Source organism: Streptomyces sp. SP17BM10, from assembly GCF_036322405.1.
GTDB lineage: Bacteria > Actinomycetota > Actinomycetes > Streptomycetales > Streptomycetaceae > Kitasatospora.
Window position 1 is genome coordinate 1 of the sequence record NZ_JAQYXB010000652.1, and the last position, 57,671, is coordinate 57,671.

General features: G+C 71.1%; 49 protein-coding genes, 3 tRNA genes and 1 pseudogene (1 of these 53 running past the window's edge). 11 read left to right on the top strand and 42 right to left on the bottom strand.

The window, feature by feature from the left end:
• Positions 1-1,218: acyltransferase family protein (locus tag PUR71_RS30080; RefSeq protein ID WP_329930328.1), on the top strand; the 1,218-nt coding region annotated here is incomplete at its 5' end.
• Here the strand turns inward: PUR71_RS30080 and PUR71_RS30085 are convergent.
• The 9 genes from PUR71_RS30085 to PUR71_RS30125 all read right to left on the bottom strand — a co-directional run bounded on the left by PUR71_RS30085 (position 1,208) and on the right by PUR71_RS30125 (position 12,136).
• Positions 1,208-1,666 (bottom strand): GtrA family protein, encoded by a 459-nt coding sequence (locus PUR71_RS30085; RefSeq protein ID WP_329930329.1) that lies wholly within the window; start codon positions 1,664-1,666, stop codon positions 1,208-1,210. The genes PUR71_RS30080 and PUR71_RS30085 overlap by 11 nt on opposite strands.
• Positions 1,667-1,695: 29 nt before the next feature.
• Entirely contained in the window at positions 1,696-4,122 is a 2,427-nt protein-coding gene (locus tag PUR71_RS30090) for a hypothetical protein (RefSeq protein WP_329930330.1), read from the bottom strand.
• Between the two features lie 93 nt (positions 4,123-4,215).
• On the bottom strand, positions 4,216-5,229 hold the full coding sequence (locus PUR71_RS30095) for a glycosyltransferase family 2 protein (RefSeq protein WP_329930331.1): 1,014 nt from the start codon (positions 5,227-5,229) through the stop codon (positions 4,216-4,218).
• Positions 5,230-5,363: 134 nt separating this feature from the next.
• Positions 5,364-6,557: an acyltransferase family protein gene (locus PUR71_RS30100; protein ID WP_329930332.1), complete on the bottom strand. Its 1,194-nt coding sequence runs from the start codon at positions 6,555-6,557 to the stop codon at positions 5,364-5,366.
• Between the two features lie 211 nt (positions 6,558-6,768).
• The gene (gene tuf / locus PUR71_RS30105; RefSeq protein WP_326846505.1) at positions 6,769-7,962 is read right to left on the bottom strand and encodes an elongation factor Tu; all 1,194 of its coding nucleotides are present in this window, start codon (positions 7,960-7,962) and stop codon (positions 6,769-6,771) included.
• Positions 7,963-8,197: 235 nt separating this feature from the next.
• The gene (gene fusA, locus PUR71_RS30110) at positions 8,198-10,303 is read right to left on the bottom strand and encodes an elongation factor G (RefSeq protein ID WP_329930333.1); all 2,106 of its coding nucleotides are present in this window, start codon (positions 10,301-10,303) and stop codon (positions 8,198-8,200) included.
• A 39-nt stretch (positions 10,304-10,342) separates the two neighbouring features.
• Entirely contained in the window at positions 10,343-10,813 is a 471-nt protein-coding gene (gene rpsG / locus PUR71_RS30115) for a 30S ribosomal protein S7 (RefSeq protein WP_030055803.1), read from the bottom strand.
• 2 nt (positions 10,814-10,815) lie between these two features.
• Entirely contained in the window at positions 10,816-11,187 is a 372-nt protein-coding gene (gene rpsL, locus PUR71_RS30120; protein ID WP_014144289.1) for a 30S ribosomal protein S12, read from the bottom strand.
• Positions 11,188-11,614: 427 nt separating this feature from the next.
• A complete protein-coding gene (locus tag PUR71_RS30125; RefSeq protein ID WP_329930334.1) occupies positions 11,615-12,136 on the bottom strand; it encodes a DUF1707 and DUF4190 domain-containing protein in 522 nt (173 codons plus the stop codon).
• A 225-nt stretch (positions 12,137-12,361) separates the two neighbouring features.
• Here PUR71_RS30125 and PUR71_RS30130 point away from each other — a divergent pair, with 225 nt between their 5' ends.
• The 4 genes from PUR71_RS30130 (at position 12,362) to PUR71_RS30145 (ending at position 17,434) form a co-directional block, all read left to right on the top strand.
• Positions 12,362-13,201, top strand: coding sequence for an ABC transporter ATP-binding protein (locus PUR71_RS30130; protein ID WP_329930335.1), 840 nt, complete (start codon positions 12,362-12,364; stop codon positions 13,199-13,201).
• Between the two features lie 8 nt (positions 13,202-13,209).
• Positions 13,210-14,814 carry a transporter gene (locus PUR71_RS30135; RefSeq protein WP_329930336.1) on the top strand — a complete coding sequence of 535 codons (1,605 nt, stop codon included), beginning with the start codon at positions 13,210-13,212 and terminating at the stop codon, positions 14,812-14,814.
• Positions 14,815-15,042: 228 nt separating this feature from the next.
• The gene (locus PUR71_RS30140) at positions 15,043-16,236 is read left to right on the top strand and encodes a DUF2786 domain-containing protein (protein WP_443077621.1); all 1,194 of its coding nucleotides are present in this window, start codon (positions 15,043-15,045) and stop codon (positions 16,234-16,236) included.
• A 79-nt stretch (positions 16,237-16,315) separates the two neighbouring features.
• Positions 16,316-17,434 carry an ADP-ribosylglycohydrolase family protein gene (locus PUR71_RS30145; protein WP_329930338.1) on the top strand — a complete coding sequence of 373 codons (1,119 nt, stop codon included), beginning with the start codon at positions 16,316-16,318 and terminating at the stop codon, positions 17,432-17,434.
• Positions 17,435-17,462: 28 nt separating this feature from the next.
• Here PUR71_RS30145 and PUR71_RS30150 read toward each other — a convergent pair whose 3' ends face one another.
• From PUR71_RS30150 to PUR71_RS30165, 4 genes and pseudogenes are all read right to left on the bottom strand, one after another.
• Positions 17,463-18,740 carry a serpin family protein gene (locus tag PUR71_RS30150; RefSeq protein ID WP_329930339.1) on the bottom strand — a complete coding sequence of 426 codons (1,278 nt, stop codon included), beginning with the start codon at positions 18,738-18,740 and terminating at the stop codon, positions 17,463-17,465.
• 99 nt (positions 18,741-18,839) lie between these two features.
• Positions 18,840-19,070, bottom strand: a pseudogene (locus PUR71_RS30155) (ADP-ribosylglycohydrolase family protein); the annotation flags it as partial.
• Between the two features lie 133 nt (positions 19,071-19,203).
• A complete protein-coding gene (locus PUR71_RS30160; RefSeq protein ID WP_329930340.1) occupies positions 19,204-19,671 on the bottom strand; it encodes an NUDIX hydrolase in 468 nt (155 codons plus the stop codon).
• Entirely contained in the window at positions 19,658-20,419 is a 762-nt protein-coding gene (locus PUR71_RS30165) for a helix-turn-helix domain-containing protein (RefSeq protein WP_329930341.1), read from the bottom strand. The genes PUR71_RS30160 and PUR71_RS30165 overlap by 14 nt, the downstream gene beginning before the upstream one ends.
• Positions 20,420-20,632: 213 nt before the next feature.
• Here PUR71_RS30165 and PUR71_RS30170 point away from each other — a divergent pair, with 213 nt between their 5' ends.
• From PUR71_RS30170 to PUR71_RS30180, 3 genes are read left to right on the top strand one after another with little or no spacing between them, the layout of a single operon-like run.
• Positions 20,633-21,061: an ATP-binding protein gene (locus PUR71_RS30170; protein ID WP_329930342.1), complete on the top strand. Its 429-nt coding sequence runs from the start codon at positions 20,633-20,635 to the stop codon at positions 21,059-21,061.
• On the top strand, positions 21,058-21,213 hold the full coding sequence (locus PUR71_RS30175; RefSeq protein WP_329930343.1) for a hypothetical protein: 156 nt from the start codon (positions 21,058-21,060) through the stop codon (positions 21,211-21,213). The genes PUR71_RS30170 and PUR71_RS30175 overlap by 4 nt, the downstream gene beginning before the upstream one ends.
• Before the next feature lie 20 nt (positions 21,214-21,233).
• Positions 21,234-21,530 carry a hypothetical protein gene (locus PUR71_RS30180; protein WP_329930344.1) on the top strand — a complete coding sequence of 99 codons (297 nt, stop codon included), beginning with the start codon at positions 21,234-21,236 and terminating at the stop codon, positions 21,528-21,530.
• A gap of 288 nt (positions 21,531-21,818) precedes the next feature.
• On the opposite strand, the gene PUR71_RS30185 is transcribed toward PUR71_RS30180, so the two are convergent.
• From PUR71_RS30185 to PUR71_RS30270, 18 genes are all read right to left on the bottom strand, one after another.
• Positions 21,819-23,033: a cytochrome P450 gene (locus tag PUR71_RS30185; protein ID WP_329930345.1), complete on the bottom strand. Its 1,215-nt coding sequence runs from the start codon at positions 23,031-23,033 to the stop codon at positions 21,819-21,821.
• Between the two features lie 70 nt (positions 23,034-23,103).
• Complete coding sequence (locus PUR71_RS30190) at positions 23,104-23,841, bottom strand: SIR2 family NAD-dependent protein deacylase (RefSeq protein WP_329930346.1); 738 nt, start codon at positions 23,839-23,841, stop codon at positions 23,104-23,106.
• The gene (locus PUR71_RS30195; RefSeq protein ID WP_329930347.1) at positions 23,838-24,482 is read right to left on the bottom strand and encodes a hypothetical protein; all 645 of its coding nucleotides are present in this window, start codon (positions 24,480-24,482) and stop codon (positions 23,838-23,840) included. Before PUR71_RS30195 ends, PUR71_RS30190 begins: the two co-directional genes overlap by 4 nt.
• Positions 24,483-24,602: 120 nt before the next feature.
• The gene (locus PUR71_RS30200) at positions 24,603-25,283 is read right to left on the bottom strand and encodes a response regulator transcription factor (RefSeq protein ID WP_329930348.1); all 681 of its coding nucleotides are present in this window, start codon (positions 25,281-25,283) and stop codon (positions 24,603-24,605) included.
• Positions 25,280-26,467, bottom strand: coding sequence for a sensor histidine kinase (locus PUR71_RS30205; RefSeq protein ID WP_329930349.1), 1,188 nt, complete (start codon positions 26,465-26,467; stop codon positions 25,280-25,282). The genes PUR71_RS30200 and PUR71_RS30205 overlap by 4 nt, the downstream gene beginning before the upstream one ends.
• A gap of 118 nt (positions 26,468-26,585) precedes the next feature.
• Positions 26,586-27,263 carry a hypothetical protein gene (locus tag PUR71_RS30210; RefSeq protein WP_329930350.1) on the bottom strand — a complete coding sequence of 226 codons (678 nt, stop codon included), beginning with the start codon at positions 27,261-27,263 and terminating at the stop codon, positions 26,586-26,588.
• 182 nt (positions 27,264-27,445) lie between these two features.
• The gene (locus PUR71_RS30215; RefSeq protein WP_329930351.1) at positions 27,446-31,339 is read right to left on the bottom strand and encodes a DNA-directed RNA polymerase subunit beta'; all 3,894 of its coding nucleotides are present in this window, start codon (positions 31,337-31,339) and stop codon (positions 27,446-27,448) included.
• 101 nt (positions 31,340-31,440) lie between these two features.
• Complete coding sequence (gene rpoB / locus PUR71_RS30220; RefSeq protein ID WP_329930352.1) at positions 31,441-34,917, bottom strand: DNA-directed RNA polymerase subunit beta; 3,477 nt, start codon at positions 34,915-34,917, stop codon at positions 31,441-31,443.
• A gap of 699 nt (positions 34,918-35,616) precedes the next feature.
• Positions 35,617-36,000 (bottom strand): 50S ribosomal protein L7/L12, encoded by a 384-nt coding sequence (gene rplL / locus PUR71_RS30225; RefSeq protein WP_329930353.1) that lies wholly within the window; start codon positions 35,998-36,000, stop codon positions 35,617-35,619.
• Positions 36,001-36,088: 88 nt separating this feature from the next.
• A complete protein-coding gene (gene rplJ / locus PUR71_RS30230) occupies positions 36,089-36,652 on the bottom strand; it encodes a 50S ribosomal protein L10 (protein ID WP_329930354.1) in 564 nt (187 codons plus the stop codon).
• Between the two features lie 342 nt (positions 36,653-36,994).
• Positions 36,995-37,858 (bottom strand): hypothetical protein, encoded by an 864-nt coding sequence (locus tag PUR71_RS30235; protein WP_329930355.1) that lies wholly within the window; start codon positions 37,856-37,858, stop codon positions 36,995-36,997.
• Between the two features lie 284 nt (positions 37,859-38,142).
• Positions 38,143-38,979, bottom strand: a complete 837-nt coding sequence (locus tag PUR71_RS30240) for a hypothetical protein (protein WP_329930356.1) — start codon at positions 38,977-38,979, stop codon at positions 38,143-38,145.
• Positions 38,980-39,101: 122 nt separating this feature from the next.
• Entirely contained in the window at positions 39,102-39,890 is a 789-nt protein-coding gene (locus PUR71_RS30245; RefSeq protein WP_329930357.1) for a hypothetical protein, read from the bottom strand.
• A gap of 207 nt (positions 39,891-40,097) precedes the next feature.
• On the bottom strand, positions 40,098-40,820 hold the full coding sequence (rplA, locus tag PUR71_RS30250; RefSeq protein WP_329930358.1) for a 50S ribosomal protein L1: 723 nt from the start codon (positions 40,818-40,820) through the stop codon (positions 40,098-40,100).
• 106 nt (positions 40,821-40,926) lie between these two features.
• A complete protein-coding gene (gene rplK / locus PUR71_RS30255; RefSeq protein ID WP_329930359.1) occupies positions 40,927-41,361 on the bottom strand; it encodes a 50S ribosomal protein L11 in 435 nt (144 codons plus the stop codon).
• 165 nt (positions 41,362-41,526) lie between these two features.
• On the bottom strand, positions 41,527-42,408 hold the full coding sequence (nusG, locus tag PUR71_RS30260; RefSeq protein WP_329930360.1) for a transcription termination/antitermination protein NusG: 882 nt from the start codon (positions 42,406-42,408) through the stop codon (positions 41,527-41,529).
• Between the two features lie 210 nt (positions 42,409-42,618).
• Positions 42,619-42,969 carry a preprotein translocase subunit SecE gene (gene secE, locus PUR71_RS30265; protein ID WP_329930361.1) on the bottom strand — a complete coding sequence of 117 codons (351 nt, stop codon included), beginning with the start codon at positions 42,967-42,969 and terminating at the stop codon, positions 42,619-42,621.
• 150 nt (positions 42,970-43,119) lie between these two features.
• Positions 43,120-43,192 (bottom strand) — tRNA-Trp (locus tag PUR71_RS30270).
• A 284-nt stretch (positions 43,193-43,476) separates the two neighbouring features.
• Here PUR71_RS30270 and PUR71_RS30275 point away from each other — a divergent pair.
• Positions 43,477-44,724, top strand: a complete 1,248-nt coding sequence (locus PUR71_RS30275; protein WP_329930362.1) for a pyridoxal phosphate-dependent aminotransferase — start codon at positions 43,477-43,479, stop codon at positions 44,722-44,724.
• Between the two features lie 150 nt (positions 44,725-44,874).
• Positions 44,875-45,927: an adenosine deaminase gene (locus PUR71_RS30280; RefSeq protein WP_329930363.1), complete on the top strand. Its 1,053-nt coding sequence runs from the start codon at positions 44,875-44,877 to the stop codon at positions 45,925-45,927.
• A gap of 7 nt (positions 45,928-45,934) precedes the next feature.
• Here PUR71_RS30280 and PUR71_RS30285 read toward each other — a convergent pair whose 3' ends face one another.
• The 6 genes from PUR71_RS30285 to PUR71_RS30310 form a co-directional block, all read right to left on the bottom strand.
• Positions 45,935-46,978 (bottom strand): UDP-N-acetylmuramate dehydrogenase, encoded by a 1,044-nt coding sequence (locus tag PUR71_RS30285; protein ID WP_329930364.1) that lies wholly within the window; start codon positions 46,976-46,978, stop codon positions 45,935-45,937.
• 60 nt (positions 46,979-47,038) lie between these two features.
• Positions 47,039-47,461 carry a MaoC family dehydratase gene (locus PUR71_RS30290; RefSeq protein ID WP_329930365.1) on the bottom strand — a complete coding sequence of 141 codons (423 nt, stop codon included), beginning with the start codon at positions 47,459-47,461 and terminating at the stop codon, positions 47,039-47,041.
• A gap of 5 nt (positions 47,462-47,466) precedes the next feature.
• On the bottom strand, positions 47,467-47,925 hold the full coding sequence (locus PUR71_RS30295; protein ID WP_329930366.1) for a MaoC family dehydratase N-terminal domain-containing protein: 459 nt from the start codon (positions 47,923-47,925) through the stop codon (positions 47,467-47,469).
• A gap of 133 nt (positions 47,926-48,058) precedes the next feature.
• The gene (gene rpmG / locus PUR71_RS30300; RefSeq protein ID WP_006604855.1) at positions 48,059-48,223 is read right to left on the bottom strand and encodes a 50S ribosomal protein L33; all 165 of its coding nucleotides are present in this window, start codon (positions 48,221-48,223) and stop codon (positions 48,059-48,061) included.
• Positions 48,224-48,306: 83 nt separating this feature from the next.
• Positions 48,307-48,379, bottom strand: a tRNA-Met gene (locus PUR71_RS30305).
• Positions 48,380-48,422: 43 nt separating this feature from the next.
• Positions 48,423-48,495, bottom strand: a tRNA-Thr gene (locus tag PUR71_RS30310).
• 250 nt (positions 48,496-48,745) lie between these two features.
• Here PUR71_RS30310 and PUR71_RS30315 point away from each other — a divergent pair.
• Positions 48,746-50,017 (top strand): hydrolase, encoded by a 1,272-nt coding sequence (locus PUR71_RS30315; RefSeq protein WP_329930367.1) that lies wholly within the window; start codon positions 48,746-48,748, stop codon positions 50,015-50,017.
• A 270-nt stretch (positions 50,018-50,287) separates the two neighbouring features.
• Here the strand turns inward: PUR71_RS30315 and PUR71_RS30320 are convergent, their stop codons facing one another.
• The 5 genes from PUR71_RS30320 to kdpA form a co-directional block, all read right to left on the bottom strand.
• Positions 50,288-50,962 (bottom strand): response regulator, encoded by a 675-nt coding sequence (locus PUR71_RS30320; protein WP_329930368.1) that lies wholly within the window; start codon positions 50,960-50,962, stop codon positions 50,288-50,290.
• A 69-nt stretch (positions 50,963-51,031) separates the two neighbouring features.
• Complete coding sequence (locus PUR71_RS30325; RefSeq protein WP_329930369.1) at positions 51,032-53,572, bottom strand: sensor histidine kinase KdpD; 2,541 nt, start codon at positions 53,570-53,572, stop codon at positions 51,032-51,034.
• 139 nt (positions 53,573-53,711) lie between these two features.
• On the bottom strand, positions 53,712-54,341 hold the full coding sequence (kdpC, locus tag PUR71_RS30330) for a potassium-transporting ATPase subunit KdpC (protein WP_329930370.1): 630 nt from the start codon (positions 54,339-54,341) through the stop codon (positions 53,712-53,714).
• Between the two features lie 23 nt (positions 54,342-54,364).
• Positions 54,365-56,485 (bottom strand): potassium-transporting ATPase subunit KdpB, encoded by a 2,121-nt coding sequence (gene kdpB, locus PUR71_RS30335; RefSeq protein ID WP_329930371.1) that lies wholly within the window; start codon positions 56,483-56,485, stop codon positions 54,365-54,367.
• A protein-coding gene (kdpA, locus tag PUR71_RS30340; RefSeq protein WP_329930372.1) for a potassium-transporting ATPase subunit KdpA crosses the window boundary here: on the bottom strand, positions 56,485-57,671 show its 3' portion. Its footprint extends 475 nt past the window's final position; the window shows 1,187 of its 1,662 coding nt (coding positions 476-1,662); its start codon lies beyond the right edge, outside the window; its stop codon occupies positions 56,485-56,487. The genes kdpB and kdpA overlap by 1 nt, the downstream gene beginning before the upstream one ends.

The window sequence follows — 57,671 nt, forward strand, 5'->3', positions numbered from 1 at the left end:
CGCCGCACCCGCATCCGCGCACGAGGGGGAGCCATCGGAGACCGTTTCCGGCGCGGAACCTTCGCCGGCCTGGCCACCGGCCGGGCGAACGCCTTCGGGGCGCTGCGCCTGCTGCTCGCCGCCACCGTGGTGGTGTCGCACCTCTACCCGCTCGGCTGGGGCCGCCAGGACCCGCTGTGGGCCTGGAGCGGGCAGCAGACCGACCTGGGCAAGAGCGCGGTCCTCGGCTTCTTCGCGATCTCCGGCTTCGTGATCACCGGCAGCGCCCGGCGCCTCACCACCCTGCGGTTCCTCTGGCACCGCGCCCTGCGGATCCTTCCCGGGCTCTGGGTCTCGCTGGTCCTGTCCGCCGCCGTCCTGATGCCCGCGCTCTACCGCTGGCAGCACGGCACCCTGGCCGGCTTCTGGGACCGCTCGGACGGACCGCTCAGCTACGTCACCAGCCTCGGCAGCAGCAGCCCGACCGCGGGTTGGGACGTCTCCGGGGTCATCGTCACGGGCATCCGCGCCGGGACGAACTTCGACGGCAGCCTCAACGGCGCCCTGTGGTCACTCAAGTACGAGCTCCTGTGCTACCTCCTGGCCGCCCTGCTGGCCCTGGCCGGACTGCTGCGGCGACGAACGGTCGTCCCCGCGCTGGCGCTCGCACTCTGGGCGCTGATCCTCTCCGGCGCCACCGACCTGCCCCCGGACGTGCCCCCGGCCGGCGGACCGGGCGCCACCCTGCCGCTCCTCGGCCGGATCACCTGGCACCTCGCCGCCGTCCTGGCCTTCACGTTCCTGCTCGGCACCGCCTGCCGGCTCCACGCCGAGCGCATACCCGTCGACGACCGCCTCGCCCTGGCCTGCGCCGCGGCGCTGGCCGCCACGCTCCACTGGGGCGGCTTCGGAGCCCTCGGCCAACCGGCCCTGGTCTACCTGCTGTTCTGGGCCGCGGCCCGGCTCCCCCGCTGGTGCCGGCGCCTCGACGCAATCGGCGACTACTCGTACGGCGTGTACATCTACGGGTTCCCCGTCGAGCAGGCCCTGGCGCTGGTCGGCTGCGCCGCGTACGGCCGACCGGGCTTCCTCGGCTGCGCGCTCACCGTGACGGGCGTGCTGGCCGCCCTCTCCTGGCACCTCGTCGAGGAACCGGCCATGCGGCTGCGCGGCTGGACGCCCCGGCCGCTGCGCCGCGGCGCCGACCGGGACGGCTCCGCCGCCCGCGTCACTTCTTGAAGACCCACACCTTCATCAGCAGGAAGCGGACCACGGTGGCCAGGCCGTTCGCCACGATCAGGCCGCCGACCTCGACGACCTTGGAGGCGTGCGGGGCCGCCACGTCGAGCAGGGCGAGCACGCCCGAGCTCAGCGCGAGCCCGATCACGAACGCGACGGCCCCCTGCAGCTGGTGGCGCAGCGCGCCCTCGCTGCCGGTGATCCCGAAGGTGAACCGCCGGTTGGCGGCGGTGTTGGCGACGGCGCTCACCGCGAGCGCGATCAGGTTGGCGGCCTGGGGGTTGACCACCATCCGGGCCACGACGTACAGCCCGAGGTAGAACAGCGTGCTCAGCACCCCGATGACCAGGAAGGACGGGATCTGGCGGTTGGCCTTGCCGCCGCCGGAGCCCTGCTCCGCGGTGCCCGGCACCGCGGCCGCGTCGGTCGACTCGTTGGTGGAAACCATGTGGGAACCCATGCGATCTGCTTGTCGGGTCAGGAGAGCTCGTACACGGCCACCCGGCCGTTGTCGAAGACCGGGGTGGCGAGGGACTTCAGGAGCGGCGACTCCGGAGCCGGCTTGCGGTCCGCCACCAGGTACCGGACGTGGTGCCGGTCCCGCAGCTCCCGGAGGATGTCGGCGGTCGGGTGGTGGATCGCGTCGTCGTTGAGCTTGAGCAGCGGCTGGTCCCAGAAGCTGGCGGACTTCTCCGACATCAGCCGCGGCGAGTACGCCCAGCCCTCGACGAGCACCGAGCGCTCGGAGTAGGCGCTGAGCCAGAACGAGAGCGAGTTCCAGCAGTTCTCGCCCGCGGCCGCCCAGTCGTCGTCGGAGCGGCAGTGGTCGTTGGTGACCAGGACGTCGGTCGGCCGGCTGTGCGCGCGCACCCAGCGCGCGGCCTCCACCTGGCTGGCCGGCATCGGCCAGGCGCCGTCCCAGACGACGTGCCTGGACTGCTGGACGTCCAGCAGCAGCGACGGCGCGCCGGCCACGAGCGCGCCGGTGAGGAGCACCAGGCCACCGCGCCGGCGCAGGCCGGGCAGGGCCCGCCCGGCCACCCACCAGAGCAGCCCGACGACCGCGGCGACGGCGGCGAGCGCGGCCGCGGCGGCCAGCGCGGGCACCAGCGGGGTGTAGGACTTGGTGCCCTTGGCGTCGCCCACCGCCTTGAGCGCGAAGGTCGCCCAGTCCCCCGCGTAGTGGTAGATGCCGTACGTCAGCAGGCCCACGAAGGCGAGTGTGCCGACGGCGAGCGCGGCCTTGCCCCGGGCGGGCAGCGCGGCCCGCTCGAAGACCTCGCAGTAGCCCCAGGCCGACAGCAGCACGCCGAACGGCAGGCCGGCCAGCGTGAAGTAGCTCGCGTTGAAGCCGTTGACCACCAGGTAGACCGCCGGACCGGCCAGGGCGCCGCCGAGCAGGAACCACTGGGACTGCTCCAGCCGCAGCCGGCGCCGCCAGAGCAGCGGGAGCATGCCCACCGCGCGGAGCTGGTGGTTGAGCACGAAGGCGATCAGCGTCGCCGCGACGACCACCGCCTGCGTCGCCGCGGTCCGGGTGTGCGCGGGGTCGGCCCAGTACTTCTGGACGTTGCCGAAGGGCACGACCTCCAGGCCGTAGCTCTCGAACTTGAAGAGCACGGCGGTGGCGAACAGCTGGGCGCCGGCCACGATCGCGCCGAGGCGGACGATCGCCCACGGGATCCGCCGGGTGCCGATGAGCACCATCACGCCCGCGAAGGCCAGGCCCGCCAGGGTGACCGGCAGCGAGCTCGCCTTGGCCGCGCTGGAGGCCAGCGCGAACAGCGCGACCAGGACGTAGGCGCCCCGGCCGAGCGCCGGCGCCCGGTCCCGCCCGGCACCGTCCGCGTCCTCGGTGCCGTGCCCGTCCGGATCCGCGTCGCCGCGGCCGCGCAGCACGTCCGCGATCACGCCGATCAACGCCATCAGCAGCGGCTGGCTGTAGGTCAGCGACAGGCTCGCCCAGGACATGAGCGGCACCAGCGGCGCGCCGAAGGTCCAGTTGGGGGTGTTGTTCGGGTAGACGGCGCTGAACTCGCCGACCGCGAACACCAGCAGCGCCGCGACCGGTCCGACCCAGGGCCGGCCGGACAGCCGGTGCCCCACCACCGCGGTGATCACCATCGCGAGGGCGACCAGCGCGGGCACCATCAGCCGCATCTGGACCACGGGCAGGTCGATGTGGCCGACCAGGTCGGTCATCGCCATGTGCGCGAAGGTGAACCAGTGGTAGTGCAGCGGCTCCCCCGCCGCCTGCGGGAAGGTCAGCGGGAAGTTGTTCTTCGCGTTGCCGGCCAGCGAGAGCAGGTACGGCAGGTCGATGTACTGCCGGGTGGTCTCGCGGTCCGGGACGATCGGGTTGCGGCTGAGCACGGCCGCGTAGAGGTAGGCGCTCGTGAGGCCGACGATGCCGGCGACGGACCAGTTCCAGCCCGTCGAGGTCCGCCGGTACCCGCGCGGGAACCAGTGCCGCCGCAGCCGCGGCACCGCGAGGAACGGGACCACCACCGCCAGCGGCCACGCCGTCGCGGCCGACTGGAGGCCGAGCCCGACCAGGACCGCCCAGGCCGCCAGCTCCAGCACGAGGCCGACGACGGCGCCGAAGGCGAGGTCCTCGACCAGGGTGTGCGGTCGGCGGCGCAGGGCCCGGAACACCAGCGTGCCCGGCAGCAGGACGCCCCAGAGCACGTAGAAGGTGTAGCGCGCCACGTCCGAGACCGAGGTGTCCGAGGCCAGGAGCAGGGCGACCAGCAGGGCGTAGGCGGCCAGCGCGGGCAGGAACCGCACCAGTCGCGCGCCGGCGCCGGGCGCGGCGGGGCCGGCGCCGGACACCGATGCGCCCGCCCGCCCCTCGGCCGCGGACGGCGTCCCGAGAGCGGGTGCGGTGCTGTCAGTGGTGCCCATCGCGTGTTCTTTCTCCTGCGGGCTCGACATCGGGGTCACGGCGGTCGGTGGCGGTCGGCGGCGTCCGGTCCGGGCGGGACCGGACGCGCGCGCTCACGCCACGTACTCGGAGACCTTCGCCGGCTTCGCGTCGCGGTCCGTGGCCGAGTCGTAGCCCACGAAGTAGGCCGGCCGCGCCTGGGCCGCCGAGTAGATCCGGCCGACGTACTCGCCGAGCAGACCCATGCAGATCAGCTGGACGGCGCCGAGGAAGAGCATCCCGATGAACAGCGAGGACCAGCCGGGCACGGTCTTGCCGAGCGCGTACGCGACCGTCGTGTAGACGCCGAGTCCGAAGCAGACCACGAAGCTCAGCACGCCGAGCCAGGTGGCGAGCCGCAGCGGGGCGGCCGAGAAGTTGGTGATGCTGTCGATGGCCAGGCGGAGCATCTTCGAGAGCGGGTAGTGGGTGCTGCCGGCGACCCGCTCCTCGCGCACGTAGACGACCTCGCCGCTCGGGAAGCCCAGCCACGGCACGAGCAGGCGGTAGACCGGCTGGTGCTCGGGCAGCGCCTTCAGCGCCTCGACGGCGGCCCGGCTGAGCAGGCGGAAGTCGCCGGCCTGGTTGGGCATCTTCTTGCCGACGAGCTTGCGCATCAGCCAGTAGTAGGCACCGGCGGTGCGCCGCTTGAACACGGTGTCGGTGCCGCGGTCGCCGCGCACGCCGTAGACGATGTCGAGGTTCTGCTCGCGCGCGAGCGAGAGCATCTCCGGGATCTTCTCCGGCGGGTCCTGCAGGTCGGCGTCGATCGACACGACGTAGTCGCCGAAGGCCCGGTGGATGCCCGCGGTGAGCGCCGCCTGGTGCCCGGAGTTGCGGGCGAAGCGGACGATGCGGAACTCCGGCCAGTCCTGGTGGATCTTCTGCATGAGCGCCGGGGTCGCGTCGGTGCTGCCGTCGTCGATGCCGACGACCTCGTAGCTGATGCCGAGGTCGTCCAGGATCGGACGCAGCCGCTCGACGGTCAGGGGCAGCGCCTCCTGCTCGTTGTAGATCGGCATGACGACCGACAACAGCGGCGCCGGCCTGGTGGCCTCCGGCTCTGCCGATACAGCTGCGGTGAACATCAGTTGTCGCCTGTTTCCTTGTGAATGGGGATGTTCGATCAGTGCCGGGGCCCTGGTGCCGGCCAGGCTAGCAGCAGGTTTTTACCTCTTGATGAATGCTTCTCGGGCGCAGCATCCATCGAGGAGCCCGCCGTTCAGGGGCGACGGGGAGCCGGTTCGTCCGAGACCTGGCGCAGGGTCGCCATGGACGTGTCCAGGGCCTTCTTGAGGACCTTCGACAGCGGCTTCTCGACCAGCCGGTGGATCAGCCAGGCGGTGACCAGGACCGCGGCCAGTGCCGCGAGCAGGGCCGCCTTGACGCCGAGGCCCTTGGTCAGGAGGAAGTGGATCAGCGTCCAGCCGACCTCCTGGTGGATCAGGTACAGCGGGTAGGTCAGCGCGCCCGCGACGGTCAGCCACTTCCACTGCACCCGGTCGAACCAGCCCAGCGCCGCGCCCAGGACCAGCAGGAACGCCAGTGTGACCGCGGCCGCCATGACGTTCCAGGAGAGCGGGTGGCCGAGGACGTTGACGTACGTGTCCTTGATGGAGTTCAGCCTGGTCAGCGCGAGGATCCAGGAGAAGCCGACGATGCCCCAGAGCAGCAGGTTCGGCCCGAACTTGTACATGAGGAACATGCCGACGCCCGCGATGAAGAACGGGGACTCGTTCGGCATGGCCATCGTGGTCAGCAGCGGTATCCCGGCCTGCGGGGCGAGGACCGCGAGGATGGTCCAGATCCCGCAGAACGCCACCACCTTGCGGTAGGTGAGGCCGGTCGCCACGACGATGGCGAACAGCAGGTAGAACCGCATCTCGACCCAGAGGGTCCAGTACACGCCGTCGACGTGCCGCATCCCCAGCGGGGTCTGCAGCATCGTCAGGTTGCCGAGGATCGTGGTCAGGTTCAGCCCGTCCGCGGAACCGAGCCGGGCGAAGTGCTTGAACTCGAGCACCACGAAGCTGGTCAGCGCGATGCCGGCCCAGTAGGCCGGGTAGAGCCGGACCACCCGGGAGACGAAGAACTCTCCCGGCCGCTTCCCCCAGCAGCTCATGCAGATCACGAAGCCGCTGATCACGAAGAACAGCTCGACGCCGAGCCAGCCGTACGCCGCGATGCGGTTCACCAGCGGCAGCGCCTGCTTGGGGGTCACGCCCTGCCAGATGCCGGCGATGCCGACGTAGGCCGTCCAGTGGAAGGACATCACGCTGAGGGCGGCGAACAACCGCATGCCGTCCAGCGCGTAGAGGCGGGGGCGCTTCGGCTTGAGGGCGCCGGATTCGCCGGTCCGGGCGGCGGAGCGGCGCCGGAGCAACGAGGGCTTCGTCAGAAGCGGAGCAGAGGTCATTCCGGAGCACTTTCGGCGAGTGGGGCGAAGAGAGCCACGGTCAGCCTCGCTCTGGCGACGGCTGCGGGTGCCCCAGTCTATCCGGCACGGAAAGCACCCACCCACACCGGTGCCCCGGATGCCAGCCGACACGCCGAAGGGCCCCGCACATCCTGGGATGTGCGGGGCCCTTCGGACTGGCCTGTACGAGGCAGGCAGGTCAGAGCATCAATTACTTGATGATCTTGGTGACCTGGCCGGCGCCGACGGTGCGGCCACCCTCACGGATGGCGAACTTCAGGCCCTCCTCCATGGCGATCGGCTGGATCAGCGCGACCGTCATGCCGGTGTTGTCGCCCGGCATGACCATCTCGGTGCCCTCGGGGAGGGTCACGACGCCGGTCACGTCGGTGGTGCGGAAGTAGAACTGCGGGCGGTAGTTGTTGAAGAACGGGGTGTGGCGGCCACCCTCGTCCTTCGACAGGATGTAGGCCTGGGCCTCGAAGTCGGTGTGCGGCGTGACCGAACCCGGCTTGATGATGACCTGGCCGCGCTCGACGTCCTCGCGCTTGATGCCACGGAGCAGCAGACCGACGTTCTCACCGGCCTGGCCCTCGTCGAGCAGCTTGCGGAACATCTCGATGCCGGTGACCGTGGTGGTGGTCTTGGTCTCCTTGATGCCGATGATGTCGACAGTCTCGTTGACCTTGAGGATGCCGCGCTCGATGCGGCCGGTGACGACGGTGCCACGACCGGTGATCGTGAAGACGTCCTCGATCGGCATCAGGAACGGCTGGTCCACGGCGCGGGCCGGGGTCGGGATGGCCTCGTCCACGGCGTGCATCAGGCCGAGGAGCTTCTCGCCCCACTCCTTGTCGCCCTCCAGCGCCTTCAGCGCGGAGACGCGGACGACCGGCAGGTCGTCGCCCGGGAACTCGTACTCGGAGAGGAGCTCACGGACCTCGAGCTCGACGAGCTCCAGGATCTCCTCGTCGTCCACCATGTCGGCCTTGTTCAGGGCGACGACGATGTAGGGGACGCCGACCTGGCGGGCCAGGAGGACGTGCTCCTTGGTCTGCGGCATCGGGCCGTCGGTGGCGGCGACCACCAGGATGGCGCCGTCCATCTGGGCGGCACCGGTGATCATGTTCTTGATGTAGTCAGCGTGACCCGGGCAGTCGACGTGGGCGTAGTGACGCGCCTCGGTCTGGTACTCGACGTGCGCGATCGAGATGGTGATACCGCGCTGACGCTCCTCCGGGGCCTTGTCGATCTGGTCGAACGGCGTGAAGGGGTTGATCTCCGGGTACGCGTCGTGCAGCACCTTGGTGATGGCCGCGGTCAGCGTGGTCTTACCGTGGTCGATGTGACCGATGGTGCCGATGTTGACGTGGGGCTTCGTCCGCTCGAACTTCGCCTTCGCCACTGAGTCCTCCTGAGGACAGTTCCTGTACGCCGTGCTGACGTCAGTTGGTCTTTGATCGGGTTGGGTGCGGGATGCCCGAGGACACCTCGTACCGTCCCGCGGGTGGGGGCCGGAGGGGCCCGGGAGAATCCGTCCGGATCCTCCCGGGTCGCCTCCTAATAGCCTAAGGGGTGGCAATCGTCCCGATTGTCGGGACGTACTGCGTCCTGGGTGAGGACCTGGCTCGCGCCGGTCCTTACTCGCCCTTGGCCTTGGCGATGATGTCGTCCGCCACGTTCTTCGGAACCTCGGCGTACGAGTCGAACTGCATCGAGTAGCTCGCGCGACCAGAGGTCTTGCTGCGCAGATCACCGACGTAGCCGAACATCTCGGAGAGCGGCACCAGCGCCGTGACGACGCGGGCACCGTGACGCTCGTCCATGGACCGGATCTGGCCACGGCGAGAGTTGATGTCGCCGATCACGTCGCCCATGTAGTCCTCGGGCGTGGTGACCTCGACGGCCATCATCGGCTCAAGAAGGACCGGCTTGGCCTTCTTGGCGCCTTCCTTGAAGGCCATCGAACCGGCGATCTTGAACGCGAGCTCGGAGGAGTCGACGTCGTGCGACGCACCGTCGAGCAGCGTGACGCGGACACCCTGCAGCGGGTAGCCGGCGAGCACACCGAACTCCATGGCCTCCTGGCAGCCGGCGTCGACCGAAGGGATGTACTCCTTCGGCACGCGGCCACCGGTGACCTTGTTCACGAACTCGTAGCCCTCGGCCTGCTCGAGCGGCTCGATCGCGATCTGGATCTTCGCGAACTGGCCCGAACCACCGGTCTGCTTCTTGTGCGTGTAGTCGATGCGCTCGACGGCCGAACGGATCGTCTCGCGGTAGGCGACCTGCGGCTTGCCGACGTTGGCCTCGACCTTGAACTCACGCTTCATGCGGTCGACCAGCACCTCGAGGTGCAGCTCGCCCATGCCCGCGATGATGGTCTGGCCGGTCTCCTCATCCGTGTTGACCTGGAAGGACGGGTCCTCCTCGGCGAGACGCTGGATGGCGACACCCAGCTTCTCCTGGTCACCCTTGGACTTGGGCTCGATCGCGACGCGGATGACCGGGGCCGGGAAGTCCATGGACTCCAGGATGACCGGGTTCTTCTCGTCGGACAGCGTCTCACCGGTGGTGGTCTGCTTCAGGCCCATGACGGCGACGATGTCGCCGGCGCCCACCGACTCGATCTCCTCACGCTTGTTCGCGTGCATGCGGTAGATCTTGCCGATGCGCTCCTTCTTGCCCTTGACGGCGTTCAGCACCGAGGTGCCGGACTCCAGGCGGCCGGAGTAGATCCGGACGAAGGTGAGCTTGCCCAGGTGCGGGTCGGACATGATCTTGAACGCCAGCGCGGACAGCGGCTCGTCGTCCGACGCCTTGCGGGAGATCTTGGTGTCCGGGTCGTTGGGCTTGGTGCCCTCGATGGACTCGATGTCCAGCGGCGACGGCAGGTACTTGACGACCGCGTCGAGCAGGGGCTGAACGCCCTTGTTCTTGAAGGCGGTACCACAGAAGATCGGGGTGAAGTCCGAGTTCAGGGTGCCCTTGCGGATCGCCGTCTGCAGCAGCTCGACCGGGATCTCCTCGCCCTCCAGGGCGAGCTCCATGATCTCGTCGCTGACGTTGGAGACGGTGTCGATCAGCGCCTCGCGGTACTCGTCCGCCTGCTCCTGCAGCTCGGCCGGGATGTCGACGATGTCGTACATCTCGCCCTTGGCGGCCTCGGCCGACCACACGAGGGCCTTCATGCGGACAAGGTCGACAACGCCCTTGAAGTCCGCCTCGGCACCGATCGGGAGCTGCATGACCAGCGGGGTCGCGCCGAGGCGGTCCACGATGGTCTGAACGCAGAAGAAGAAGTTCGCGCCCGTGCGGTCCAGCTTGTTGATGAAGCAGATGCGCGGGACGCCGTAGCGGTCAGCCTGCCGCCACACGGTCTCGGACTGGGGCTCGACACCCGCGACACCGTCGAACACCGTGACGGCACCGTCGAGGACGCGCAGCGAACGCTCCACCTCGACGGTGAAGTCGACGTGACCCGGGGTGTCGATGATGTTGATGGTGTTGTCGACGTCGTCGACCGTCCAGTGACAGGTCGTCGCGGCCGACGTGATCGTGATGCCGCGCTCCTGCTCCTGCTCCATCCAGTCCATGGTGGCAGCGCCATCGTGGACCTCACCGATCTTGTACGAGACACCGGTGTAGAACAGGATCCGCTCGGTGGTGGTGGTCTTGCCCGCGTCGATGTGCGCCATGATCCCGATGTTGCGGACCTTGGCGAGGTCAAGGGAGGTTGCAGCCATGGTGGCTCGTTCTCTCTCTGTCTAGTGACGGGGTACGGACTACCAGCGGTAGTGCGCGAAGGCCTTGTTGGACTCGGCCATCTTGTGGGTGTCCTCGCGACGCTTCACGGAAGCGCCCAGGCCGTTGCTGGCGTCGAGGATCTCGTTCATCAGACGCTCGGTCATGGTCTTCTCGCGACGGGCGCGGGAGTAACCGACCATCCAGCGCAGCGCCAGGGTGCTGGCGCGGCCCGGACGGACCTCGACCGGAACCTGGTAGGTCGCGCCACCGACACGGCGGGACTTGACCTCGAGGGCCGGCTTGACGTTCTCCAGCGCGCGCTTCAGCGTCACGACCGGGTCCGAGCCGGTCTTCTCACGAACGCCCTCGAGGGCGCCGTAGACGATCCGCTCGGCGGTGGAGCGCTTGCCGTGCAGCAGGATCTTGTTGACCAGCTGGGTGACGACCGGGGAGCCGTAAACCGGGTCGATGATGACCGGGCGCTTCGGGGCGGGGCCCTTACGAGGCATTCTTACTTCTCCTTCTTGGCGCCGTAGCGGCTGCGGGCCTGCTTGCGGTTCTTGACACCCTGGGTGTCAAGCGAACCGCGGATGATCTTGTAGCGGACACCAGGAAGGTCCTTCACACGACCACCGCGCACCAGCACGATGGAGTGCTCCTGCAGGTTGTGGCCCTCGCCCGGGATGTAAGCGGTGACCTCGATCCCGCTGGTGAGGCGCACACGGGCGACCTTACGAAGCGCCGAGTTCGGCTTCTTCGGGGTGGTCGTGTACACACGCGTGCAGACCCCACGGCGCTGCGGGGAACCCTTCAGCGCGGGAGTCTTGTTCTTCTCGACCTTGTCCTGCCGGCCCTTTCGGACCAGCTGCTGGATCGTAGGCACCGTTTCTCCGTTTTCTGTGTGCCAAGGCTTGGTGGAACTAACCTGCGGTGTCTCCCTCGCACACGGCCCCGTGGTCGACCCACGCGGTCGGGTGTGTTGGGTTTATTCCGACACGGAATCCCATGAGCTGATGTACAGCGACGGCGCTCTACGCGCGGAGCGCTGGAGGGCGCTCCGGCTCGGCGCGGCGGCCGGTGTGCATGCACGCACAAGGACCCGGGGACACCCCAGGCACAAGGTCAGAGCGTACCTAGCGCATGGGGCGCGGTCAAAACAAATGCAACGCCGCAGGTCGCGGCTGTCGGCCGGGTGTCGCGGGGGTGGCCCGCGAACGGCAGCCCGGTGACGGGCCGCCCTCCTGCCGCTCTACCACACCGACGTGGCGTGCGCCACTCGGACGCCCGGCACGGGCCCGCCGTCCGGCTGCTCAGCCCCGGCCCGCCGCCAGGACGACCCCCAGGAACATCAGGGCCCAGAACGCGGAGCCCAGGTAGCCGACCACCAGGCCGATGACCGCCGCCCAGTCCCCGTCCTGGTTGCGCTGCCTGATCTGCGAGCGGGCGATGTGGCCGGTGATCACTGCGGGCAGCGACAGCCCGGACAGGCCGAGCACCATCGACGTGACGGCCAGGCCGTTGGTGGACCGCACCTGGTACGGCGGGTACGGCACCGGCGGCGGCACGTACGCCTGGAACGTCTGCGGCACCGGTCGCCCGTCGAACGCCGCCGGCGGCGCCACCGGCCCGGACGGCAGGTCGGCGACCAGCACCGACAGCTGGCCGTAGGTCTGCGCGTGGGACGCCGCCTCGTGGCGCTGCTCGTACTCCTCCAGCGACAGCCGACCCTCGGCGTACGCCGCCTTCAGCACGTCGATCGTGCGGTCGCGGTCCGCGTGCGCCGCCCGCATCGCGGACTGCGGCGAAGGCTCGCCCCACGGCTGCACAGCCATCCGTCGCCTCCCGACACCCCGGCGCGCGCCGCGCGCCCAACTGGTCCTCATAGTGCCGGACGAACGGGGCGGCTGAGTAGTTGCCAGTTTCACGGCAGGGATTCCGGGAGTCGGTGTGCCTCACCCTTTCGGGGGACAAACTCAGGGCATCCTCAACTCGGACGACAGCCCGTTCGCCGAGTGACAGGCTGGATCCGAACGAACCGTCGACCAGAGAAGGCCACCATGCAGGCGTCAGCGCCTCCGCCGTCCGGAGCACCCGGACCCGCCACCCCCTCCGCCGCCTCCGCCGCCTCGGCGGTCAGCATCCAGGGGCTCTGGAAGCACTTCGGCACCCAGGCCGCCGTCGCCGGGCTCAGCCTGGAGCTGCCGGCCGGCGCGTTCGTCGGACTGGTCGGCCCGAACGGCGCGGGCAAGACCACGACGCTGTCCATGGTCACCGGCCTGCTCCGGCCCGACCAGGGCACCGTCCTCGTGCACGGCGGCGACGTCTGGGCCGACCCGGTCGCCGTCAAGGCGCGGATCGGCATCCTGCCCGAGGGCCTGCGGATGTTCGAGCGGCTCAGCGGGCGCGAGCTGCTGCAGTACAACGGGCGGCTGCGCGGCCTGCCCGGCGCCGAGGTGGACCGCCGGGCCGAGGAACTGCTGGCCGTCCTGGACCTCTCCGCCGACGCCGACAAGCTCGTCGCCGACTACTCCACCGGCATGCGCAAGAAGATCGGCCTCGCCGCCGCGCTGCTGCACAACCCCGACGTGCTGTTCCTCGACGAACCCTTCGAGGGCGTCGACCCGGTCTCCGCGCAGACCATCCGCGGCGTGCTCAAGCGCTACGCGGCGGCCGGCTCGACCGTGGTCTTCTCCAGCCACGTCATGGAGCTCGTCGAGCAGCTCTGCGACTGGGTCGCCGTCGTCAACGCCGGCCGGGTCATCGCCCACGGACCCCTGGACGCCGTCCGCGGCGGGCGCAGCCTGCACGAGGCCTTCCTCGACCTGATCGGCGTCCGCGAGGACGACGGGCAGGCGCTCGGCTGGCTGGGCGGCGGGAACGCCGGGGGCGGGCGGTGACCGCTTCGGTGCCCGACGGAGGGACGGTCGTCCGCGCGCTCGTGGCGCTCAAGCTGCGGCTGCTGCGCAACGGGCTGAAGCGCGGCCGCGGCCGGGCCGGGGTGTACATCGCCGGCTCCGTGCTCGGCCTGCTCTTCGCCGCCGGGATCGCCCTCGCCATGGCGGCCCTCAACGGCCGGGCCGCCGGCTCCGGGGACGCCGGCGTGATGCTGCTCGGCGTGCTGACCCTCGGCTGGGCCGCCATCCCGCTGTTCCTGTTCTCCAGCGACGAGAGCTCCGACCCGACCCGGCTCACCATGCTGCCGCTGCGGCCCGGACCGCTGCTGCGCGGCTCGCTGCTGGCCAGCCTGATCGGGCCGGGGCCGCTGGTCAGCCTGGTGCTCGTCACCGGCGCGGCGCTGTCCGGCGCCAACGGCGGCGCCTCGGCGGCGGCCGACCTGATCGGCGTGCCGCTCGCCGTCCTCTGCCTGGTCACGCTCTCCCGGGCGGTCGCGGCCGGCAACGCCCGGATGCTGTCCAGCCGGCGCGGCAAGGACTTCGCGATCTTCGGCGGACTGCTGTTCGCCCTGCTCGTCCAGGGCGCCAACGTCGGATGGCAGAGCACCTTCGGCCGCCCCGATGCCAACGGGCACCTCGACCTCAGCCCGCTGCGGCCGATCGCCGCGGTGCTGCGCTGGATCCCGCCGATCGGCGCGATGGACGCGGGCCGGACGGCCGGCGAGGGCCGGTACGCGCTCGCGCTGCTCCAGCTGGCGCTGGCCGCCGCGCTGCTCGCCCTGCTGGTGCGCTGGTGGCGGCGGAGCCTCCAGGAGCTGATGGTCACCGCGGACTCGTCGACCCTGGAGGTCGCCCGCGGGGTGCAGAGCTCGCGCGGCTGGGGCTTCCTGCCGGCCGGCCGGACCGGCGCGGTGATGCAGCGCCACCTGCGGTACGCGTGGCGCGAGCCGCGGGCCAAGGCGGCGGTGTTCACCAGCATCGGCATGACGCTGGTGCTCTGCGTGCTGTCGGTGGTCCAGGGCTGGTCGAGCGTCTACCTGCTGGCGGCGACCGGGATGTTCCTCGGGCTGCAGATGCTCAACCTGTTCGGCATGGACGGCTCGGCGTTCTGGATGATCGCGGCCACCCTGCGCACCCCGGCCGACGCCCGCGACGAACTGCGCGGACGGGCGTACGCGGTGCTGTCGTACGCCGTGCCGGTGACGCTGGTGCTCGCCGCGGTGCTGACCGTCGTCACCGGGGACTGGGCGCACCTGCCGTCGGCGCTCGGCCTCGCGCTCGCGCTGCTCGGCTGCGGCATCGCGGTCGGCTCGATGCTGAGCGTGCTCGCGCCGTACACGATGCCCGCGGACAGCAACCCGATGCGCAACGCCGCGCCCGGACAGAGCGGGCTGGTGCTGCTCAACCAGTTCGGGTCGATGTTCGGCGTCGCGGTGCTGGCCCTGCCGGTGGGCGGCTACCTGGGGTGGGCCCTCGCGGCCGACCGGCCCACCTGGCCGGTGCTCCTGGTCGGGCCGGTCTACGGCGCCCTGATCGCGCACGTCGGCGTCCGCATGGCGGGCGCCCGCCTGCTGGACCGCACCCCGGAGATCCTGGCCAAGGCCATCGAGCGCTGACCGGTGCGGTGAAGCGCCCGGTTCCCGATCACGGGGGCCGGGCGCTCGCCCGTCGGCGGGCCGTCCGGCTCGTCGGCGCTACCCGGCCCTCCGGCATCATGGCTGGAGGACAACGGGCGTCGACGAGAGCAGGGACACACCGTGGGCAAGCAGGCGCAGCAGGGCGGCGGGGACGCCGGGCCGCTGCTGGAGCAGGCGGTGCGGTCGGTGCTGACGGCCCCGGACGGGATGCTGGACCTCGCGCTGGACACGGGCGCGTCGCTGCTGGCGGCGTCGGCCGGGCGGTGGCCGGCGGTGAGCCGGGCGGTGCTCGGGTACGCGGACACCGCCGTCGGACGGTGCTGGTCGGCGGGGTGGCGTCCGGCCGACCTGGTGCGGGTGGTCCGGCGCGAGCTGAAGCCCGTCCACCTCGCGCTCGCCGTGGACCTGATCGCCGCCGAGGGCCGCCGCCACCCGGCGGCCGCGCTGGACCGGCGCTGGCAGGAGCAGCTGCGCGAGCTGGAGACCGAGGTGTGGTGGCCGGGCGACGACGGCTACCTGGCCGCCTTCGCCCAGCGCCACCGGCTGGACCGCTTCGCGCTCGCCACCGCCGCCCTGGAGCTGATCCGCACCTGGGGCCGGCTGCCCCCGATCGCCCCGGTCGGCCCCGCCCCCGGATCCGCACCCGCGTCCGCGCGCGGCGCGGCCGGGCCGGTGCCGGGCGAGCCGAGGATGCTGGCGCGCATCCGGGCGCTGCTGGCGAAGGCCGAGTCCACCGAGTACCCGGAGGAGGCCGAGGCCCTGACCGCCAAGGCCCAGCAGCTGATGGCCCAGCACAGCATCGACGAGGCGCTGGTGGCCGCCGCCGGCGCGGACCGCGACGCCCCGGCGGCGCTGCGGATCGGCGTGGACAACCCGTACGAGGGCCCGAAGACGATGTTGCTGGACGCGGTGGCGGCGGCGAACCGGTGCCGGGTGGTGTGGGCGAAGGAGTTCGGCTTCTGCACGGTGGTCGGCTTCGACGGCGATCTGGACGGCGTCGAGCTGCTGTACACCTCGCTGCTGGTGCAGGCCACGCACGCGCTCAACAAGGCCGGCGCGGGCCGGGACTCGCGCACCAAGGCGTTCCGGCAGTCGTTCCTGGTCGCGTACGCGGCGCGGATCCGCGAGCGGCTGACCGCCGCCACCGAGCGGACGACCAGCGCCGCGGCCGCCGGACGGCACCTGCGCGAGGACGGCACCGAGGAGCAACTGCTGCCGGACGCGCGGCTGTTGCCCGCCCTCGCCGCCCGCTCCGAGGCGGTGGACGAGGAGGTCGGCCGACTGTTCCCGAAGCTGGTGTCGCAGCGCGTGCGGGTGAGCGACGGCGAGGGCTGGGCGGCCGGCCGGGCCGCCGCGGACCGGGCCGCCCTGCACGGGCGCGCCGGGGAGATCCGCCGGTAGCGGGCCGTTCGCGCCAGGGCGACCGGTCGGCCGTGCTGACCTGATAGAACGTAGTCCGCCACGAACAAGGGGGATCGACGTGACGGATTCGGCGGCCGAGGCGGGTTACCGCGACCGCGTGCGCGGAGCGCTGCTCGGCGGCGCGATCGGCGACGCGCTGGGCTGGCCGGTGGAGTTCCAGCAGCTGCACCAGATCCGGGACCAGCGCGGGCCGGACGGCGTGACCGGGCCGCCGCCCGGTGCCCGTCCGGGGACGGTCGAGGTCACGGACGACACCCAGATGACGCTGTTCACCGCCGAGGGCCTGATCCGCGGGTTCGTCCGCGGCTGGTCGGGCGGCGGCGGCTCGGTGCCGGAGGCCGTCCACGGCGCTTACCGCCGCTGGCTCCTGACCCAGTACCAGCCCGCTCCGGACGCCGCGCCGCTCCCCCGCCCGTACGACGGCTGGCTGCTGCGGCAGCCGTTCCTGTACGCCCGGCGGGCACCGGGCAACGCCTGCCTGAGCGGGATGTCCGAGCACCCGGTGTTCGAGCCGCCGGCCCGGATCGGGCAGCCGGGGCCGATCAACCCCGGCTCCAAGGGCTGCGGCACGGTGATGCGCTCGGCGCCGTTCGGGCTGGCCCGGCTGGGCGCGGACCAGGCGTTCGGGCTGGCCGTGCAGTGCGCCCAGCTGACCCACGGGCACCCGACCGGCTACCTCGCGGCGGGCGCGTTCGCGGCGCTCGTCGAGCGGCTCGTGGGCGGCACCGAGCCGTGGGCGGCGGTCGGCGAGACCGTCGACCAGATCCGCGAGCTGCCCGGATCGAAGGAGACGGTGCAGGCGCTGGCCCGGGCCGTGCGGGTGGCGCAGGAGTCACAGCCGTCGGCGGAGGCGGTGGAGCGGGTCGGGCTCGGCTGGATCGCCGAGGAGTGCCTGGCCATCGCGGTGTACGCGCTGCTGGCCGCGACCCTCGACCCCGACCCGGTGCGCACCGCGCTGCTGCTGTCGGTGAACCACTCCGGGGACAGCGACTCCGCCGGCGCCGTCTGCGGCAACCTGACCGGTGCCGCGTACGGCGCCGCGGCCCTGCCGCCCGAGTGGGTGGGGGCGATCGAGGGCCGGGCGGAGCTGCTGCGGGTCGCGGACGACCTGCTGGTGCTGTTCGGCAGCCGGGATCCGTCCCACCCGGCGCTCGGCGGGCGCTACCCGGCCTGGTGAGACCGGGCGCTGCGGCGGGCGGTCCGGGTCACCGGGCCTGCGGGTCGGTGACCTGACCGAGGAAGAGCGGCCGTCCGCCGTTGGTGTCCCGGATCAGGAACAGGAACGGCCGGTCGACGTGCAGCAGGGCCGGGTGCACGGCCGGCGCCGCCGCCCCGGCCATCCCGGCGCCGCTGCCGGCCGCCGCCACCGTGCCCTGCTCGTCGACCTCGATGGTGGCCTTCTGCACCACCGGGCCGACGGCGAGCGGCTCCTTGGAGATGCCGCCGAAGTCGGCCTTGTCGCCGAAGGCCGTGCTGACGCCGAGCGCGCGCAGGGCCGGGGTGAGCTCGTTGGACGTGTCGAAGTGGAAGCGCGGGAGCTCCAGGTCGACCGGCCTGGGGGCGAGGCCGCCGAGGATGCGGTCGAGCTGGGCCTGGTCGAGCCCCTTGGCGAAGGCGGCGAAGCCGCCCTGCGCGGGGACGATCACGTCCATCGCCAATCCGCCTCCGGCGTAAGGGAGTTCGACGGCCTGCCAGGGCTCGCCGACGATCCCGCCGGAACCCTCGGCGTACTTGAGGCTGCCGCTCTGGGCCATCGTGCTCACGTTCGGGGCGGAGCCGTCGAGCTTGTGGAACGGGCGGTCGGCGGTGTGCTCCGGCTTGAACGGGGAGGCCCACTTCGCCTTCAGGTAGAGCGCGTCGGTGAGGACCAGGCGCGTGTCGGCGGTGATCTGGCCCGGCGCGAACAGGTCCTTGATCCGCCCTTCGGTGGCCTTCTCCACCGTGGCGTTGACGGCCTTGCGCGCGTCGTCGGGGTCCTTGTGGAAATCGGCCGGGTGCACCCCGGTGTCGAAGGCGTCCGCCAGCGTCTGCAGGTAGTCGGGCTGCACGGGGTAGCCCTGCTGCGTCCAGAGGTCGTCGGACTGGCGCAGCGTGACGTCGTCGCCGCCCTGGACCGGGTGGTCGAGCGCGCCGGTGGCGAGGGCGTACTGCTGCGGGGTGAGGCTCGTGTGCAGGGCCTTGGTGAGCTCGTCGGCGGTGGCGCCGCGGGCGCCGGGCGCCAGCATGGCGAGCAGGGTGGCCAGGCCCGACGGCGAGAGCACGACATTGCGGCCGGCCGCGTCCGGGGCGGCGGTGAGGGCGTGGAGGAGGTCGAGGCCGAAGGCGCCGGTGCCGGCGGCGGTGGCGGTCACCTGCGCCGGATCGACCGCGGGACGACTGCCGGACGCCGTCACCCGGAGCACCGCGGGCGCGGCGGGCGCGGCGGCACCGGTGCTGCCGCAACCCGCGACCAGCGGGGCGGCGAGCGCGGCGGCGAGGAGCACCGCCGCCGGGCGACGGGAGCTACGGCGGGTTCCGAGAGGGCTGCGGTACGTCATGGCCCTTCGACGCGCCCGCCCGCCCCCCGGTTCCCGGCGTCCGGCTCAGTCCCAGAGCGCGCCGAACTCGAGGAGTTCGTCGCGGTGCTCGATCCGCTCGACCCAGTCGGCAGGCCAGGCCGCCTCGCCGTGGTGGGCTCCGGCGAAGGCGCCGGTCAGGCAGGCGAGGGAGTCGGAGTCGCCGCTGGAGTAGGCGGCGCGGCGGACGGCGGCCACCGGGTCGTCCGGCAGCAGCAGGAAGCAGAGCAGGCCGGTGGCGAACGCCTCCTCGGCGAGCTTGCGGACGGCGTAGGCGGAGGTCGCGAGCCGCTACCTCACATACGGTGGCCGCAATCCGAATCACCCCAGGTCAGGGCGATTCCGAGGGCGGCTTTGACGGGAGCGCAAGTCCGCTCCCGCGGCGCTTCGACTACCGAACGACCGGAATCTGTCCGCTCCGCCAGTCATTGAGCCGCTTACGGATGCTGGCGACCATCGGGAGCGCGTCCACCTCGTCCGGGTTGAACCAGGCGACTTCGAAGGACTCGTCCGAGGTGCGGAGGGTGCCGCCGGTGGCCCGTCCGAGCAGGCAGATGGAGAACTCCTGGCGGACCTCTCCGTCGTCGTACGCGAAGACGTGGCCCGGGTTCGTATAGGTGCCGACGATCCCAGTGATCTCGATCTCGATACCGGTTTCCTCGTGGGTCTCGCGGATCCCGCATCCCGCGAGGGATTCTCCCAGCTCCATCTTTCCGCCCGGCAGTGCCCACATGCCGTTGTCGGTGCGCCGCTGCAACAGGACTCGGCCTGTCCCGTCCACCACGACCACAGAAGCAGCCGGAACCAGGCTGTTGGGCTTGGGGGCGTTCGGGTCGTCTTCGTAGTCACGCCTGGCCACGCTCGGTCGCCTCCCAGATGTTCCGCCCCCGCCCCCAGAGCTCTTCGACATGATCGGCGAAGCGGTCGAACATGCCGTCCGGCTGACTTCGCCTCAGGTGAAGCATCGGCGAGTCATGGCCGACCCGGCGGGCGAGGATCGGCGTCACGATCATCTCATCGTCGAACCGGAAGACGGACAGGTTGACGTGGCCGGTCTCGAACCGGCCCTCGATGTTCCCGACCGGGCGAAGGCGCTCCAGCTCGCTTATCGTCACGGCGATGCGGGTGGACAGGGTGAGAGGTACGTCCTCCTCCACCTCCCGGGCTCTGGTCACGGGGCTTTCCGGGTCTCCGATGAGGAACCGGACCCGGCAGCCGGCCTGCGCCTTTCGACGGAGCGCGCCGGCAAGGTTGGCCTGCTCCAACCACAGGAAGTAGTTGGTGTAGCCGGCGAAGGTCAGTTCCTTCTGCGCCTTGGTGATCAGCGAGCGCCAGAGGGAGGATGGCGCAGCCGACCGATACGGAAAGACCTGGACGATCTCACGGTCAGGGCCAGTCTTGAGCGCCGAACCGACAGCAGTGGGCCACAAGGCAGCTTCCTCCTCGCCTAACGCCTCGCAGGCCGTCCATCGATGCCGGGCGTGGGGAATGCGCGTCGGGTTGGAAATCCAGCGACTGACCGTTTTGGCATCGACGCCGCATGCCTCTGCGAGCTGTGTTTCCGTCATCTTGGCATTCGCCAACGCCCGCCGGAGAGCGTGGTTCATAGTTCGCCTCCTTGGCCCATGGGGGACGGGACGAACCATAGCGGCGAAGTGTCCCAAACGTCCCGCAAACGCAGTAGGAACGCCCTGACGTGCGATGCAACATCGGAGTGTGATCGAGGGCTTCCGCTCCGCAGCCGGTGACTTCCATCCCGGACTGCCCCAGGAACTCGTTCTCGATCGCCACCAACGGCCTGCCCCGGAGGGGACTCTGACGTGCCCGGAACGCTTGAAACACCGCCGGTATGCAGCCGCTCGCTGCCACGCCACCGGAAGTCCGTTGGTCTGGCCCGGGACCTGCTCAGGGAGTACCTGGATGGAGCGCCCGAGGGTGAACACCTGCTCTCCACAGGCGAGTTGATTCTGTCGGAACTCGCGACCAACGCGGTGGTGCATGCCCGGGTACCTCCGGGCCGACGCATCGCGGTGCGGTTCGAAGTGGTCTGCGGCCATCTCCGGATCGAGGTGCATGACGCGAGCAGCGAGCGGCCCGCGATCCGGCGATCCACCGGCCCGGATGACAGCTCGGGGCGGGGGTTGTGTCTGGTGGAGGCCTTGTCGACGGAGTGGGGCTGTCAGCCCCGGCCGAGTGGCATCGGGAAGATCGTTTGGGCCCTGGCGGGCCCGGAAGGTGGTGTGTGGTGAAGCTCGAAAGCGCGTCCGGGGCGGCGGGAACGCGGTGCAACTACTGCGGCGCGGGGCTGCGAAAGGCGGTGACCCGGCGCATCGGCGTCAACGGTCAGACGGTCGGCGTGCACATGCGGCACCCGCGCCGGGCGGGGGAGGTGTCGGCGTGACCGGCACGACAACGGAGCACATGACCCAGTTGAATGCGCCGTACCCGTTCCCCGTGGCGGTGGAGGTCCGGGGCGTCACGGAGACGGCGCGGTTCTCCCAGCTGTCGGACGCGCTGACGGCGCTGCTCGGCTCGCTGCGGGCGCTGCCACTGGACGCGGAGCAGTGGAAGTACTTCGACGACCTCTTCGGGCCGGAGGCGGTGCCCTCGATCGGGCACCGCCTCGCGATGTACGGCCAGGTGCGGGCGCTCGCGTTCGTCGGGATCACGCCCTACGTGGTCAAGCTGCACCCGGCCGATCCGGAGGTGCGCCCGTGAGGCGGCCCGATCCTCGGACCTGGTGGGGCGGGGTCGTGTGGTGGTGGTCTCTGCGTGGCCAGTTCTCCTGGCCGGTGCGGGCTGTCTCGCCAAGTCGGCGGGCGGCCTACCGGGACGTGAAGGCGTGGTTCGCAGAGATCCAGTACGCCGAGACCTCCCGGGCGCGGTTGGCGCGGCGGATCTGGCGGGAACGCACGGGAGTTGATGATCCGCTGGCCGGGCTGGACGAGGCGGAGCTGTTCCGCCGGATACCCGTCGCCTTGCCCACGGCCGCTCCCCCCTCTTCCGTCACACCTCGACCAACAGTTCTTCCAGCCCCCGGATCACGTAGCCCGGGCGCCACTCGGGCTCGCGGACGAGCCGCAGGCCCGGCGCCCGGCGCAGCAGCGCGCCGTACGACTCGGTGAGCTCCAGTCTGGCCAGCGGGGCGCCGAGGCAGAAGTGGATTCCGGCGCCGAAGGTGACGTGCGGGTTGTCGGTGCGGCCGAGGTCGAGCCGGTCGGGGTCGGCGAAGCGCGCCGGGTCGCGGTTGGCGGAGCCGAAGAGCAGCGCGATCTCGGAGCCGCGCGGGATGGTGACGCCGCGGACCTCGATGTCCTCCAGCACCCAGCGCTCGAACATCTGCAACGGGGTGTCCCAGCGCATCAGTTCCTCGACGGCGGTGGGCAGGAGTCCGTCCACGTCGGCGCGCAGCCGGGCGAGTTCGCCGGGGTTGCGGAACAGCGCCCACCACCCGTTGCCGGTGGTGTTGACGGTGGCCTCGTGGCCGGCGTTGAGCAGCAGCACGCAGGTGGAGATCATCTCCTGCTCGCTGAGCGCGTCGTCGCCCTCCTGGGCCTGCACGAGGGCGCTGATCAGGTCGCTTCCGGGGGCGGTGCGCCGCTCGCGGATCAGGGCGCGCAGGTAGTCGGAGAACTCGATGCTCGCGGTGACCGCCCGGCGGGCCGCCTCCTCGGTGGGGTTGAGCTCGAACATCCCGGTGATGTCGGCGGACCAGGGCCGCAGCAGGTGCCGGTCGGCCTCCGGGACGCCCAGCATCTCGGCGATCACGGCGACCGGCAGCGGCTCGGCGACGGCGGCGACGAGGTCGCCGCCGCCGTCCGCGAGCAGTCCGTCCACGAGCTCCGCGGCGAGCCGCCGGACGGTCGGGCGCAGCCCCTCGACCATCCGCGGGGTGAAGGCCTTGGAGACCAAGCGGCGGATCCGGGTGTGGTCGGGCGCCTCCAGGTCGAGCAGCCCGTGGTCGTTGAGGGTGTGGAACGGCTCGTGCGCCGGGTCGGGCGCGGGCCGGCCGAACTCCTCGTGGCTGAAGCGGTGGGTGTACGTGCGCCCGAGCCGGCGGTCGCGCAGGAGCGCGCTGACGTCCTCGTGGCGCGGGACGAGCCACTGCTTCGTCGGCTCGTAGTACGTCACCGGCGCGTGCTCGCGCAGTTCGGCGTACGCGTCGTACGGGTGGGCCACGAACGCCGCCGACCAGGGGTCGAACTTCGCCGTCGTCGTCATCGGTCGATCACTCCAGGCCAAGAGGGGGGCCAGCCGGAAGGGTCATCGTACGCACGCGGTTCGTCCGCCCTTAAGCGTGTTCCGCGATCAACTTCCGCACCAGCGCCGGGAGGGCCTCGGAGATCGGCTCCCTGATCACCTCGTCCGCTGCCTCGTCGAACGGCGTCGGCTCGCCGTTCACGACGACCAGCCGGGCGCCGCCCTCCAGCGCGATCTGCGGCAGCGAGGCCACCGGGTAGACCTGGAGGCTGGTGCCGACCGCGACGAAGAGGTCGCAGGCCTTGGCGATCGCGTCGGCCTGCTGGAGCACCACCGGGTCCAGCGCCTCCCCGAACATCACCGTCCGCGGGCGCAGGATCCCGCCGCACTCCCGGCAGTCCGGGTCCGGTTCGCCCGCCTCGACCCGGGCCAGCGCCTCGGCCATGTCGCCGACCACCCGGCAGCGCGCGCACTGCACCTCCCGTGCGGTGCCGTGCAGTTCGAGCAGCTTGCGGGTGGGAAGGCCGGCCCGCTGCTGCAGGCCGTCGACGTTCTGCGTCAGCACCCGCACCGGCAGCCCGGAGCGCTCCAGGTCGACCAGCGCGTGGTGCCCGGCGTTCGGCTCGGCGGCCTGCGCCCCCGCGTCGCGGCGCATCAACCAGGCCCGGCGGCGCACCTCGGGGTCGGCCAGGTACGGGCCGAGGGTGACCAGCTTCCGGGCCGACGGGTCGCGCTGCCAGAGCCCGTTCGGGCCGCGGTAGTCGGGGATGCCGGAATCGGTCGAAATGCCCGCGCCGGTGAGCACGGCGATCAGTGGACGCTTGGTCATACCCGGACCGTACGGCCAGCGGCCCACCGGCGGCCACCGAGAATCAGCGGGGACAGCGCGATCAGGTAGCAGACGGCGGCCAGCGGGATGAAGGCCAGGTCCACCATCGACCCGAGCGTCCCGGCGACCATCAGGACCGGGCTCCACCAGCGCAGTGTCCGGGCGGCGCCCACCGAGGCGGCGACCAGCAGGGCCAGCAGGCCGACGTAGAACAGCAGGGGGCCGACCTCGTACACGGCCGTGAGCACCCCGGGGACGGCCTGGATCCGCTCGAACATCCGCGTCTGGTCGCCCTTGGTCGCCGACGCCACGCCGACGTACAGGTCGATCCCGATCTGGAGCACCGAGGCCACCAGCCCCGCGAACGCCACCCCCAGCGCGGCGCCCGCCGCGAGCCGCCCGGCCACCGTGCCGCGCGGGGCGAGCAGCCGGCGCAGCGCCAGGAGGATCGGCGCGAACAGCAGCAGCCCGGCGAGCATCAGCGCGTGGCCGGTGGTCCAGCCGGGGCCCGGCTCGCGGGACCCGGGCACGAGGCGGATGCCGCCGTACAGTGCCATCAGGACGGGGGCGCCGACGACGGCGTGGGCGGTGAGGCGGGTACTGGTGCTGCGAGTGCTGCCGGCGCTGCGAGGGGCGTTCATCTGCGTTCTCCCGTGGTGTCCGTGATCCGTTCTCCGACACCACGGATGCTGTCCGCCGGGGCCCTCGTCACGGATCGCCCGCACCGGCGAACTGCCCGCCTCCCCCGCGCGGGGGAGCGGTCAGTCCTCCCCCGCCACCACCGCGCCGGCCTCGTACGCGAACACCACCGCGTGCACCCGGTCGCGCAGCCCCAGCTTGCTCAGCACATTGCTGACGTGCGTCTTCACGGTGTGCTCGCTGACCACCAGCTCCGCCGCGATCTCCGCGTTGGACAGCCCGCGCGCGAGCAGCCGGAGCGTCTCCTGCTCGCGCAGGGTCAGCTGCTCCAGCAGCTTGGACGGCGGACGGACCGCCCGCTGCGGCGCCCCCGGACGGCGCGCCGCGAACTCGCCGATCAGCCGCTTCGTCACCGAGGGCGCGAGCAGCGCCTCCCCCGAGGCGACCATCCGCACGCCGTGCGCCAGGTCGTCCCGGCGGACGTCCTTCAGCAGGAAGCCGCTCGCACCCGCGTACAGCGCGTCGAAGACGTAGTCGTCGATGTCGAAAGTGGTCAGCATGATCACCTTGGTGTCCGGGAACTCCGCGCACACCCGCCGGGCCGCCTCCAGCCCGTCCATCACCGGCATGCGGACGTCCAGCAGCAGCACGTCGGGGCCGTGCTCGCGCACGGCCTCGACGGCCTCGGCGCCGTCGCACGCCTCGGCCACCACCTCGATGTCCGGCTGGGCGTCCAGGATCATCCCGAACCCGGCCCGCACCAGCTCCTGGTCGTCCGCGACGACCACCCGTATCGGCGTCATCCGCCCTCCCTCTCCGCCACCCCGGCCGGCCCCAACGGCAGCCGGGCAGTCACCAGGAAGCCCTCGCCGGCCGGCCCCGGACCGGCCTCGGCCCGCCCGCCGCAGGCGGCGGCCCGCTCCCGGATGCCGACCAGCCCGCGTCCGCCGGACCAGCCGCCCACCGCGCGGTCGGCGGCGAGCGGCACGCCGCGGCCGTTGTCGGACACCACGACCTCCAGCGTCCCGCCGGCCCGCCGCACCCGGATCGCGGCCCGGTCGGCACCGGAGTGCTTGACGGTGTTGGTCAGTGCCTCCTGCACGATCCGGTACGCCGCCGCCTCGACGTCGGCGGGCACCGCGCCCAGCCCGTCCGCGAGGTCGAGTTCCACCCGCAGGCCGGCCCGGCGCACCCGCTCGGCGACGTCGGCCAGTTCGGCCAGGCGCGGCTGCGGGGCCAGCTCCGGACTCGCCCCGTCCTCCTTCAACACCCCCAGCACGCGCCGCAGTTGGACCATCGCATCGCGACCGGAATCGGCGATCGTGTCGAACGCGCGGATCGCCCGATCCGGCTTGCTGTGCACCACCAGGGGGCCGGCCTCGGCCTGGATCACCATCAGCGAGACGGCGTGCGCCAGGATGTCGTGCATCTCCCGCGCGATCCGGGCCCGCTCCTCGGCGACCGCCCTGGCCGCCTCGCTGGCCGCCCGCTCCCCGGCCTCGCGGGCCCGCGCCGCCTCCACCCTGGCCAGCTGCCGCTGGGCGCGCACCAGCGAGCCGAAGACGAACGAGCCGACCGAGGTGAGCAGGCTGAACAGCATGCCGTTCGGCGAGTGGGTGCCCAGCACGTTGGCGATCACCACGACCGCGAAGACCGTCCAGCGCTGCCGCTCCGAGGAGCGCTCCGCCACCGTGTAGATGCCGATCACCGCGTACAGCGGCAGCTGCGGGTTCGCCGAGTGCGCGACCAGCGACAGCACCACCGACGCCGCGCTGACCAGCGCCAGCGAGGTCAGCGTGAACCGGCGCCGCCAGGGCAGCGGCAGCGCGGTCGAGACCGCGACCAGGTAGACCCACCAGGGCCACGCCACGTCGTCGTTGTAGACCGACCACAGCGAGACCGCCGCCGAGGCCAGCGCCAGCAGTGCGTCCAGCACGTACGGACTCCGCCCGGCCGTCCAGCCCCGCCAGCGCGCAGCGCGCTCCACCGTCGTACCTCCCCCGTACCCGGGGACGCCGTCCCCGCGGAGAAGATCATGCCCTACCGGCAGGACCTCCGGGACGGCCCGGGCGGCCGGACGCACGGGCCCGGCCACGGCGGCCCGGTCAGACACCGGAGACCGTCACTCCACCGGTCTCGGCCCGCGCGGTGATGCTGCGCGCCGCCCCCGCCTTCGACGGGATGCCGAGGTCCACCCCGCCGACCCCGGCCCGCGCGTCCACCGCGTACTCCACCCCGGCCGGCACTTTGAGCCGGACTCCTCCGGTCGACACCTTGGCCTCGACCGCGGTCGGCGCCGCCACGAAGTCCGCCCGCACCCCGCCGTCGGTGGCGCTCAGCCGCACCTGCGGCGAGGTCAGCCCGGTCGCCTCGACGCCGCCGGTGTCCACCGACGCGTCGACCTCGGCGGCCAGGCCGACCAGGCGCACCCCGCCGGTCTCCTCCCTGACGGTGACCTTCGTCCCGGCCGGCACCCGCACGTCGTACCCGACGCCGCACGCGTCGCAGTCGTACGTCAGCCGCAGCACGCCGTCCTTCACCTCGTGCGTGGTGCGCGGCGCGTCCCCCCTGTAGTTCTGCTTCTCGGTCACCTGCACCGCGGTGCCCCCGCCCGTGACGACGACCCCGCCGGTGTGCCCCTCGACCACCAGCTCCCGGACCCCGTCCGCTACGCCGTAGCTCACCGTGCGGTGCTCCTCGTCGCCGTCGCCGAACGGCAGGCACGCCGACATCCCGAACAGCACGGCCCCCGTGATCGCCATCGCACCCAGTACCCGCTTCATGTCCGGCCCCCTTCGCAAGCCCGCCATCCCGACCCCGAGAAGGCTCCCGCAGCGACGCCCTCCCCGCCTCCCTCCCCGGAGCGGTCCTCGGCACTCCCCCGCGCGGGGGAGCCGGGCCCGGGAACGCCGCAGGGCGGCCACCCCGTGAGGGGTGACCGCCCTGCGGTCGTTCGACGCGAGACTCAGCCGGTGTACGGGCCGTAGTCGTAGTCGTCCAGCGGGACCGCCTGGCCGGAGCCGGCGCCGAAGGGCGACAGGTCGTAGTCGTCGTAGCCGACGGCCGAGTACATGGCGGCCTTGGCCTCCTCGGTCGGCTCGACCCGGATGTTGCGGTAGCGGGGCAGACCCGTACCGGCCGGGATGAGCTTACCGAGGATGACGTTCTCCTTGAGGCCCAGCAGCGGGTCCGACTTGGCGTGGATCGCCGCGTCGGTGAGGACCCGGGTCGTCTCCTGGAAGGAGGCGGCCGACAGCCAGGACTCGGTGGCCAGCGAGGCCTTGGTGATACCCATCAGCTGCGGACGGCCGGAGGCGGGGTGACCGCCCTCGGAGACCACGCGACGGTTCTCCTGCTCGAAGCGACCGCGCTCGACGAGCTCGCCCGGGAGCAGCTCGGCGTCGCCCGACTCGATGATCGTCACGCGGCGGAGCATCTGCCGGATGATGATCTCGATGTGCTTGTCGTGGATCGACACGCCCTGCGAGTTGTAGACCTTCTGGACCTCGGCGACCAGGTGGATCTGGACGGCACGCTGGCCCATGATGCGCAGGACGTCGTGCGGGTTGGTGGCACCCATGGTCAGCTTCTGGCCGACCTCGACCGCCTCGCCCTCGCTGACGAGCAGCTTCACGCGCTTGGACACCGGGTACGCGATCTCGTCGCTGCCGTCGTCCGGCGTGATGACGATCTTGCGGGTCTTCTCGGTGTCCTCGATCCGCGCCCGGCCGGTGGCCTCGGAGATCGGGGCCACACCCTTCGGGGTACGGGCCTCGAAGAGCTCGACGACACGCGGCAGACCCTGGGTGATGTCGTCACCGGCCACACCACCGGTGTGGAAGGTACGCATGGTCAGCTGGGTGCCGGGCTCACCGATGGACTGGGCGGCGATGATGCCGACCGCCTCACCGATGTCGACCAGCTTGCCGGTGGCCAGCGAGCGGCCGTAGCAGAAGGCACAGGTGCCGACGGCCGACTCACAGGTCAGGATCGAGCGGACCTTGACCTCGGACACGCCGTGACGGATCAGCTCGTCGATCAGCACGTCACCGAGGTCGGTGTTGGCCGTGGCGAGGAGCTTGCCGTCGACGGTGATGTCCTCGGCGAGCATGCGGGCGTAGACGCTGGTCTCGACGTCGTCGGCCTTGCGCAGCACGCCGTCCGCGCCCACGGAACCGATCGACAGCTTCAGGCCGCGCTCGGTGCCGCAGTCCTCCTCGCGGATGATGACGTCCTGGGAGACGTCGACCAGACGACGGGTGAGGTAACCGGAGTCGGCGGTACGGAGGGCGGTGTCGGCCAGACCCTTACGGGCACCGTGGGTGGAGATGAAGTACTCCAGCACGGTGAGACCCTCACGGAACGACGCCTTGATGGGTCGCGGGATGGTCTCGTTCTTGGCGTTCGACACCAGACCACGCATACCGGCGATCTGGCGCATCTGCATCATGTTTCCACGAGCACCCGAGTCGACCATCATGAAGATGGGGTTCGTCTTCGGGAAGTTCGCGGCCATGGCGTCCGCGACCTCGTTGGTCGCCTGGGTCCAGATGCCGACGAGCTCCTGCTTGCGCTCGTCGTTGGTGATCAGACCGCGCTCGTACTGCTTCTGGACCTTCTCCGCCTTGGCCTCGAAGCCCTCCAGGATCTGGGGCTTGCTCGGCGGGACGATGACGTCCGAGATCGAGACGGTGACACCGGAGCGGGTCGACCAGTGGAAGCCGGCCGACTTCAGGTTGTCCAGGGTCGCCGCGACGACGACCTTGGGGTAGCGCTCCGCCAGGTCGTTGACGATCGCGGAGAGCTGCTTCTTGCCCACCTCGTAGTCGACGAACGGGTAGTCCTCGGGCAGCAGCTCGTTGAAGAGCGCGCGGCCCAGGGTGGTGCCCAGGCGGAAGGGCTCGCCCTCGAACCAGGTCGGCTGGCCGTCCTCGTCCACCGGGGCGGTCCAGCCGCGCGGCGGGACGGTGCCGGCGCCGAGGCGCAGCTCGATCGGGGCCTGGACGTCCAGTTCGCGGGCGTCGAAGGCCATGATCGCCTCGGCGGTCGACGAGAAGGTGCGGCCGGCGCCCTTCACGTTGTCGCGGTCCGAGGTCAGGAAGAACAGACCGAGCACCATGTCCTGGGTCGGCATGGTGACGGGGCGACCGTCGGCCGGCTTCAGGATGTTGTTCGAGGACAGCATCAGGATGCGGGCCTCGGCCTGCGCCTCCGCGGAGAGCGGCAGGTGGACGGCCATCTGGTCACCGTCGAAGTCCGCGTTGAACGCGGTGCAGACGAGCGGGTGGATCTGGATGGCCTTGCCCTCGACCAGCTGCGGCTCGAAGGCCTGGATGCCGAGGCGGTGCAGGGTGGGCGCACGGTTCAGCAGGACCGGGTGCTCGGCGATGACCTCTTCGAGCACGTCCCACACGACCGGGCGGGCGCGCTCGACCATGCGCTTGGCCGACTTGATGTTCTGCGCGTGGTTCAGGTCCACCAGGCGCTTCATCACGAACGGCTTGAAGAGCTCCAGCGCCATGGCCTTCGGCAGACCGCACTGGTGCAGCTTGAGCTGCGGGCCGACGACGATGACCGAACGGGCCGAGTAGTCGACTCGCTTGCCGAGGAGGTTCTGGCGGAAACGACCCTGCTTGCCCTTCAGCATGTCGCTGAGGGACTTCAGCGGGCGGTTGCCCGGGCCGGTGACCGGACGGCCGCGGCGGCCGTTGTCGAACAGGGCGTCGACGGCCTCCTGGAGCATGCGCTTCTCGTTGTTCACGATGATCTCGGGGGCACCGAGGTCGAGCAGGCGCTTCAGGCGGTTGTTGCGGTTGATGACGCGGCGGTACAGGTCGTTCAGGTCGGAGGTCGCGAAGCGGCCACCGTCCAGCTGCACCATCGGACGCAGGTCCGGCGGGATGACCGGCACGCAGTCCAGCACCATGCCGTTGGGCTTGTTGGTGGTCTGCAGGAACGCGGAGACGACCTTGAGGCGCTTGAGCGCACGGGTCTTCTTCTGGCCCTTGCCGGTGCGGATGATCTCGCGCAGGCGCTCGGACTCCTCCGCCAGGTCGAAGGTCTCGAGGCGGTCCTTGAGGGCCGCCGCGCCCATCGAGCCGGAGAAGTAGGTGCCGAAGCGGTCGCGCAGCTCGCGGTAGAGCAGCTCGTCGCCCTCGAGGTCCTGGACCTTGAGGTTCTTGAAGCGGGCCCACACCTCGTCGAGGCGGTCGAGCTCGCGCTGCGCGCGGTCGCGCAGCTGCTTCATCTCGCGCTCGGCGCTCTCGCGCACCTTGCGGCGCACGTCGGCCTTGGCGCCCTCGGCCTCCAGCTCGGCCAGGTCGGTCTCGGCCTTCTTGGCGCGGCCTTCGAGGTCGGCGTCGCGGCGGTTCTCGATCTGCTGGCGCTCGACGGAGACGTGCGCCTCCAGCGACGGCAGGTCGCGCTGACGGCGCTCGTCGTCGACCCAGGTGATCATGTAGGCGGCGAAGTAGATGACCTTCTCGAGGTCCTTCGGCGCCAGGTCGAGCAGGTAGCCGAGGCGGGACGGCACACCCTTGAAGTACCAGATGTGGGTGACCGGAGCGGCCAGCTCGATGTGGCCCATCCGCTCGCGGCGCACCTTGGCGCGGGTCACCTCGACGCCGCAGCGCTCACAGATGATGCCCTTGAAGCGGACGCGCTTGTACTTACCGCAGTAGCACTCCCAGTCCCGGGTGGGGCCGAAGATCTTCTCGCAGAAGAGCCCGTCCTTTTCCGGCTTCAGGGTGCGGTAGTTGATGGTCTCCGGCTTCTTGACCTCGCCGTGCGACCACTGGCGGATGTCGTCGGCGGTGGCCAGGCCGATGCGGAGCTCGTCGAAGAAGTTGACGTCAAGCACTGGTCGTCAAGCCCTCTTTCGTAAGTCGAGAGTCGTTCATGTGGTCTGAGGGGGGCCTGGGGGCGGGCCGGCCCACGGTCAGCGGGCCGGCCCAACCTCCGTCAGACCTCTTCGACGCTGCTCGGCTCGCGCCGGGACAGGTCGATGCCGAGCTCCTCGGCGGCGCGGAAGACGTCCTCGTCGGAGTCCCGCATCTCGATGGACTGGCCGTCCGAGGACAGCACCTCCACGTTGAGGCAGAGCGACTGCATTTCCTTGATGAGGACCTTGAAGGACTCGGGAATGCCGGGCTCGGGGATGTTCTCGCCCTTGACGATGGCCTCGTAGACCTTCACGCGGCCGAGCACGTCGTCGGACTTGATGGTGAGCAGCTCCTGCAGCGCGTAGGCCGCACCGTACGCCTCGAGGGCCCACACCTCCATCTCACCGAAGCGCTGACCACCGAACTGCGCCTTACCACCGAGCGGCTGCTGGGTGATCATCGAGTACGGACCGGTCGAACGGGCGTGCAGCTTGTCGTCGACCAGGTGGTGCAGCTTGAGGATGTACATGTAGCCGACCGAGACCGGCATCGGGAACGGCTCGCCGGAGCGGCCGTCGAACAGGCGGGCCTTGCCGGTGGAGTTCACCAGGCGCTCGCCGTCACGGGTGAGCGTGGTGTTGTCCAGCAGGCCGGTGATCTCGTCCTCGCGGGCGCCGTCGAAGACCGGGGTGGCGAGGTTGGTGCCGCCCTGGACGGTGTCGGCGCCGATCGCCTGCAGGCGCTGGGCCCACTCGTCGGCGAGGCCTGAGACGTCCCAACCCTGCTTGGCGAGCCACCCGAGGTGGATCTCCAGGACCTGCCCGGGGTTCATTCGGGACGGGACGCCCAGCGGGTTGAGGATGATGTCGACCGGGGTGCCGTCCTCCAGGAACGGCATGTCCTCGACCGGCAGGATCTTGGAGATGACGCCCTTGTTGCCGTGACGGCCGGCGAGCTTGTCACCGTTGGTGATCTTGCGCTTCTGGGCCACGTAGACGCGGACCAGCTGGTTGACGCCCGGGGGCAGCTCGTCGCCCTCTTCGCGGTCGAAGACGCGGACGCCGATGACCTTGCCGGACTCACCGTGCGGCACCTTCAGCGAGGTGTCGCGGACCTCACGGGCCTTCTCGCCGAAGATCGCGCGGAGCAGGCGCTCCTCCGGGGTCAGCTCGGTCTCGCCCTTCGGGGTGACCTTGCCGACCAGGATGTCGCCGGTGACGACGTCGGCGCCGATGCGGATGATGCCGCGCTCGTCGAGGTCGGCGAGGACCTCCTCGGAGACGTTCGGGATGTCCCGGGTGATCTCCTCGGGGCCGAGCTTGGTGTCACGGGCGTCGACCTCGTGCTCCTCGATGTGGATCGAGGAGAGGACGTCGTCCTGCACGAGGCGCTGCGACAGGATGATCGCGTCCTCGTAGTTGTGACCCTCCCACGACATGAACGCCACGAGCAGGTTCTTGCCGAGGGCCATCTCGCCCTCGTCGGTGCACGGGCCGTCGGCCAGGACCTGGCCGGTCTCGACCCGGGCGCCCTCGTCCACGAGCACCTTCTGGTTGAAGGCGGTGCCCTGGTTCGAGCGGGTGAACTTGGCGGCGCGGTACGTGGTGTACGTGCCGTCGTCGTTCGCCACGGTGACGTAGTCGGCCGAGACCTCCTGGACGACACCCGCCTTCTCGGCGGTGATGACGTCGGCGGCGTCGACGGCGCAGCGGTACTCCATGCCGGTGCCGACCAGCGGGGCCTCGCTCTTCAGCAGCGGCACCGCCTGGCGCATCATGTTCGAGCCCATGAGCGCGCGGTTGGCGTCGTCGTGCTCGAGGAACGGGATCATGGCGGTCGCGACCGACACCATCTGGCGCGGCGAGACGTCCATGTAGTCGATCTCGGAGCCCGGGATGTAGTCGATCTCGCCGCCGCGGCGGCGGACCAGGACGCGCGGCTCGGCGAAGTGCAGGTCCGCGGTCAGCGGGGCGTTCGCCTGGGCGATGACGTAGCGGTCCTCCTCGTCGGCGGTGAGGTAGTCCACCTGCTCGGTGACGACACCGTCGACGACCTTGCGGTACGGGGTCTCGATGAAGCCGAACGCGTTGACGCGGCCGTACGAGGCGAGCGACCCGATCAGACCGATGTTCGGGCCTTCGGGGGTCTCGATCGGACACATGCGGCCGTAGTGCGAGGGGTGCACGTCACGGACCTCGAAGCCGGCGCGCTCACGGGAGAGACCACCGGGACCGAGGGCGGACAGACGGCGCTTGTGGGTCAGGCCCGACAGCGGGTTCGTCTGGTCCATGAACTGCGACAGCTGGCTGGTGCCGAAGAACTCCTTGATGGAGGCGACGACCGGCCGGATGTTGATCAGGGTCTGCGGCGTGATCGCCTCGACGTCCTGGGTGGTCATGCGCTCGCGCACGACGCGCTCCATGCGGGCGAGACCCGTACGGACCTGGTTCTGGATCAGCTCGCCGACGTTGCGCAGGCGGCGGTTGCCGAAGTGGTCGATGTCGTCGACCTCGACCACGATGTCGCGGCCGGTCTCGTCGTTCCACTCGGTCTCACCGGCGTGCAGCTTCACCAGGTACTTGATCGCACCGATGATGTCGGGCTCGGTGAGCACGCCGGAGTCCAGCGACTCGGCGTTGCCCAGCTTCCGGTTCACCTTGTAGCGGCCGACCTTCGCGAGGTCGTAGCGCTTCGGGTTGAAGTACAGGTTCTCCAGAAGCGTCTGCGCGGCCTCGCGCGTCGGCGGCTCGCCCGGACGCAGCTTGCGGTAGATGTCCAGCAGCGCGTCGTCCTGGCCCTGGGTGTGGTCCTTCTCCAGGGTGTTGCGCATGGACTCGTACTCGCCGAACTCCTCGAGAATCATCTCGTTGGTCCAGCCGAGCGCCTTCAGCAGCACGGTGACGGACTGCTTGCGCTTGCGGTCGATGCGGACGCCGACCATGTCGCGCTTGTCGATCTCCATCTCCAGCCAGGCACCACGCGAGGGGATGACCTTGCAGGAGTAGATGTCCTTGTCGGAGACCTTGTCCAGGGTGGAGTCGAAGTACACACCCGGGGAACGGACCAGCTGCGACACGACGACACGCTCGGTGCCGTTGATCACGAACGTGCCCTTGTGGGTCATGAGCGGGAAGTCGCCCATGAAGACCGTCTGAGACTTGATCTCACCGGTCTCGTTGTTGGTGAACTCGGCCGTGACGAAGAGCGGGGCCGCGTACGTGAAGTCACGGTCCTTGCACTCGTCAATGGAGTTCTTCGGCGGCTCGAAACGGTGGTCGCGGAAGGTCAGGGACATGGACCCGCTGAAGTCCTCGATCGGGGAGATCTCCTCGAAGATCTCCTCCAGACCGGACTTGGTGGGGACGTCCTGACCGTTCTCCAGCGCCGCCTCGACCCGGGACTTCCAGGCCGCGTTGCCGAGCAGCCAGTCAAAGCTCTCGGTCTGCAGGGCGAGGAGGTTGGGGACCTCGAGGGGCTCCTTGATCTTCGCGAACGAGACGCGGAGCGGGGCGGTGGATGCGGCGGAATTGTTCGAGGCGTTGCGCGGCGCGGCCAAGAGGGGGGTCCTTCCGAGGGCTCGGAGCTCACTACGCGCGTACCAGCCGGGCCTGCTTGGGCTTGGTCCCGCCTCCCTCGCCACTGGCCTCCGCCGGGATCGAAGTCCCAGGTCAGAGCCGCTTTGCGGAGGTGGTGCCAGACCCCTTCAGGGCAACGCAAACTCCGGGCGACGAGTCACGGAGCAGCTAACAGGCAGCGCAAAGGGACAGTGTAGCCAAAAGGCACACTGCTGTCCAGCTCTGATTCGGAAACCGAATCGGAGACTCCTCCCGGTAGCCGGCGGGCGCGGAGCTCGCCGGTACTGCTCTGGGCACTGCACGGGCCCGGACCAAGCCGGGCCGCTCAACTCACGTGGAGTCACTTCCCGCCGGAGCCGCTGGTTATGCATCCAGCCGCACACCAACCGGGCAGACTCGCGCCTCGAGAATCGCGCGCCGCGCCGGGTTCGTCAAGGGCCCCGCCTTCGGCGCGGACCTCGCCCTGTCTATCGATCGGAACCCCTCCGGCGTTACAGAAGCCGTGGTGGGGGCTACTCCCGATGACGGTGATCACCATACCCCCCGGCACCGACAGTGCCGAGTGAGCCATGGGCCACACCGGTGGTCCCGGCCCGGGGCCGGAAACGCGAAAAAGGCCGGGCCGACCACCCGCAAGGGTGATCGGCCCGGCCCGGAGCCCCCTCAGAGGGGGCCCGAGATCACTTGACGGTGACCTTGGCGCCGGCACCCTCGAGGGCGGCCTTGGCCTTCTCGGCAACGTCCTTGGCAACCTTCTCCAGGACCTTGGCACCAGCGGTGTCAACGAGGTCCTTGGCCTCCTTCAGGCCGAGGGAGGTCAGGGTGCGCACCTCCTTGATGACCTGGATCTTCTTGTCGCCAGCGGCCTCGAGGATGACGTCGAACTCGTCCTGCTCCTCAGCGGCCTCGGCCGGGGCGCCCGGGGCGGCAATGCCGGCCACGGCGACCGGGGCGGCGGCGGTGACGTCGAACTTCTCCTCGAAGGCCTTCACGAAGGCAGCGAGCTCGATGAGGGTGAGCTCCTCGAACTGCGCGAGCAGCTCGTCCTGGGACAGCTTCGCCATGATGGCGTCCTTCCACTAAATCGGCAGGTGGTGCCGTATGTACGGGTTGGGCGGGCACGGGCCCGCAGCGAGGCGTGAGCCTGCCGAATTACTCGGCGGCGTCGTCCTCGGCGGCGGGAGCCGGCGTACCGGCACCGCCCTGCTCGACCTTGTCGCGCAGCGCGTCCACGGTGCGGACGAGCTTCGACGGCAGGGCCTGGAAGAGCGCGGCAGCCTGGGACTGCTTGGCCTTCAGGGCACCCGCCAGCTTGGCGAGCAGCACCTCGCGGGACTCGAGGTCCGCGAGCTTCTTGATCTCATCGGCGGACAGCGCCTTGCCGTCAAGGACACCGCCCTTGATGATGAGAGCGGGGTTCTCCTTGGCGAAGTCACGCAGAGCCTTCGCCGACTCCACCGGGTCACCGGTGACGAAGGCGACAGCCGTCGGACCGTTGAACAGGTCGTCGAGCTCGGAGATCCCGGCCTCATTGGCCGCGATCTTGGTCAGCGTGTTCTTCACCACGGCGTACTCGGCGTTGTCGCCGAGCGAGCGACGCAGGGTCTTGACCTGCTTCACCGAGAGACCGCGGTACTCGGTCAGCAGCGCCGCGGAGGAGCCACGGAACTTGTCCGTGATCTCGGCGACGGCAGCAGCCTTGTCAGGCCTGGCCATAGGCTTACGCCTCCTTCCGTGATGTCGAAGTCCGGCCGACCGCGAAAGTCGACCATTCACACCTCGAACCGGCCGGACGGAAGGAAAGCTCTTGCGAAAATGCAATGAGCCCCGGTGCGCAGGCGCACGGGGCTCGTGACGACCTCGACGGGCTTTCGCGCGAACGCGGACCCGGAAGTCGAAGCTCCAGACACACCTGCGCGGGCTGCCTGCGCACTGGGCGCAGATCCTTCGGTCACCGGCTCCCTGACGGGCGCACGGCGACAACCAGCGGTCTTTGGCTTCGGTAACAGTAACCGGACTCCGCCGTCCGGGGCAAATCGCCCCCGGGGCCGGGGAGGCTCAGCGGGCCAGCGGGGACACCGTGCGCGTTCCGGTGTCCACGGTGTCGGTCTCGGCGGGGGCCTGGACGGAGAGCAGGGCGCCGGCGAGGTCGGTGTAGAGCACCGAGTCGTCCGCCCGGCCGGAGTCCCCGGTGCCGGTGCGCTGGAGCTTGACCAGCTGGTCCTTGTCGTTCAGCCACAGGTCCAGGGTCAACGAGAGCGAGCCCCCGGGGGCGAGCGCGGCCCGCAGCCCGTCCCGGCGGGACTGGCTCAGCTGGGTCTGGACGGCCGCGTACTTCTCCGCCGTCGTCGTCACCTGGTAGTGCTCGACGGTCGAGTCCTCGAACTTCTCCTCGGCGACGAACCGCGGCTCCACGCCGTCCGCGGTCGCGGCGGTCAGCGCCTCGACCGGGTTCAGCAGGTCGATCAGCCCCGCGTACGGGACCTCCTTGTGGCCGTCCGGGCCCGGCGGGACGGAGAAGCGCTCCCAGTGCTTGCCGCCCTGCCGGGCCGCGGTGGCCGCGTCGCCGCCCTGGTAGGCGACGGTGTCCACGACGATCAGCTGCTCGGCGTCGGCCGGGGTGGACCGCTTGATCTGGAGCGCGGTCTTGGGCTGCCAGAACAGCGGCCCGGCGCCGGCGTCGGCCCCCAGCCGGTAGCTGACCTTCGCCCGGCGGGCGGTCTGCATGGCCAGCTCGGCCGAGAGCAGGACGCCGTGCGGCGAGCGGTCGGTCGGCTTGGCCGGCCCGGACGGGGAGGCGCTGGTCGGGGTCGGGCTGCCGGTGGGCGTCGGCGCGGCGCCGCCGCCACCGCCGCACGCGGTCAGCCCGCTCGCCAGCAGCACGACGACCGCCACGGCCGTCAGCCGCCGCCGTCCCGCCATCGCCGTCCCCTTTCGCCCCGGGTCGCCGCTCCGCCCGGTCGCCGCCGCGGCGGCCTCGCTGTTCCGGCCACCATGCCACCCGGGCCAGGGTCAGCCGGCAGCGCCCCCCGCGTCCATCTTCGCCCGCTCGGACGGCTCCACCGCGTCGGAGGGGTCCGAAGCGGTGGTGGTCACCGGGGACCCGTCGTCCGAGCAGGTGACCCTGACCGCGAACGTGTCGTCCTTGGGCTGTTGCCCGAGGCGCTCGCGATGTCCTTCCGAGGTGAGTCCGGTGGTCGGGCGGCTCAGCCGAGCAGCTTCAGGATGTCGGCCGGGTTGCCGAGGTCGGTCGCCGCGGGCGCCTCGAACTTCGCCGCGGTGCCGAGGCCCGTGTACTTGACGGTGACGGCGTCGTGCTCGCCGTTCTTGTCTCCGAACTCCTGGAACTGGACGAGCTGCTGCTTGGCGTCCAGCCACAGGTCGACGGTGATCTTCTTGCCGTCCTGCTCCAGCGACTTCTGGACGGCCTGGCGCTGCTCCGGGCTGAGCCCCGTCATGCCGGCCACCATGGTGGAGACGTCCTCCACCGCGCGGATGTGGGTGGCCGGGGTGCCGTCGACGGCCTCCTGGCCCACCTTGGTCGGCTTGTTCGCCGCGGCCAGGGTCAGCTGGACGACCGGGTTGAGCATCTGGCTCATCAGCAGGATGCTGGAGCCCATCTCGTTCCCGGGGGGCATCTTGACCCAGTGCTTGCCGCCGAGCACCGCGGCCTCGGCCTCCCCGCCACCGAGGTAGACGTCGGCCCCGACCACCCGGATGCGCATCTTCTTGGTGTCCATCTCGCCGGTGAGGTCGACGGCGGTCTTGCCCGCGTCCTTCCAGTCGGCGTCACCGCTGCCGGCGGTGTGGGTGGAGCCGTCCGGGGCGACCATGGCGACCTTGCCGTTGCCGGCCTTCTGCATCACCAGCGCGGAGGCGGCCAGCGCGGCCTTCGGGTCCCCGGCCAGCGCCCCGGCGACGGCGTCGCCCGCGGCCTTGGTGTCACCGCCCTTGGTGTCGGCCACGCTCTTGCCGCTGCTGCCGCAGGCGGTCACGCCGCCCACCAGCACGGCGGCCGTGACAACGGCCGAAGCGAGACGCACAGCACGCATGGGAGTCCCCCCGTAAGATCCGAACGATCCGCTGAAGAGCCGATTTTCGGCTCCTGCTCAGGCGGACTCTAACGGATCGCCAGAACCGGCACGCGGGGGTGTCCGCGTGCCCGTCACTCCGTCGGGGAGGGCGTTCCGTCCCCCTCCCCGGGGGCGGAGACGTCCGTCGTGGTGACCACGGTTCCACCGGTCCCGCGGGCCGTCTCGCGCAACTGCAGCAGCCGGCTGCCGGGCCCGACCCACACGTCGAACCCGATCGTGGTCACACCGAGCCCGCGGTAGTAGGCGAGCACCCCGGCGAGCCGCTCGGCCGACAGGTTCCTGTCCGCGCCGAAGTAGTCGGCCACCGGCGCCGTGCCCTGGTAGTGCGCGACCGTCGTCCCGGCCAGTTGCTCGGCGCCGAGCGACCCGAGCGACCCGGCCTGGACCATCGTGTACGCCGTGCTGCCCGGGGCGCTGATCAGCCAGCTCGTCCAGCCGCCCGCGTACCCGCCCGGCGAGGCGTCCGCGCGCGGATCCAGTGACTCGACGCCCGCGCGGTCCGCGTGCTTGGCCGCGCCGCCCTCGTAGACGAGGTCGAACGCGCCGTCGCGGCCCGTCAGCCGCCCGGTGCCCAGCTCGTCCGTGACGCTCAGGTCGGTCTCGTCCCGGTCGCCCCAGACCAGCGTGCCGCTCGCGGTGCGGCGGCCGGCCGGGCCCTGCGTCACGACGTCGATCCTGGCCCCGCCGGCGTCGTCGAGCGCCTGGGCCGCCGCGAGCACCACCTGCCTGGGCGGCACCGCCGCCGCGACGTTGCCGGGGGTGCGGTTCCCGGGGACGGCCAGCAGGCTGCACCCGGTGGCGCCGCCGAGCAGGAACAGGACGGCCCCGACGGCGGCGAGGCGTTGGGCGGACGGCAGCACGGCACACTCCGGCGGTCGACACGAGTCGGTCACATGATCCGACCGGCCGAGCGTACGACGCGCCCCGCGACGCAACGACGGCGGGCCCGCACTCCCGAAGGAGTGCGGGCCCGCCGTGACGGACTGTTCCGGAGCGCTGGGGGCTCAGACCGCGGCACCGACCACGGGTCGGGATCCGCCGCTCAGCTCGCTCGCGCTCGCCCAGCCTCAGACCGCGGCCGGGTCCTCTTCGACGAGGAGGTTGCGGGTGCGGTTCGGGTCCACCAGGATGCCGGGGCCCATGGTGGTCGAGAACGCGGTCTTCTTGATGTAGCGGCCCTTGGCGGCGGACGGCTTGGCGCGGAGCACCTCGTCCAGCGCGGCGGCGTAGTTCTCGACCAGCTGCTCGTCGGTGAAGGAGGCCTTACCGATGATGAAGTGCAGGTTCGAGTGCTTGTCGACGCGGAACTCGATCTTGCCGCCCTTGATGTCGTTGACAGCCTTGGCGACGTCCGGGGTCACGGTGCCGGTCTTCGGGTTCGGCATCAGACCACGGGGACCGAGCACACGGCCCAGGCGGCCGACCTTGCCCATGAGGTCCGGGGTGGCGACGACGGCGTCGAAGTCCAGCTTGCCCTTCGCGACCTCGTCGATGAGCTCGTCGGCACCGACGATGTCGGCACCCGCAGCACGCGCGGCCTCGGCACGCTCGCCGGTCGCGAAGACCAGGACCCGAGCGGTCTTACCGGTGCCGTGCGGGAGGATCACGGTGCTGCGGACCATCTGGTCGGCCTTGCGCGGGTCGACACCCAGACGCATGGCGACCTCGACGGTGCCGTCGAACTTGGTGGTGCTGGTCGCCTTGGCGAGGCGGACGGCCTCGAGGGGGGCGTAAAGGCGCTCGCGGTCGACCTTGGCGTCCGCGGCCTTCAGAGCCTTGCTGCGCTTCACTGCTGCTCCTGAATGGTGATTGGAGTTGTGGTGTTCGACGGGCCTGCGCAGGCCCTACCACAGGGGGACGGCTGAGCCGGATGTGTCCCTGACGGGACGGGGAGGATCAGCCCTCGACGGTGATGCCCATCGACCGGGCGGTGCCGGCGATGATCTTCTCCGCCGCGTCCAGGTCGTTGGCGTTGAGGTCGGGCATCTTGGTCGTGGCGATCTCGCGGACCTGGGCGCTCGTGAGCTTGGCGACCTTGGTCTTGTGCGGCTCGCTGGAGCCCTTGTCGACACCGGCGGCCTTCAGGATGAGGCGCGCGGCCGGCGGCGTCTTCGTGATGAAGGTGAAGGTGCGGTCCTCGTAGACCGTGATCTCCACCGGCACGATCATGCCGCGCTGCGACTCGGTCGCAGCGTTGTAGGCCTTGCAGAACTCCATGATGTTGACGCCGTGCTGGCCCAGCGCGGGGCCGACCGGCGGAGCCGGGTTGGCCGCACCGGCGTTGATCTGGAGCTTGATAAGCCCCGTGACCTTCTTCTTCTTGGGAGGCATGTCTCTCCGGGTCCTTCCGAGAGGTGATTGCTGGTGCGTGCGGAACCGGGGCGACACCCGGTCGCCAGCACACACATCGGACCAGGCTAACGCGTTCGCGCCGCTGGACCAAAACGGATTCGGGGCGGGGCCGACGGCCCCGCCCCGAATCCGAAGACCGTACGACTAGTTCTTCTGGATCTGGTCGAAGGACAGCTCGACCGGGGTCTCCCGGCCGAAGATCTCGACCAGGCCCTTGACCTTCTTCGAGTCGGGGTTGATCTCGTTGATGGTCGCCTGGAGGGTCGCGAACGGGCCGTCGGTGACGGTGACCGAGTCGCCGACCTCGAAGTCCAGGACCTGGATCTCGCTCGGCTTGACCGGCGAGGGCTTGCCGGCCTCCTTGGCCGCCTGGCGCTCGACGTCCGGGGCGAGCATCTTGACGACCTCGTCCAGGGTCAGCGGGTACGGGTCGTAGGCGTTGCCCACGAAGCCGGTGACACCGGGGGTGTTGCGCACGACGCCCCAGGACTCGGGGGTGAGGTCCATGCGCACCAGGACGTAGCCGGGGAGCTTGTTCTGGCGGATGGTCTTGCGGTCGCCGTTCTTGATCTGGACGACCTCCTCCTGCGGCACCTCGGCCTGGAAGATGTACTCCTCGACGTTCAGCGAGACGGCGCGCTGCTCCAGGTTCTGCTTCACCCGGTTCTCGTAGCCGGCGTAGGTGTGGATCACGTACCACTCGCCGGGCATGAAGCGCAGGTCCTCGCGGAACTTGGCGACCGGGTCGACCTCGGCGGCCTCCTCGACCTCCTCGGCCTCGGCGGCGGGCTCCTCGGCCTCGGCGGCGGGCTCCTCGACGGTCTCCACGTGCAGCGCGGCCTCCTCGGCGGGCTCGCCGGCCTCGGCCTCGTCGAACGCCTCGACCTCGTCCTCGTCGCCGTCCACGGCGTCCACGATCTGCTCGGCGGACTCTGCGTCGTCAGCCAGCTCGGCCGCGTCCAGCTCGGCGGCGACATCCGCCTCGCGGACGGTCTCGTCGGCGTCGTACAGGGGGGACTCAGACACGGTGGCTGCTTCTTTCCTGGAGATGGTGAAGGTGGCGCGCTCCGCTACGGCCGCCCGCGCGCTCCGCTCGCGCGGGCGCCAGGTGGATGTCCGGAGACTTCAACAGTACCGAGTCAACGGTAGCGGCCGTGTACGTGCTGCGCAGACGACTCGACCCGGGCCGAAGGATCGGCCCGGGTCGGGAGACGTTTCGCGGGTGGTCGGGCGCGGTCAGCCGAAGACCAGCAGGCTGAGCTTGGAGAAGCCGTAGTCCAGACCGGCCACCAGGGCCATCATGACCACGACGAAGGTGACCACGACGGTGGTGTAGCTGGTGAGCTCGCCGCGGGTGGGCCAGACGACCTTGCGCAGCTCGGCGATGATCTGGCGGTAGAACAGGCCGATCCGGGCGAACAGGCCCTTCTTGGCCCGCTTGCCGGACTTGTCGCCCGAGCGCTTGGCGCGCTTGCGGTCGCGGCGCGAGAGCGCCTCGCCCTCGGCAGGGGTGTTCTCGCCAGCGCCGTCGGCACCCTCGGGGTTGCCGCTCTCAGGCGTTGCGGTGGAGCCCGTGGTCTCCGTCACTCGTCCTCACCTGAATCCGGGTCCTGCCGAGCATCACCTGCGCACCCGGTCGGGCACGTGCTAGCCGGCTAAAGCGGTGCTGATCGGTGCCCTCTCCGCATCAAGCCCGCTCGCTCTGTGGAGCGAACGGGCTGAATGCGGGTCAAGCAGCAGGGCAAGAGGGACTTGAACCCCCAACCGCCGGTTTTGGAGACCGGTGCTCTACCAATTGAGCTATTGCCCTACGGTGCCTCGCGGCTCCGGTAGCGACCAACCTACCGCATCTCCCGCCGCTGTCTGCACATGCGGTGAAAGCTCCGGTTGTTTTCGGTGGCCGTCGAGCAGTGAGTGTACGTGGTCCGGGGCCGTTTGGTCGAACCTCTTCTCGCCGGGGAACCGGTTGCCCGGACGGTGTCCGGCATGCCCGCCCGATCACCGTCCGATCATCGGCGGCCGCGATTCGGACGGGCCCGTACGGATGGTGAAACCGCGCTGCCCGGTCCGTCCCGGTTCTGCGACGATGCAGGCATGAGCGCTTCCACCCCGCAGCCCGACCCCTCCATCCGCCCCGCCGACCGCCGGGTCTCCGCCCGGATCGGCGCGATCGCCGAGTCCGCGACCCTCGCCGTGGACGCCAAGGCCAAGGCCCTCAAGGCGGCCGGCCGGCCGGTGATCGGCTTCGGCGCCGGCGAGCCCGACTTCCCCACCCCGGACTACATCGTCGAGGCGGCCGTCGAGGCCTGCCGCGACCCGAAGAACCACCGCTACACCCCGGCCGGCGGCCTGCCCGAGCTGAAGGACGCGATCGTCGCCAAGACCCTGCGCGACTCGGGCTACGCGGTGGACGCCTCGCAGGTGCTCGTGACCAACGGCGGCAAGCAGGCGATCTACGAGGCGTTCGCGGCGATCCTCGACCCGGGCGACGAGGTCATCATCCCGGCCCCGTACTGGACCACCTACCCGGAGTCGGTCCAGCTCGCGGGCGGTGTCCCGGTGGAGGTCGTCTCCGACGAGACCACGGGCTACAAGGTCTCGGTCGAGCAGCTGGAGGCCGCCCGCACCGAGAACACCAAGGTGGTGCTCTTCGTCTCGCCGTCCAACCCGACCGGCGCGGTGTACACCCGGGCCGAGGCCGAGGAGATCGGCCGCTGGGCGCTGGAGCACGGCCTGTGGGTGCTCACCGACGAGATCTACGAGCACCTCGTCTACGGCGACGCGACCTTCACCTCGCTGCCGGCCCTGCTGCCCGGCCTGGCCGACAAGTGCATCGTCGTCAACGGCGTCGCCAAGACCTACGCCATGACCGGCTGGCGGGTGGGCTGGGTGATCGGCCCGAAGGACGTCATCAAGGCCGCGACCAACCTGCAGTCGCACGCCACCTCGAACGTCTCCAACGTGGCCCAGCGCGCCGCGATCGCCGCCGTCAGCGGCGACCTCTCGGCCGTGCACGAGATGCGCACCGCGTTCGACCGCCGGCGCAAGACCATCGTGAAGATGCTCAACGAGATCGAGGGCGTCGTCTGCCCCGAGCCCGAGGGCGCGTTCTACGCCTACCCGTCCGTCAAGGGCGTGCTGGGCAAGGAGATCCGCGGCAAGCGCCCGCAGACCTCCAGCGAGCTGGCGAGCCTGATCCTGGACGAGGTCGAGGTCGCCGCCGTCCCCGGCGAGGCCTTCGGCACCCCCGGCTACCTGCGCTTCTCGTACGCGCTCGGCGACGCCGACCTGGTCGAGGGCATCGGCCGGATCCAGCAGCTGCTCGGCGAGGCCCGCGACTGACGCGCGGCTGACGCGCGGCTGACGGCCGCCTGAGGGCCGTCGTCGATCCGACGCGCCGGATTCACCGGCGGAACCGCCCTCCCTTCACCCCATCGGGGGATGAAGGGAGGGCGGTTCCCGTTCGGGGGCCCGATAGGGCAGTATCGGCCAATGGAACGCCTGTTGAATCCGCGAGACGTCAGGGACCTCCCGAAGGCCCACCTGCACCTGCACTTCACCGGCTCGATGCGTCCGGCCACCCTGCTGGAGCTGGCCGACAAGCACGGCGTCCGGCTGCCCGAGGCGCTCAGTTCCGGCGAGCCGCCCAAGCTGCGGGCGACCGACGAACGCGGCTGGTTCCGCTTCCAGCGCCTCTACGACACCGCGCGCTCGGTGCTCCGGGACGAGGACGACATCCGCCGGCTGGTCCTGGAGACCGCGCAGGACGAGCTGCGCGACGGCTCCCGCTGGCTGGAGATCCAGGTCGACCCGACCTCGTACGCCCCTCGGCTGGGCGGGCTGATCCCCGCGCTGGAACTGATCCTCGACGCCGTCGAGCAGGCCGCCTCGGCCACCGGCGTGGGCATCCGGGTGCTGGTCGCGGCGAACCGGATGAAGTCCCCCATGGACGCCCGGACGCTGGCCCGGCTCGCCGTCCGCTACACCGACCACGGCGTGGTCGGCTTCGGCCTCTCCAACGACGAGCGCCGCGGCCTCGCCCGGGACTTCGACCGGGCCTTCGCGATCGCCCGCCGGGGCGGGCTGCTGGCCGCACCGCACGGCGGCGAACTGGCCGGCCCGGGGTCCGTCCGGGACTGCCTGGACGACCTGGGCGCGGGCCGGATCGGCCACGGCGTGCGGGCGGCCGAGGACCCGCGGCTGATGGAGCGGCTGGCCACCCGGCAGGTCACCTGCGAGGTCTGCCCGTCGTCCAACGTCTCGCTGGGCGTCTACGAGCACCCGGAGGAGGTCCCGCTGCGGAAGCTGTTCGACGCCGGGGTGCCGCTCGCGCTCGGCGCCGACGACCCGCTGCTGTTCGGCAGCCGGCTGGCCGCCCAGTACGACCTGGCCCGTGACGTGCTGGGCTTCACCGACGCCGAGCTCGCCGAGCTGGCCCGCCAGTCGGTCCGCGGCTCGTGCGCGCCGGACGACGTCCGCAAGGAGCTCCTCGCGGACATCGACGCCTGGCTGGCCGACGGGCACGGCCCCGCGAACGCGTCCTAGGCCCGCCTCAGAGCCGCACGCCCACCATCACCGGCTCGTTGACGAGCTCCACCCCGAAGGCCGCCCGCACGCCGTCCCGGATCTCCCGGGCGAGTGCGAGCAGGTCCTCGGCGGTGGCGGAGCCGCGGTTGGTCAGGGCCAGGGTGTGCTTGGTGGAGAGCGTGGCCGGGCCGGTGCCGTAGCCCTTGCCGAAGCCCGCCTTGTCGATCAGCCAGGCGGCCGAGGTCTTGGTGCAGCCCTCCGGCGCCGGGTAGGCGGGGGCGTTCTCGGTGCCCGGGCGGGTGCGGAAGGACTCGTACTGTGCCGCCGTGAGCACCGGGTTGGTGAAGAAGGAGCCGGCCGACCAGGTGTCGTGGTCCGCCGGGTCCAGCACCATGCCCTTGCCGGCGCGCAGCCCGAGCACCGCGTCGTGGGCCTTCTCCAGCGGCACCCGCTCGCCCTGCTCGACGCCGAAGTGCTTCGCCACCTCGGCGTACTTGACCGGGCTGGAGAGCCCGTCGTGGTCCGCGAGGGCGAAGCGCACCCGCAGCACGACGTAGCGGTCCGGCTCGGCCTTGAAGCGGCTGTGCCGGTAGGAGAACCCGCACGCCCCGTTCGTCAGCGTGACGACCTCGTCGGCGGTGCGGTCGTACGCGACGACCTCGGTGATCGTCTGCGCGACCTCCTGGCCGTACGCGCCGACGTTCTGCACCGGCGTGGCGCCGGCCGAGCCGGGGATGCCGGCCAGGAACTCGATGCCCGCCAGGCCGTGGTCGAGGACGGTGCGCTCGACCGCCGCGGACCAGACCTCGCCGGCCGCGAGCTCCAGGACCGTCCCGTCCAGCGCGAAGCCGGTGGTGGCGATCCGCAGCACGGTGCCGGGGAATCCGGCGTCACCGATCACCAGGTTCGAGCCGCCGCCGATCACCAGCAGCGGCTCGCCCGCCGCGTCGGCCTCGCGGACGGCGGCGACGACCTCGTCGTCGGTGTGCGCGGTGACCAGCCTGCGGGCCGGCCCGCCGAGCCGGAGCGTGGTCAGCGGGGCAAGGGGGGCGTCGTTTTCTACCAGCACGCCCCCCAGCGTACGGGTGGAAGGAGCACCGCCCGGCACCCCTTCCACCCGGTACGGCGGCTAGCCGAGGCGGACGACGGCCCGGGACATGCCGAGGACCTTCTGGCCGCCGAAGGTGGCGACGAGGTCGACCTGGACCTTGCGGTCGTCCAGGAGCTTGGCGACCTTGCCGCAGACCTCGATCACCGAGCCGACGCCGTCGTTCGGGACGGGCACCGGGCGGGTGAAGCGCACGCCGTACTCGACCACGGCCGCCGGGTCGCCGACCCAGTCGGTGACCACCCGGATCGCCTCGGCCATGGTGAACATGCCGTGGGCGATGACGTCGGGCAGTCCGACCTCCAGGGCGAACTTCTCGTTCCAGTGGATCGGGTTGAAGTCGCCGGAGGCGCCCGCGTAGCGCACCAGGGTGTCGCGCGTCACGGGGAAGGACTGCGCCGGCAGCTCGGTGCCGACCTCGACCTCGTCGTAGCTGATCGCCATCGGGCTCACTCCCCCGCCTCGTCGGCGGCCCGGGCCACCAGGGTCATGACCGACGTCACCACGTGCTCGCCGGTCGCGTCCGTCACCTCGCCGCGGACGGTGAGCACGTCGTTGCCCGCGAGCGACTTGATGTTGTCGATGGTCACGTCGACCGACAGGCGGTCGCCGGCCCGCACCGGGCGGGTGTAGGTGAACTTCTGGTCGCCGTGCACCACCCGGGTGAAGTCCAGGCCCAGCTCCGGGTCCTCCACCACCTGGGCCGCGGCCCGGTAGGTGATCAGGAACGGGAAGGTCGGCGGGGCGATCACGTCGGGGTGGCCGAGCGACGTGGCCGCCTCGGGGTCGGTGTAGGCCGGGTTGTGGTCACCGACGGCGACGGCGAACTCACGGATCTTCTCGCGACCGACCTCGTAGGGCTCGGTCGGCGGATAGGTCCGCCCGATGAAGGAGGGATCGAGCGCCATGGCGGCAACTCCTCGAGGACGCGGTGGATACGAAGCGGGTGGGTACGAAAAAACTCCGGGCCGCAACCCAGTGAGGGATGCGGCCCGGAGTATGAGACCTGGATTCACACAGGCCCGATGCCCTGCGAGAGGGTCAGCGGGTCTCGCGGTGCGCGGTGTGCGAGTTGCAGCGGGGGCAGTGCTTCTTCATCTCAAGACGGTCCGGGTCGTTACGCCGGTTCTTCTTGGTGATGTAGTTCCGCTCCTTGCACTCCACGCAGGCCAGCGTGATCTTCGGGCGGACATCGGTGGCAGCCACGGGAGTGCCTTCCTTGGACAACGAATAAGAACACAACAAGAGTAGCCGACCGGGAGTGCGATCTCCCGACCGACTACGCGGGGTAGCGGTGACCGGACTTGAACCGGTGACACAGCGATTATGAGCCGCTTGCTCTACCAACTGAGCTACACCGCCACAGTGATCCGCAGCACAGCCGGAGCTGACTGCTTTTCACCAGAGCCCCCATGCGGAATCGAACCGCAGACCTTCTCCTTACCATGGAGACGCTCTACCGACTGAGCTATAGGGGCGAACGAGGAAGAGATTACACGTTCCGCGCCCAGAGGTGAAATCCGTATCCGGCCGCGTAGACCGCAGGTGGGCGAGGTGCACGGACGAGCGATCCAAGGCACGGCGTTCGAGCGGCCTGCGAGCCGCACGGCCCGAGCCGATACGACTATTGCCCGCCTCCCGGCGCCCCGCCCCCCGGCCCCATAGGCTCGACCCTCATTGATCGGGACGGCCTGCCACCCGACGGGCCAGCGCGAGAAGGAGCCGGCGATGGACAGCGCAGCCGCCGACGGGCCGCACCAGGGGCCCGGCCCGGCGGCCAACCCGCTCGGGCACGGCCCGGTCCTCCTGCTCACCGGCGCCCGGCTGGCCGACGGGCGGGTGGTGGACGTCCGGATCAGCGGCGACCGGATCCAGGCCGTCGGCACCGTCGGCAGCCTCGGCCCGCTGCCCGCCATGCCGGGCACGCCCACCGTCACGACCGGCGCCAGGATCGACCTCAAGGGCTACCTGCTGCTGCCCGCCCCGGTCGAGGCGCACGCCCACTACGACGTCGCCTTCTCCGCCGCGCTGACCACCCCGCCGCCGGAGACGCCCGCCGACCTCACCCGGCGGGTCACCGAGGCAGCGCTCACCTCGCTCGGCTACGGCGCCACCGCCCAGCGCACCCACGTCCGGATCGGCGACGTGCACGGGCTGGGCCGCCTGGAGGCGGTGCTCACCGCCCGGCAGGCGCTGCGCGGGCTGGCCGAGCTCCAGGCGGTGGCGATGCCCCGGCTGCTGACCGGCCGGGCCGGGGCGGACGGCCGGGCGCAGCTGCGCGACGCGCTCAAGCTGGGCGCCACCGCGGCCGGCGGCTGCCCCGAGCTGGACCCGGACCCGGCCGAGTACGTGCAGGTGCTGCTGGAGGCCGCCCGCGAGGCGGACTGCCCGGTGGACCTGCACACCACCGCCGCCGATCCGGCCCAACTCGCCCGACTGGTCGGCGCCTTGGCCCCGCTCCAGCCGCGCGTGACGCTCGGCCCGTGCGGGTCGCTGGCCCGCGGCGCGGCGACGGTGCTGGCCACCGCCGGGGTGCGGGTGGTGTGCCTGCCGCAGAACGGCGGCTGCTCCGGGCTCGAAGGTCCGCCGGCGGGACTGCGACCGGGCCTGCTCAGGGAGTTGACGGAAGCCCGGGTCCAGCTGTCGGCGGGCAGCGGGACGCTGCGGGACCAGTCGAACCCGGTCGGCCGGGCGGATCCGCTGGAGGCCGCGTACCTGCTGGCGGCCAGCGGGGCGCTGGGACCGGACGAGGCGTACGACGCGGTGGCGAACCGGGCGAGGGCGGCGCTCGGACTGGCGCCGGTGCGGGTGGACGCCGGGTTCCCGGCGGAGCTCCTCGCGGTGCGCGGGGACAGCCTGGCCGGGGCGCTCGCGGGCGGGCACAGCCGCCTGGTGGTGCACAGCGGACGGGTGGTCAGCCGGACCAGCGCCGTGCGGGAGTTCGCGGACACCGTGGCGCTCGCGCTGCCGCGGCAGTCGGGGAGCAGCGGCGGGAGCTGAGCCCGTCGGGAACGGGCGTAGGGGCGCGCAAATGGACAGTTGCGCGCCCCTCCCCCACCTGCTGGCCGCCTTGCGGCGGCGGTGAGCGGGCCCCGGCCTCCCCCACATCGGAGCCGGCGCCCGCTCGGACAGCACTGACGCTACGCCCGCGGACGACCGCTCCCGACCGGCCTTGACGCCCTCCTGTCGGTGAACCGGCGCCTCTTGACGGACCTTTGACGGCGCGGCCGCCACGCCCGGTCCGGGCCTGTCCCGTCAGGGCCCGTCCGGTCAGGGCTCGTAGCGGTATCCGATGCCCGGTTCGGTGATCAGGTGCCGCGGCCGGGCCGGGTCCCGCTCCAGCTTGCGGCGCAGTCCGGCCAGGTAGACCCGCAGGTAGTTGCCGCGCTCCTCCTGGGCCGGCCCCCACACCTCGCGCAGGATCTGCCGGCCGGGCACGAGCCGGCCCGGGTTGGCGAGCAGCAGGGCGAGGATGCGCCACTCCGTCGGGGTGAGCCGCACCGGGCCGGACGGCCCGGTGACGGTGGTGGCGGCGAGGTCCACGGTGTGGTCGCCGATGACCGGTTGGAGCAGCGGGAGCCCGCCCGGGGGCCGGCGCAGCACCGCGCGCAGCCGGGCCAGCAGTTCCTCCATCTGGAAGGGCTTGGTGAGGTAGTCGTCGGCTCCGGCGTCCAGGGCGCCGACCTTGTCGGCGGCGCCGGAGCGGCCGGAGAGCACGATGATCGGCATCGCGCTGCGGCTGCGCAGGCCGCGCAGGACGTCCATGCCGTCGACGTCCGGCAGGCCGAGGTCGAGCAGGACGGCGTCCGGGCTGGTGTGCGCGGCGCGGTCGAGCGCCTCACCGCCGCTGGCGGCCGTCCGGACGGCGTAGTGCCGGGCGCTCAGGTTGATCCTCAACGTCCGCAGTAGAGCGGGTTCGTCGTCGACGATCAGGATCTCACTCATGCGGCCGCCTCGCTTCGCTCGGCGGTCGCTTCGCGGAACACGCACCCACCGATGATTCGTTCGCTTCGCTCACTCATGTGCGGGCTCCTCCCGAGTGGCGGCTGCGGGCAGGGTGAGCAGCATCGTGGTGCCGCCCCCCGGGGTGTCCTCGACCTCCAGGCTGCCGCCCATGGCCTCGGCGAGGCCGCGCGAGAGGGCGAGGCCGAGGCCGACGCCGGTCGTGTTGTCGGTGTCGCCGAGGCGCTGGAACGGCAGGAAGACCCGGTCGCGGTCCTCCGGGGCGATGCCGGGGCCGCGGTCGATCACCCGGATCTCGACCTGGTCGGCGTGGTGACTGGCGGTGACCAGGACGGGCGCGCCGGGCGCGTTGTGCCGCAGCGCGTTGGTGATCACGTTCGCGAGGACGCGCTCCAGCAGCGGTGGGTCGGCGAGCACCGGCGGGGCGGTGTCGAGGTCGAGCGGCTGGACCGGTGCGTACGGGTCGGGGAGGCTGTCCAGCGCCCGGGGCAGGATCTCGTCGAGGTGGGTCTCGGCGAGGTGCAGGGTGAGGGCCCCGGCTTGGAGGCGGCTCATGTCGAGCAGGTTGTCGACCAGGCGGGTGAGCTTGACCAGCGACTCGTCGGCGGTGGCGAGGAGTTCGGCCTGGTCCTCGGGCGAGAACTCGACGTCGGGGCTGCGCAGCGAGCCGACCGAGGCGAGCGCGGCGGCCAGCGGAGTGCGCAGGTCGTGGCTGACGGCGGCGAGCAGGGCGGTGCGCATCCGGTCGGCGGCCTTGATCGGCTCGACCTCCGCGGCGACGACGGCCAGCCGGTCTCTCTCCAGGGCGGCGCCGACGTGGGCGGCGAAGGCGGTGAGGACGCGCTGGTCGGCGGCGGGCAGCCGGCGGCCGGTGAGCACCAGGACGGCGTCGGTGCCGACCGGCACCTCGGTGGTCTCCCCGCCGAGGTCGCCCGGGTGTTCCGCCTCGGAGTGGGCCAGCACCTCGCCGCGGGTGCGGGAGAGCAGGGTGACGGCGTTCATGCCGAAGGCCGTCCGGGACTTCTCCAGCAGCGCGGGCAGCGCGTCGGCACCGCGCAGCACGCTGCCCGCCAGGGTGGAGAGGGTCTCGGCCTCGGCGGTCGCGCGGGCGGCCCGGCTGGTGAGCCGGCCGGCGTGGTCGACGACGGTGGAGACGGCGAGCGCGACGGCGGCGAAGACCACCAGGGCGACGATGTTGTTCGTCTCGGTGATGGTCAGGGTGTGGACGGGCGGGATGAAGAAGTAGTTGAGCAGCAGCGAGGCGATGACGGCGGCCAGCAGTGCGGAGGTGGCGCCGCCGAGCAGGGCGACGATGACCACACCGAGCTGGAAGATCAGCGCGTCGGTGGTGAGGTTCACGCTGTGGTGTGCCTGGGAGAGGACACCGGTCAGGATCCACGGCACCACGAAGCCGGCCGCGTAGCCGGCGACGGTGCGGCGCCTGGAGTGGCGCCGGCCGAGCGAGGGAAGCTTGCCGCGGCGGGTGAACTCGTGGGTGACCATGTGGACGTCGATGTCCTCGGAGGCGTCCACGGTAGTCTCGCCGATGCCGGGGCCGGTGAGGAAGCGGCTGATCCGGCCGCGGCGGCTGGTGCCGAGGACCAGCTGGGTGGCGTCGTGGGCGCGGGCGAAGGCCAGCAGCGCGGTGGGGATGTCGTCGCCGACCACCACGTGGTAGCTGCCGCCGAGGGTCTCGACGAGCTGCCGCTGCTGGGCGAGCGCGCCGGAGGAGGCGCCGGCCAGGCCGTCGCTCCTGGTCACGTGGACGGCCAGGAGGTCGCCGCCGGCGGTGCGGTCGGCGATCCGGGCGGCGCGGCGGATGATCGTCTCGCCCTCGGGGCCGCCGGTGAGGGCGACCACGACGCGTTCGCGGGTCTCCCAGACGCGGTCGATGTTGTGGTCGGCCCGGTAGTCGCGCAGGCCCTCGTCGACCCGCCCGGCGACCCACAGCAGGGCGAGTTCGCGCAGGGCGGTGAGGTTGCCGACCCGGAAGTAGTTGGAGAGCGCGGCGTCCACCTTCTCCGCCTTGTAGACGTTGCCGTGGGCCATGCGGCGGCGCAGCGCCTGCGGGGCCATGTCGACGAGTTCGATCTGGTCGGCCCGGCGGACCACCTCGTCCGGGACGGTCTCGCGCTGCGGGATGCCGGTGATCTTCTGGACGACGTCGTTCAGCGATTCCAGGTGCTGGATGTTGACGGTGCTGATGACGTCGATGCCGGCGGCGAGCAGGTCCTCGACGTCCTGCCAGCGCTTGGCGTTGCGGCCGCCGGGGATGTTGGTGTGCGCGAGCTCGTCGACGAGGACGACGGACGGGCGGCGGGCGAGCACGCCGTCGAGGTCCATCTCCTCGAACTCGACCTCCCGGTAGGAGCGCCGGACCCGCGGCAGGACTTCGAGTCCGTCGAGCATGCCCTCGGTGTGCCGGCGCCCGTGGCACTCGATGTACCCGACCACGACGTCGGCCCCGCGCTCCTGTCTGCGCCGCGCCTCGTCCAGCATCCGGTAGGTCTTGCCGACCCCGGGGGCGGAACCCAGGTACACCCGCAGCCGGCCGCTGCGGGGACCGGTGCCGGGCGTGAGGTCGCGGGCCATGGGCGCTGCTCTTTCGTCTCCTGCGGGGCGGCCTGCCGGGGCGGCCCCGCACCGGGTCGGGATGTACGGCGGCCGACCCGGGCGGGGGGTTGGTGCCCCGCCCGGGTCGGCCCGTTTCACAGCTCCAGCCGTAGGGCTGTCACTTCTGTTCCGCCAGTGCCTCGTTGAGGAGGACGACGTTCACGCCCTCCTGGCCGAGGAAGCCGAGCGAACGGCCTTCGGTGTACTTGTCGACCAGCTTGGCGACCGTCTCCGCCGGGAGGTTGCGCGTCCTGGCGACCCGGTTGACCTGCTCCTTGGCGTAGGCCACCGAGATGTGCGGGTCGAGGCTGGAACCGGAGGCGGTCAGCGCGTCGGCCGGGACGCTCGCCGGGTCGACGCCGTCGAACTCGGCGGCGGCGGCGCGGCGGTCGTTGACGGCCTTGAGCAGGTCGTCGCTGTTCGGGCCCTGGTTGGAGGCGCCCGAGTTGTCGCCGGCGTAGTTGTTGGCGGAGGGGCGGGGCTGGAACCACTTCGGGTCCGGCTTGGCCTCTTCCTTCGGGTCGTCCGGGTTGGCCTTGGGCAGGTTGTAGTTCTGGCCGAGCAGGCTCGAACCGACCGGGTTGCCGTCGGACTTCACGATCGAGCCGTTGGCCTTCTCGCTGAACCCGACCTGGCTGATGCCGGTGACCAGCAGCGGGTACGCGATCCCGAGGATCACCGTCAGGACCAGCAGCATCCGCAGCGCGGTGAAGTGGGTGCGGACGGTCGTCGGCAGGGGCTTGGACATGATGCTTCTTTCCTTTCCCTGCGTCAGCTGAGGCCGGGGATGAACTGGACGATCAGGTCGATCAGCTTGATGCCGACGAACGGCACGATCAGTCCGCCGACGCCGTAGACCCCGATGTTGCGGGCCAGCAGGGAGCTCGCGTCGGAAGGACGGTAACGGACGCCGCGCAGGGCGAGCGGGATGAGGCCGATGATGACCAGGGCGTTGAAGATGATCGCCGAGGTGATCGCGGACTGCGGGCTGTGCAGGCCCATGATGTTGAGGTGGCGCAGGCCCGGGTACACGCCGGCGAACATCGCGGGGATGATCGCGAAGTACTTGGCCACGTCGTTCGAGATCGAGAACGTGGTCAGCGCACCGCGGGTGATGAGCAGCTGCTTGCCGATCTCGACGATCTCGATCAGCTTGGTCGGGTTGGAGTCGAGGTCGACCATGTTGCCGGCCTCCTTGGCCGCCATGGTCCCGGTGTTCATCGCGACGCCGACGTCGGCCTGGGCGAGCGCCGGGGCGTCGTTGGTGCCGTCGCCGGTCATCGCGACCAGCTTGCCGCCCTCCTGCTCCTTCTTGATGAGGGCCATCTTGTCCTCGGGCGTGGCCTCGGCGAGGAAGTCGTCCACGCCGGCCTCCTCCGCGATCGCCTTGGCGGTCAGCGGGTTGTCGCCCGTGATCATGACGGTCTTGATGCCCATCCGGCGCAGCTCGTCGAAGCGCTCCCGCATGCCCTCCTTGACGACGTCCTTGAGGTGGATGACCCCGAGGACGCGGGCGGGCTCGGCCCCGACCTTGGCCGCGACCACCAGCGGGGTGCCACCGGCGGCGGAGATGCCGTCCACCAGGGTGGCGACCTCGCTGCCGACCGAACCGCCGTTCTCGTTCACCCAGGTGGTGACGGCGCCGGCCGCGCCCTTGCGGACCTGGTGGACGCCCGCGGGTTCGTCCAGGTCCACGCCCGACATGCGGGTCTGGGCGGTGAACGGGACCCAGGTGGCGTGCGTCAGCTCGCCCTGGGCGCGGGCCCGCAGGCCGTACTCGGTCTTGGCGAGGACGACGATCGAGCGGCCCTCGGGGGTCTCGTCCGCGAGGGAGGACAGCTGCGCGGCGCCGGCCAGCTCGTCGGTCTCCACGCCCGGGGCGGGCAGGAACTCGGCGGCCTGGCGGTTGCCCAGGGTGATGGTGCCGGTCTTGTCGAGCAGCAGGGTGTTGACGTCGCCGGCGGCCTCGACGGCGCGCCCGGACATCGCCAGCACGTTGCGCTGCACAAGGCGGTCCATGCCCGCGATGCCGATCGCGGACAGCAGCGCGCCGATGGTGGTCGGGATGAGCGCCACGATCAGGGCGACCAGGACGATCATCGACTGCGGGGCGCCCGCGAACGTCGCCATCGGCTGGAGCGTGACGACCGCGACCAGGAAGACGATGGTCAGCGAGGCCAGCAGGATGTTGAGCGCGATCTCGTTCGGCGTCTTCTGCCGGGCGGCGCCCTCGACGAGGGCGATCATCCGGTCGATGAACGACTTGCCGGGCTCGGAGGCGATCTTCACCACGATCCGGTCGGACAGCACCTTCGTGCCGCCGGTCACCGCGGAGCGGTCGCCCCCGGACTCGCGGATGACCGGCGCGGACTCACCGGTGATCGCCGACTCGTCGACGCTCGCGACACCCTCGACGACGTCGCCGTCACCCGGGATGACCTGCCCGGCCTCGACCACCACGTGGTCACCGAGGCGCAGGGCCGTCCCCGGCACCTCTTCCTCGTCCTGGGTGGCCGGCCAGTCGGTGAGCCGCCGGGCCACGCTCTCGGTCTTGGTCTTGCGCAGGGTGTCGGCCTGGGCCTTGCCGCGGCCCTCGGCGACGGCCTCCGCCAGGTTGGCGAAGATCGTGGTGAGCCAGAGCCAGACCGTGATCGACCAGGCGAACACCGACGGGCTGGCGATCGCGGAGACGGTGGTGACCACCGAGCCGACCTCGACCACGAACATGACCGGGTTCTTGACCATCACCCGGGGGTCAAGCTTCTTCACCGCGTCCGGCAGCGAGGTGAGCAGCAGCTTCGGGTCGAGCAACCCGCTGGAGACTCTGTGCGAACCGGCGGCGGCGGCCTCGGCCTGGTCGGCCGGTGCGGGAGTGAGCGTAGGGGTGGACATCAGGAGAGACCTTCCGCGATCGGCCCGAGAGCCAGGGCCGGGAAGTAGGTGAGGCCGACGACGATCAGGATCACGCCGGACAGCAGACCCACGAAGAGCGGCTTGTGCGTGGGCAGGGTGCCCGGGGTGGCGGGGACGGGCTGCTGCTGTGCGAGCGAGCCGGCCAGCGCCATGACGAAGACGATCGGCAGGAAGCGGCCGAAGACCATCGCCAGGCCGAGCGCGGTGTCGTACCAGTCGGTGTTGACGGTGATGCCGCCGAAGGCCGAGCCGTTGTTGTTGGCGGCCGAGGTGAACGCGTACAGCACCTCGGAGAAGCCGTGGGCGCCCGAGTTGAGCATCCCGGCGCGCTCGCCCGGCAGGGCCATCGCCACACCGGTGCCGACCAGCACGATGGTCGGGGTGGTCAGGATGTACAGCGAGGCGAACTTCATCTCCCGGCCGCCGAGCTTCTTGCCCAGGTACTCGGGGGTGCGCCCGACCATCAGGCCGGCGACGAAGACCGCGACCACGGCGAGGATCAGCATGCCGTACATGCCCGAACCGGTACCGCCGGGCGCGATCTCGCCCAGCATCATGTTGAAGATCGCCAGACCGCCGCCGAACGGCGTGAACGAGTCGTGGAAGGAGTTGACCGCACCGGTGGACGTCAGCGTCGTCGAGGCCGCGAACAGCGAGCTGGCGGCGACGCCGAAGCGCTGCTCCTTGCCCTCCATCGCGGCGCCGGCGGCCTGCAGGGCCGTGCCGTGGTGCTGGGACTCCGCGAACGTCATGAGCGCGGCCGAGGCGACCCAGAAGATGGTCATCACGGCGACGATCGCGTAGCCCTGGCGGTTGTCGCCGACCATCTTGCCGAAGGTGCGCGGCAGGGCGAAGGCGATCACCAGGAGCAGGAAGATCTCGATCAGGTTCGAGAAGCCGGTCGGGTTCTCGAACGGGTGCGCCGAGTTGGCGTTGAAGAACCCGCCGCCGTTGGTCCCGAGGAGCTTGATGACCTCCTGGGAGGCCACCGGGCCGCCGGGGATCTTCTGGACCTCGCCGGACAGGGTGTGCACGTCGGTGAAGCCGTGGAAGTTCTGGATCACGCCGCTGGCGGCCAGCACCAGGGCGAAGAGGATCGAGATCGGCAGCAGCAGCCGCAGCGAGATCCGGGTGAGGTCCACCCAGAAGTTGCCGACGCGGTCGG

Bases quoted from the DNA above. Each gene is read 5' to 3' on its own strand.
- PUR71_RS30280 (WP_329930363.1), top strand. From the start codon at position 44,875: ATGGAACGCCTGTTGAATCCGCGAGACGTCAGGGACCTCCCGAAGGCC.
- PUR71_RS30210 (WP_329930350.1), bottom strand. From the start codon at position 27,263: ATGAAGCGGGTACTGGGTGCGATGGCGATCACGGGGGCCGTGCTGTTC.
- PUR71_RS30180 (WP_329930344.1), top strand. From the start codon at position 21,234: ATGACCCAGTTGAATGCGCCGTACCCGTTCCCCGTGGCGGTGGAGGTC.
- PUR71_RS30315 (WP_329930367.1), top strand. From the start codon at position 48,746: ATGGACAGCGCAGCCGCCGACGGGCCGCACCAGGGGCCCGGCCCGGCG.
- PUR71_RS30200 (WP_329930348.1), bottom strand. From the start codon at position 25,283: ATGACGCCGATACGGGTGGTCGTCGCGGACGACCAGGAGCTGGTGCGG.
- PUR71_RS30140 (WP_443077621.1), top strand. From the start codon at position 15,043: ATGCTGGACCTCGCGCTGGACACGGGCGCGTCGCTGCTGGCGGCGTCG.
- PUR71_RS30085 (WP_329930329.1), bottom strand. From the start codon at position 1,666: ATGGTTTCCACCAACGAGTCGACCGACGCGGCCGCGGTGCCGGGCACC.
- PUR71_RS30090 (WP_329930330.1), bottom strand. From the start codon at position 4,122: ATGGGCACCACTGACAGCACCGCACCCGCTCTCGGGACGCCGTCCGCG.
- rplK (WP_329930359.1), bottom strand. From the start codon at position 41,361: ATGCCTCCCAAGAAGAAGAAGGTCACGGGGCTTATCAAGCTCCAGATC.
- kdpC (WP_329930370.1), bottom strand. From the start codon at position 54,341: ATGTCCAAGCCCCTGCCGACGACCGTCCGCACCCACTTCACCGCGCTG.
- PUR71_RS30125 (WP_329930334.1), bottom strand. From the start codon at position 12,136: ATGGCTGTGCAGCCGTGGGGCGAGCCTTCGCCGCAGTCCGCGATGCGG.
- fusA (WP_329930333.1), bottom strand. From the start codon at position 10,303: ATGGCTGCAACCTCCCTTGACCTCGCCAAGGTCCGCAACATCGGGATC.
- rplJ (WP_329930354.1), bottom strand. From the start codon at position 36,652: ATGGCCAGGCCTGACAAGGCTGCTGCCGTCGCCGAGATCACGGACAAG.
- PUR71_RS30190 (WP_329930346.1), bottom strand. From the start codon at position 23,841: ATGACCAAGCGTCCACTGATCGCCGTGCTCACCGGCGCGGGCATTTCG.
- PUR71_RS30195 (WP_329930347.1), bottom strand. From the start codon at position 24,482: ATGAACGCCCCTCGCAGCGCCGGCAGCACTCGCAGCACCAGTACCCGC.
- kdpB (WP_329930371.1), bottom strand. From the start codon at position 56,485: ATGTCCACCCCTACGCTCACTCCCGCACCGGCCGACCAGGCCGAGGCC.
- PUR71_RS30320 (WP_329930368.1), bottom strand. From the start codon at position 50,962: ATGAGTGAGATCCTGATCGTCGACGACGAACCCGCTCTACTGCGGACG.
- PUR71_RS30275 (WP_329930362.1), top strand. From the start codon at position 43,477: ATGAGCGCTTCCACCCCGCAGCCCGACCCCTCCATCCGCCCCGCCGAC.
- PUR71_RS30095 (WP_329930331.1), bottom strand. From the start codon at position 5,229: ATGTTCACCGCAGCTGTATCGGCAGAGCCGGAGGCCACCAGGCCGGCG.
- PUR71_RS30295 (WP_329930366.1), bottom strand. From the start codon at position 47,925: ATGGCGCTCGATCCCTCCTTCATCGGGCGGACCTATCCGCCGACCGAG.
- rpsG (WP_030055803.1), bottom strand. From the start codon at position 10,813: ATGCCTCGTAAGGGCCCCGCCCCGAAGCGCCCGGTCATCATCGACCCG.
- PUR71_RS30100 (WP_329930332.1), bottom strand. From the start codon at position 6,557: ATGACCTCTGCTCCGCTTCTGACGAAGCCCTCGTTGCTCCGGCGCCGC.
- PUR71_RS30290 (WP_329930365.1), bottom strand. From the start codon at position 47,461: ATGGCGATCAGCTACGACGAGGTCGAGGTCGGCACCGAGCTGCCGGCG.
- PUR71_RS30325 (WP_329930369.1), bottom strand. From the start codon at position 53,572: ATGGCCCGCGACCTCACGCCCGGCACCGGTCCCCGCAGCGGCCGGCTG.
- PUR71_RS30130 (WP_329930335.1), top strand. From the start codon at position 12,362: ATGCAGGCGTCAGCGCCTCCGCCGTCCGGAGCACCCGGACCCGCCACC.
- PUR71_RS30165 (WP_329930341.1), bottom strand. From the start codon at position 20,419: ATGAACCACGCTCTCCGGCGGGCGTTGGCGAATGCCAAGATGACGGAA.
- PUR71_RS30235 (WP_329930355.1), bottom strand. From the start codon at position 37,858: ATGGCGGGACGGCGGCGGCTGACGGCCGTGGCGGTCGTCGTGCTGCTG.
- PUR71_RS30185 (WP_329930345.1), bottom strand. From the start codon at position 23,033: ATGACGACGACGGCGAAGTTCGACCCCTGGTCGGCGGCGTTCGTGGCC.
- rplL (WP_329930353.1), bottom strand. From the start codon at position 36,000: ATGGCGAAGCTGTCCCAGGACGAGCTGCTCGCGCAGTTCGAGGAGCTC.